The sequence below is a fragment of the Bacillus sp. 2B09 genome, from assembly GCF_003946835.1.
Lineage (GTDB): Bacteria > Bacillota > Bacilli > Bacillales > Bacillaceae > Bacillus > Bacillus altitudinis.
Genome location: NZ_RPSG01000007.1, coordinates 113,023 through 169,510, shown reverse-complemented (window position 1 = coordinate 169,510; position 56,488 = coordinate 113,023). Strand labels below are relative to the sequence as shown.

Below are 56,488 nucleotides of genomic sequence, written 5' to 3'. Positions count from 1 at the left end.
GAAGTGCTTGAAGTATCAGATATTATTACGGTACATACACCTTTAACAAAAGAAACTAGAGGACTTCTCAATAAAGAAACAATCGCAAAAACGAAAAAAGGTGTTCGTCTAGTGAACTGTGCACGCGGCGGCATCATTGACGAACGCGACCTTCTTGAAGCACTTGAAAATGGTCATGTCGCAGGGGCTGCTCTCGATGTATTTGAAGTAGAACCACCTACTGAGAATCCACTTGTGGATCATCCAAACGTCATTGCCACTCCGCATCTTGGTGCATCTACAAAAGAAGCACAATTAAATGTGGCGGCACAAGTCTCTGAAGAAGTTCTTCAATTTGCAAAAGGACTCCCGGTTATGTCATCTATTAATCTACCAGCGATGACAAAAGACGAGTTCAAAAAAATCCAGCCTTATCATCAATTTGCAGGAAAACTTGGACGTCTTGTTTCTCAATCGATGAGAGAACCTGTAAAAGAAGTCAGCATTTCATATGAAGGATCTATCGCAAAACTCGAAACATCATTTATTACAAAAAGTCTGCTTTCTGGCTTTTTGAAAGAGCGCGTCGATTCGACTGTAAATGAAGTCAATGCAGGTATGGTGGCAAAAGAACGCGGCATTAGCTTTAGCGAGAAAATTTCTTCAAGCGAATCTGGCTATGAGAACAGCATTTCCATTGAAGTCAAAGGTGACCTTTCCACCTTTACATTAAAAGCAACGTATATCCCGCATCTAGGTGAACGTGTCGTTTCTATTAATGGTTTCAATATTGACTTTTACCCAGATGGGCACCTTGTCTATATTCAGCATACTGACGCACCTGGTGTGATCGGTCAAGTTGGAAAGATTTTAGGCGACCACGATGTGAACATTGCGACAATGCAAGTAGGCCGTAAAGAAAAAGGCGGCGAAGCCATCATGATGCTTTCTTTTGATAAGCACCTTGAAGATGAAATTGTCCAAACGTTAACTAAAGTGAGCGATATTCTTTCTGTACGTCTGATTGACCTATAAAAAAATGGTAAACCTCATGCAAAAGCATGAGGTTTATTTTGTTGAAACGATTAAACGTTCACCTGTACGTATGAGATGCGTTGTCAGTGCATTGATTTTCTTCAATTGATCAACGGTCATTTGATGTGCTTTAGCAATGGACCAGAGCGTGTCCCCTTGTTGTATGACATATGTATGTTTCTCATATCCATCTACATGAAGGGCTGGCTCTTGGAAACGATCTCTTGCAATCATTGTGAGCGGATCTACTGCATCTTCTTTACTAACTGACCAATGACCCCTGTGCACCTCAAAATGCAAATGAGTACCCCTAGAAGCGCCTGTGTTGCCTATGATGCCGATCGGCTGTCCCGTTTGTACATGGTCACCATTCTTCACAAAACGCGCATTTAAATGCGCATAGACGGTTTCATATCCATTTGGATGCCGAATAAATACAACTTCACCATATGTAGCAGATACATAGGAACGAGTGACCACACCTTCGCTAGCAGCCAAAATGGATTCTCCTTCCGGTGCAGCAATGTCTAACCCCTTATGCGAACCACCTCTTGTCCCAAACAAATCAGTGACTTCACCTTTGATTGGTTCCACCCACTCGGTTGTTTTCTCTGCACGGGCAAACGGTGATAAGGCCAAGAACAAGAAACAGCTAGCACATATGTAGTAATACCTTTTCATCAGTGACTTCCCTTCTTTGAAGTTCTTTTCATGACAGCTTAGTATACCTCAAGGAAGCCCTTTTCTATACATGAAAAAAGAACGCAATAAGTTGCGTCCTCAGATTGTTGACAAAGGGCTAAAATGAACTTGATTTTAGCCCTTTGTCTTCTTTTCAGCGTGATAGAAAACCTTTGCAGTCTAGGAAGGACGAGCACCGGAGCGCAGGACTGACAAAGAATGCGAGGGTTTGTCTACACGCTGAGAACGCAATAAGTTGCGTCCTTTAGCGTTCTTTGATAACAACTGGGTTTGGCAGTGCCGGTACCTCTAGCGGTTCTTTTAATTCATATGGGCCTACTTGATCTGTTCCTGCATTTTGTATCGTGACATCTGTAAAACCGAAATCTTTCGCTGTGAGCAGCAGTCCTTCAATAAGTAAAATATGATCAATTGAGTCCGTTAATTGTGCTGATGCTCCAAACGTGATGGTTGCATGTTTTCCTTTTGATGTCACCTTTTGAATAGGCTCTTCTTTAATGAGTGGATCGAGTCCTGCATCATTCGCCCGCTTCATCGCCTCTACCGCATCTTTATACGAAGGATAATCATCTTTTGACGGCACCAAAAATGTCCCGCTCTTATTTTCTAAAACGTAGTAAGCGTGCTTTGTTTGTTTATTAATTGAAATGGTACCAAGACGGCCATTCGTCCCTAATTGAAGGTGCGAGCCATTAACAGACTTGACCTGTACTTGTTTATATTGGCTCCATTTTAACGTTTCTTTGACCATGTCTTTAAAACGATTGGCTTCTTTTAATGTATCAAGAGACAAATCATTTTTCAGCTGAAAAATCAGTGTATCCCCTTTTTCACTCACATCCACCATATCCATATAAGCTTGAAGAGGTTTTGTCATTTCAGGCAGCTCCAGTTTTTCGTATGTATCAAGAAGCGCCTGCACATCATCATGCTTATTTTCTTTTTGAATACTGATTGGGACAACTTGAGAAGTCGATTCATCTATGTATGAAATCGTCATATACTTTTCTTTGTCAGATGCATAAGCAACATGTGAAGGATCATTTGTGTTTTTTACCGCCTCTAATGTAGCATTCACCTGTCCTTTTTCAGCACTCGAGTCCATTTTCACTTTCTTTATATCTTGAGCAGCCGGCTGAAATAAATGAGGAGAAATCAAAAACGCCATAAATAAGACCACAACGGTTGCGACCGCTGGACCGATCCATCTGGCACTTTTCTTTTTCTTCCCGCTTGCCATCAGCATTTGCTGGTAAATCTGCTTAGATGAACGGTTGTCCTCCACCTTTGGAAGCTGACTGAGTAATACTTTAATTCGTTCTTCGCTCCAATTGGACCTGTTCGTTTTCATTCACTAGCTCCTCCTTCAAAAGCTCCATATGTTTTCGGAGCACTTTCAGGCCTCGGTGCTGCGTTGTTTTGACTTTGCTTTCCGAGAACTTTAGCGCCTTGGCCGTCTCCATGATTGAGTAGCCTTGGATAAACCTTAAAATGATGACGGCTCGTTGATCAATGGTGCAATGATCAAGTGCGGCATAAATTTCTTTGATATTTTCATCCTGTACAGCCAATTCATCTGGGAGCAGGTCTGGATCTTTTACATCCTGTTTATCCCAATCAAACGTGCCGAGCACCCGTTGTCTGATGGTTTGCTGTTTGCGAAACCAGTCAATTGCCACATGCCTTGCAATTGAAAACAGCCATGTTTTCTCGCTGCTTCTTCCTTCAAAAGTTTTATATGAGTGAAGTACCCGAATGTAAACCTCCTGCACGAGATCCTCTGCCTGATTTTTATCTTTTACCATATAAAATAAAAATTGGTACAAATCTTGATGGTACGAATCATATATTTTTTGAAAGGTTTCATGCATAGGAAACCCCTCCGTTCACTTATTTTTGTCGAGTGACTCTCACAAAACGTTACATTACAACTTTATGACAAATATATTACAAGATCGACAATTTGGAAAGGGCTTTTTGTTTAACTTCTCCTTAAAAATATGAAAATAGAAAAACACTTCATTTTCTTTCGAAAAGAAGTGTTTCTCATGTAACAAGATTCTTCGTCAAGATTAGACGAGTTCCTGCTTTTTTTTCGGAATATAGAAAGTGAAGTGAGTACCTGTTCCAGCTTTACTATGTGCATGAATGGAGCCTTGATGCGCTTCTACGATGTTTTTCACAATCGCAAGGCCCAGCCCCGTACCGGAACGTCCTCTTGTTCTTGCTTTATCTGCTTTATAGAACCGTTCAAAAATAAACGGGAGATCCTCTTCAGGAATGCCGCTTCCCGAATCTTTCACATCCATCTTGAGCCCATTTTCCACCGATTGAACTGAGAAGTGAACTTCTCCGCCTTCTGGTGTATGACGAATGGCATTATCGATGAGATTTGTAAAAACTTGTTCTATTTTATCTGGATCAAATACAAAATACGGTTCTTCTACTTGAATTTCATACGTCAGGTTGATTTGTTTTTCTTTCGCAATTCCAAGGAATTTACGGTAAATTTTTTCAGTCAGCTCTTCTGTATCAGTTGATTCAAGATTCAGTGTAATATGACCAGCTTCCATACGTGCGAGATCGAGAAGATCATTCACAAGACGCCCCATTCGAAGTGATTCATCATAGATAATTTGGGCAATCTCTTTCTTTTCCTCTTCTGATCCGGCAATGTCATCGACAATCGCTTCACTATAGCCCTGGAGCATAGCAATAGGTGTGCGGAGTTCATGACTAACATTTGCAATGAAGTCTTTTCTTAGCTTATCCAGTCTTCTCTCTTCTGTCATATCGCGAAGTACCGCTACCGCTCCTCTGACATCTTGCTGATTATAAAGCGGAGACATGAGAAGAACCCAAGTACGCCCTTGCAGCGTGACTTCGATCATTTGCTCTTTTTCCGTACTGACGGCAGTATGAAACAATTCACGCGCTTCTGGCGGCAGTTCATCCCCATCTTTGATCTTCATATTTTGCTCGTAATACCAAGCCTGCAAGAATCTTTCTGCAGGAGGATTTGTCATGAGGATCGTTCCATCAATATTGATCGTGATGACACCGTCTGCCATACTGCTCAGAATGTTGGACAAATGTTCTTTTTCTTGATTTAAAGCGGTTATATGAAATTTAAGCTGCTTACCCATTTGATTAAAGGCGATCGCCAGTTCCCCAATTTCATCTTGCGTTAAAATAGGAATCTTTGTATCAAATTTCCCTTTCGCCAAATCTTGTGCTCCCTCTCTCATCTTTCTGAGAGGGTAGGTGACACGAGTGGATAAGAAGAAAGCGAAAATTGTCGTCAGCACAATCGCAATTCCGGCTGCGAGGAAGATATAACGCGTCGTATGTTTTGTTGTCTGCTCTACAGCGAGGAGGGATTGAGAAAGAAAGACCATCCCTTTCTTTCCGTTCGCCTCGTAAGGAACACCTACTACAATGCGCTCATCCTTCTGATTGCCTGTATCAGATTCAGCTCGTTTACTGATTTTTTTTCGTTGTGTCAGTGCTTTGTTTAAATCTTTGTCTGCTTCAATTTGTTCTTTTGTGATCGCAGGAAGCTTCCCGCCTTTTTCAGACGAATACCATTCTAGTCCATCCTCTTGAACAATCGCAATACTTGTCAATTTATCAGCTAGTTCTGATGTAATCGATCTTGCAAGTGATTGATCCTCATGGCTTTCTAAAATGACTGCTACTTTGTTGGCCATTTGTGTTAAATCAGACTTTGCTTCTTCCACATGGTAATTCTCAATGAACTCTAAAAGAAGCACAGTTAAAATCGATAAAACAATGAGCACGAGGAAAAGAATGGTTAACCATAGCTTTCCTACGACACTTTTCCACAGCTTCATTCAGCGCCGACCTCAAATTTGTACCCGACACCCCATACTGTCACGATTTTTTTCGCTGCTTCTGGTGACACTTTATTTAGTTTTTCGCGAAGCCTTTTGACGTGGGTATCCACTGTTCTCAGATCCCCAAAGAATTCATACTGCCACACTTCTTTGAGAAGCTTTTCCCTGTCATAGACCTTATCCGGCGTTTTTGCCAAGAAGTACAAAAGTTCGTATTCCTTCGGCGTGAGGCTGACTTCTTTTCCATCTGCTGTGACCCGGTGTGCATCATGATCAATGGATAGATGAGAAAACACGAGAACATCTTTTGTGGTTGTTCCAGTATTAAGGTATGACGTTTGCGACGATCTTCTTAGCAGTGCTTTCACACGAAGAACCACTTCACGCGGGCTGAAAGGTTTAACGATATAATCATCCGTTCCTGCCTCAAAACCTTGCACACGGTTAGCTTCCTCACCTTTTGCTGTCAGCATAATAATTGGTGTGGCTTTTTTATCTCGGATTTGATTACACACTTCAATCCCATCTGTCCCAGGCATCATTAAATCAAGCAAAATGAGGTCATAATCGGTTTGAAGTCCTTTTTGAATGGCTTCATCCCCATTTTCCGCTTCATCAATTTCATAATTTTCCCGTTCTAAATACATTTTTAAAAGGCGGCGAATTCTTGCCTCGTCATCGACGACTAATATTTTCGTTTGAGTTGTGTGTTCCATTAGACAATCCTCCTGCTTTCTCCGTTGTTACATACATTTTAACAAAAAGCCGAATCGAATCATAAAAGTTGGCCTTTTTCATGCGATTACGCGTAAGAATGAAGCCCCGCAATCACTAGGTTGACAAAGATGAGGTTAAACATAATGATCGCAAATCCGATCACAGCAAGCCAAGCGGACTTTTCACCATGCCAGCCTCGTGATAACCGAAGGTGGAGATAGGCGGCGTAAAATAAAAATGTAATTAAAGCCCATACTTCCTTCGGGTCCCATCCCCAGAATCTCGTCCATGCAATTTGTGCCCAGATCATCGCAAAAATAAGACCGCCTAACGCAAATACAGGGAATCCTATGGAAACAGCCCTGTATCCAATTTCATCGACTAAATCAAGATTCACCTGTCTTACGAGCGGCTGAAGCAGCGCACTTAGTCGTTTGCGAATGATCAATCTTAGCAGTCCATAAATGATCAGCCCAACGCCAAATGACCACAGCACTGTATTCACCTTTCTACCTGAAAAAACAGGCGGCAGATCAACCACAGGCTCTAAACGATCTTTTGTGATAAGCTCTCCTTTATGAGGTCCTACTAAGGCAGGCAGCTCATAGACCATGACGCTCTCTTCTTTATTTTTATCTACCCAATTAAATTTCGCTTCATACCCTGTCATTCTAAAAATGGACGTGACAGCGATAAATGCAAGGGTGACCACAATCATAAACATGACCAGCTCTAAGCCAAAGGTTTTCTTCCCCGGTTTTGTTTGATCGACATGCTTCAAAAGAAAAATCACACCTGCCACAAAACTGATCGCCAAAATGGCTTGACCAAGCGCTGCTGTCGTGACGTGAATATATAGCCAATTACTTTGAAGCGAAGGAATCAGCGGTGAAATATCCGATGGAAACATGCTTGCATAAGCAATGATTAATAAAGCGATTGGAAGTGTGAATAAACCTAGCACAGACACTTGATAGACAAAATATAAAATAATAAATGCGAGCACCAGCATCATGCCAAAGGCTGTGGTGAATTCAAACAGATTACTGACTGGTGCGTGACCAGACGCGATCCACCTTGAAATAAAATAGCCAAATTGACTCAAAAAACCAATGATGGTGAGCGTTATGCCGATAAGTGCCGCCTTATTTTTGCGCGGACCCTCTTCTTTCTTTTTTCCTTTAATGGCCCCTCCAAAAAAAGGAACTGCCGCTAAATACAATAGAAAAGCTGCAAATAACAGGTTTTCACTGACTGCCGCCATCTAATCCTTCCCCCTTGCTTTTGCTGATACTTGTTGTATCAGGCAGTTCTTTTTGATCCACTGGCTGTTTGATGCCACTGCCGTGCAGTAACACCTTGAGATCAGACTTTAAGCCGAACCAGTTTTTGTTTGTATGTCCTGCCACAAACACTTTTCCATCCTTTACCGACAGCCAGATTCTTCTATGCTGCCAGTACATCCCTTGTACGACACCAATCATAAAGATGATTCCGCCAACAATAAGTACCCCGAGTGTTAAGTCTTTTCGAACCGTTAAACCTGTCACGTTTTTTGTTTCAACCCGGTCAAATTTCATTTTATAAAGATTGTTATCAGAACCCTCTACTGTCTCTTGAATTGCGACAAAGCTTTTTTCACCTTTTGGTTTTTCAGGAGAGATCATTTCAAATACGAACGCAGGATTATTTGGATTCCTCGTTTTCGTACTAGGTGTGCCATCTTCGTCAAAATAAAAATCAGGCAAATAACTCATCACCTTGACTTTGTAACCGCTACCAAGATCATATTCTGACTTAGGCTCCAGCAGATTAATCTTCACTGTTCCGAAAGATTTCTCAGTATCTTTTCGAATCAGCTGAAAGACCATTTGATCGAGTTCATTTTGTTTAAAATCCACTTGATATAATGAGAAATTGTCAAACTTAAGCGGTTCATTCACTTTAATATCGTGTTCTGTTACCTGCTTCAGCTTGGGCTTTTCACCAAAAACAACTTCCCCTTCACGTTTGTATAAAACGGCATCGGTTTTATAACTTTTGACGACTTGACCATCGCCAGCCTTTTCAATCGCATTTTCAAAGACTTCTTTTTCTTTTTCAGATTCATAGCGGTCAATTGAAAACGCATTATTCTTTAAGAAGTATTGGCCTCCCGTCCCTGGGATTGGTGCCGTTTCGCCTTCTCTTACCCATAATGTTTCATCCACGTACATTCCCGGGACAAACCGAAGCATGGAGCCAATGAGAAATATAATTAATCCAATATGATTGACGTAAGGTCCCCAGCGGGAAAAGCGGCCTTTTTCAGCTAAAATATGTCCATCTTCTTCTCTTACGCGGTAACGCTTTTGTTTCATCTTACTAAGGATGCCTTCATATGTATGTTGATCTAATGTTTGGTTTGTTTCGCTGAAAAGACGCTGCCTTCTCATAAAACCTTCTTTTTTGACAACCCCTTGATTTTTGAGTGCACGATAAAGTGGAATCACTCGATCAAGGCTGCAAATCACAAGGGAAATTCCGATAGATGCGACAAGGGCTAAAAACCACCAAGAATTATAAAGGTCATGGAATCCAAGGATGTAATATAACTTGCCAAACGACCCATATTGCTCCTCATAATAAGTGGAAGCTGATGCACCTGGCGGAATAAACCGCTCCTGCGGAAAAATAGTTCCTAGCGAAGAAGCTAACAGTGTGATGACAATGAGCCACACACCCACTTTTACGGAAGAAAAAAAGTTCCATACTTTATCAACAATCGTTTTGTTGTATGTTTGCGAGCGTCTTGCACTGCCGTCATATCTCATATCAAGCAGCTTTGATGAATTTTTCTCTTTTACTGAAATGGGATTCCCGCATGATTCACATAGAACAGTACCGATTGGATTAATATGTCCACACTCGCACTTTACCTCTTTCATTCTATGACCCCTTTGGTTTAATCAAATTCATATATTCATAGACATTACGTTCTGTCATCGTCCCCTTTATGACTTTGATTACTTTGCCTTCAGGATTAATTAAAAATGTGGTTGGCAGCGGCGTAATATCATATGCCTCTGTCACTTGACGATCTTTGTCCATGGCAACAGGAAAATTCACGCCATAAGCATCCATAAAATTCTTCACAGCAATATTGGATTCTCCCACATTTACGGCAACAATTTCGACACCGCGATCCTTGAACACTTCATACTGATTTGCCATATAAGGGAATTCCTGCTTACATGGACCGCACCATGTACCCCAAAAATTGAGAAAGACGCCTTTGCCTTTTAAGTCCTTTAATTCAATCCGTTCCCCATCTACCGATTGAAGGACAAAGTTAGGCGCAATAGATCCTTCTTTGACTTGATCCTGTTTGGCAAATACTGAGTTATACATCGTATAACATAGTGCAGCAAGCATCACGAGGAGAATGCCCGTCCGTATGAAAAATCGTCTTTTCTTCATCTGAAGTACCCCTTCCCCATAGACATTCAGGTAAATTATAGCATTCTCCTTCTTTTGATGCTTCTTCATTTTTTGAAGTTTATGTGAAAATTAAAAAGCGCTTTTCCCATGATCCGCAATCGCTCTTAGGCGTTTTACTTCATGCGGCGTCAATTCTCTGCGATCTCCTGGTCTCATGCCTTCAATATGAAGGAAAGCATATTGCTCTCTTTTGAGTTTTAAAACGTCGTGGCCGATTGCTTCAAACATGCGGCGAACCTGTCTATTTCTGCCTTCATGAATGGTTAATTGCACAATACATGTTTGCTTTCGTTTATCAATCGAGAGCATCTTGGCACGGGCAGGTGCTGTTTTTTTATGGTCTAACATGATTCCTTTTTCTAGCTTTCTAAGCAATTCTTTTGAAGGGATGCCTTTTAGTTTCGCTGCATACGTTTTATCAATTTCATATTTCGGATGCATGAGCTTATGGGCAAATTCGCCATCATTTGTAATCAAAATTAAACCGCTCGTATCATAATCCAACCGGCCGATTGGATACAGACGCTGCGGAACATCATCAAAGAAGTCTGTCACGACTTTGCGTCCTTTATCATCCTCGGCAGCTGAAATGACGCCGCGCGGTTTATAAAGCATAAAGTAAACCGGTTCTTCTCTTTCAAGCTTTAAGCCATTGACTTCAATTTTATCTGAAGAGCCCACCTTTACTCCGAGCTCTGTCACTGTTTCACCATTAACGGTAACTCGTCCTTCTTTAATTAATTCTTCAGCCTTTCGTCTAGAAGCGACGCCGGCATGGGCAATTACTTTCTGTAAACGTTCCATTTGTCTTTCACCTCATGTACTATCTTACTTGCTTGGCTTGAAACAAACAAGCATTCGTGGAAAAATAAGCGTTTCATCTGTCTAATTTCAACAAAAAAGCTGTTTTCCATCCACGAAATAAAAAAAGCGCCTGATTAGGCGCCGCTAAATAACAAACTGACGATAATAATTGATGCAATGATCCCAATCAGGTCTGCAAGCAGCCCCACTTTCAATGCATCTCCCATTTTTTTAATACCAACTGCTCCAAAATAGACGGTTAAAATATAAAGGGTCGTATCCGTTGACCCTTGCATAACGGCGGCAAGCTTGCCGATAAAAGAGTCTGGACCATAAGTCGCAATTAAGTCTGATGTCATACCAAGCGCCGCTGTTCCTGATATAGGACGAATAAACGCAAGCGGCACCACTTCTGTAGGAACACCAATCGCTGTAAACACAGGTTTCAATAATTCCATGACAAAATCAAGGGCACCTGATGCTCGGAAAATCGTAATGGCGACGAGCATACCGACTAAATACGGAATAATTGAAAAGGCAATTTGGATGCCTTCTTTCCCGCCTTCTACAAATGTTTCATACGTCGGTACTTTTTTAATCGTCCCTGCAATCAATATTCCTGCGATGATCAGTGGAATCAAAGCAAGTGACAGCCAGTTAATAAATGCCACAAGATCACCCCCGCCTGCTTCTGCGATAGTGGAAATAGCGATCAATCATAATCGCACCGATACCTGAAATAAGTGTCGCCAAAATGGTTGGGCCTACAATATCTGTTGGCTGATCTGCGCCATAGGTCATACGAATGGCAATGACAGTCGTTGGCACAAGTGTGATAGAAGATGTATTGACTGCTAAAAAAGTGATCATAGACCGGCTCGCCTCATTTTTTCCGCCATTTAATGCTTTCATCTGCTCCATCGCCTTAATCCCAAGTGGAGTGGCAGCATTGCCAAGGCCAAAGAAATTTGCCATGAGATTGGACAGAATATACCCCATCGCTGGATGATTCGCAGGAATCTCAGGAAATAGTTTTGAGATAAAGGGCCGGCATAATTTACTAAAGAAATGTAACAACCCCGCTTCTTCTGCGATCTTCATCAATCCTAGCCAGAATACAAGAACACTAATCAGCCCTATTGAAATGGTGACCGCTTCTTTTGATCCTTTAAAGACCGCTTCATTCACTTCATGCATCGTTCCGTTAAACATTGCATAGACAAGACCGATGACCGTAAGGAATACCCAGATCAGATTGACCATGAAGATCCGCCTATCGATGTCTGAAAGACAGACTTAAACATTTCTTGAAAGCTTTTTTGAGGCATTCGGTTGCGTTTGTTTTCATAAAAAATGGGGACTTGCTCAATCACCTGACCATCCAGTAAGAACGTCATTTTCCCTACTACATCTGGGATCGCTTCTTTGTTTTTTTCCCATTTCTTTTCAGGCGTCAGCATTTCCGTTTCGATTTCCACTAGTTTTTTCTCATCCTCATTTAGTAAATAGTCCACATCCCGCTTAATAAACGCTTTTTTTTCGTAAAAAGTCCCTTTTAACGAAGCGAGCCTGCCTTTTTCAGCAAGCACATACGTTTTATAGTGATCAAATGCATACTCAAACATTGAGATATGATCCTTCCAATCATCCGGTGCATTAATCGTCACAGCAATGAGCGCAGCATCTCCTTTTGCAGCTGTGGAGACAAGCGTGCGTTTTGCAAGCTTTGTATATCCTGTCTTCCCTCCAGTCGAATATTGATACAAACCAGTGAGCAGCTTGTTTTTGTTTTTCCAATAACCTTCGATTGTTTTTGCTTTATAAAAGGTGGTACCGGCAATTTTTTGATATTGCTGATGCTTCATGGCGTACTTCGTTAAGATCGCCATATCATAAGCTGATGAATAATGGTTTTTATGATCATCGAGTCCATGCGGATTTTGAAAATTTGTATTCTCCATGCCTAGTTCAGAGGCCTTTTGGTTCATCATAAAAATAAAGCTTTCTAAGCTGCCACCAACATGTTCTGCAATGGCAACAGCTGCATCATTTCCAGAGCGCAGCATGAGCCCGTATGTCAAGTCTTCTAAGCTCACCTTCTGTCCTTCCTTTAAATAAATCGAAGAACCTTCCGCTTGAATCGCACGTTTTGACACTTTGACCATGTCGTTCATTTTTCCTGATTCAATGGCTAATACAGCCGTCATAATTTTTGTGATACTGGCGATTCTTCTTTTTTCGTGCTCGTCCTTTCCAAATAGGACTCTGCCTGACTGTCCATCTATTAAAATGGCGCTTCTCGCACTCACCGATAATGAAATGTCTGCTTGAGCGTGTGAGGAAAAAGGCAGTAAGAGTGTCAATAGAAGAAGGACTGCTGTTCCAATTTTTAAATAGGGCATGTTCATTCACGTCCTTGTCCGTTTTGTACAAGTGTATGCGCGGCTGAAAAAGTTATGATGCCTCGTCCATAAAAAAAAGCAACTCTCATGTGAGAGTTGCCTTGTCTTCTTTATACCATTTTCATTTGCTGATGAGATGTTGTATATTCCAGCTCTTCTCTCATCGTTAAAAACTCTTTTTCTAATGAAGAAAACAAACGTTTGACTTCAGCCGATACTTCATGATGGAAAACAATGCAGCTTTTTCCTGTGTAGGCTGAACGGCTATTTTCATACCATGTATCCTTTTTTGGTGTAAAAAATTCTTCAATACATTGATGATAAATACGATGAAGCGTCTGCTGTGCGGCTTGCTGCGGGAATGTCTGCTGCTGCCTGATTTTCCTACAAACCGCCGCGGCATCCTCGCTATAAACTGCAAGCTTCCGCAATGTACTTAATATGTCACAATAATAGGCTTCCGCTTCCGGGTTTAATCGTTTCAAGCTTGATAAGGTAGCTTCGTTCAGAAAATCATTCACTTCAACTGCAACCTTTGATAAGAAAACGCCTGCTTGATCAACTTGAGCCTTTACATTCATATGTGCCATTTGTTTCGTGTTTACCTTCCCCTCATGGCTTTGTCACCATTTTATCTTTCAAACGAAGATTTTAGACCTAAAATCTTTTTTATATTTTATCATACATTTTTCCTTATTTTGAACTATTTTATCTCTTCAAATGTTTGATTGAAGTTTTCAAAAAAGAGATCAGCCTCTTCTTGCACCCCATCTGATTCCACATTCTCTGGAAGTGGCGGCAATTCATCTAAGGCTTTTAAACCAAATTGCTCTAAAAAGGTAGGTGTTGTCCCATAAAGGATCGCTCGTCCCGGTCCATCGGCACGTCCTACTTCACAGAGCAGTGCTTTGGCAACTAAACTATGCAGCACTCGTTCTGATTTAACGCCTCTGATCTCCTCGACTTCGCTGCGTGTAATCGGTTGTTTATACGAGACAATGGCGAGCACTTCTAGCGCTGCCTGTGACAAACCTTTCGATGGTGTCTCTACTAATTTTTTTAAATATACGCTGTATTCTTTTTTCGTCAGCAGCATATATGAATCTGCATATTCAATAAGCTCAATCCCTCGTTCTTGTTTTTGATATTCTTCCTTTACGGCAGACATAATATCAAGCAACGCTGCCTCATCAACTTCAAGAACAGACATGAGCTGTTTTCTTGTTAAGCCTTCGTCTCCTGCTGCATATAGCAGCGCTTCTAAGATGGCTTTCCAATTCACGATATCAAGCGTCATGAATCGTTTCACTCCCTATGATATAAATATCTTCAAAGTTTCCTTCCTGCTCCAGCATGATTTGATGGCTCTTCATCAATTCGAGAACAGCAAGAAACGTCACGACAAGGTGTTCCTTTTGATCATGTTGAAACAAAGTCATGAAATTGGTCCGCTTTTTTGTTTTTCTTAAATGGTTCATAATCTCATTCATTTTGTCTTCAATCGGGATTTCTTGTCTTGTAATCTTTGATGGTGCTGGTTTTGTTATTTTTTTGCGGTTCAATACCTTTTGGAACGCACCTAACATATCATACACCGTGACGTGTAAGTTTGTGTCCTTCGCTTCTGCTTCTTTTGCAAATTCACTTAAATCACTTGGTGGTTTTGTGAAGGCGTTTTGCCGCTCTTCTTCACGTTCCTTCAGTTCTTGCGCTGCATTTTTATACTTGCGGTATTCAATTAATTTGCCAATCAGCTCATCACGAGGGTCCTCTTCTTCTTCCATCAGGTCTTCATCAAACAGCTCTTCCTCTTGTTTTGGGAGAAGCATTCTGCTTTTAATGCTGAGGAGAGTTGCAGCCATCACCAAATACTCACTTGCAACATCCAGTTCAAGCTCCCTCATCGTGTGGACATATAATAAATACTGCTCCGTAATTTTAGCGACGGGAATATCATAAATATCAATTTCCAAACGGTTAATTAAATGTAAAAGCAAGTCCAAAGGACCCTCAAACGAATCTATTTTCACCTGATATTCCAGCATTCTTTTCTCACCATTTCTACTGTCTTCTAAGTACCGTTTTCATCGGCTAACCTTTAGTATAAGACACGATAAAGCTCTCGTCCAATATAATTTCGACCATGAGGCAGCAGGCAAAAAAAGAAAAACAGTGGATTCGCCCATACCAATGAGGGCATTTATACATAGAATACCATTGTAATCAGAACTGATGAAAAAGGAGGCCGTAACATTATGGGAGATGGTTATTACTTCGGCGGAGGATTTGCGCTTATTGTTGTGCTGTTCATCTTGCTGATCATCGTTGGCGCGGCTTGGGTTTATTAAAGAAACAGAGCGTCCTTTCATAAAGGGGCGCTCTTTCTTCTTTTCTTTTCGGTATGTTAGACTGATAGTGGAAAAGGAGTTGACCGCTGTGTATCCTAAAGCGTACGTGGCTTTTTTACATGAATTTCATACGACAAGAGATTATTTTGAGTGTCATGAAATTCTTGAAGAATTTTGGAAAGAAGATCCTCCTCATCAGCGCAAAAAGTACTGGGTGGGTCTCATTCAGCTTGCTGTTGCTTTGTATCATCAAAGACGAGGGAATGGAAAAGGAGCAAAACGGCTGATTTCAAACAGCCTTCATATATTAGATTCGGACCGGAACATACTAACAGAATTAGGTCTTGATGAAGAGGCATTTCTTTTGCTGCTGAGAACACTGAAAAAGAAAATCGATGAAGACATGCCCTACGAAAGTGTGATGCTGCCAATCCGAGATGAAACGCTTCTTTCTTTATGCCAAGAGATGGCCCAAAAAGAAGGCTTAACCTTCGGACAGGAGAGCAACTTATCCCATACATTCTTAATTGAAAAGCATAGACTGCGTGATCGGACGGACGTATTGCTTGAACGTGAAAAGCAGATGGAACGTAAAAAAAGCAGAGGCATATAACCTCTGCTTCAGCGTGTAGACAAACCCTCGCATTCGGTGTCAGTCCTGCGTGCCGGTGCTCACGAATATCGAATTCGCTCCGCTCCAGTACTCGTCCTTCCTAGGGCTGCAAAGGTTTTCTATCACGCTGAAAAGAAGACAAAGGGCTAAAATCAAGTTTATTTTAGCCCTTTGTCAACAATCTAAAGCAGAGGCATATAGCCTCTGCTTTTACATGTGTGATATTTAGTTTGTTTCACTGTGACACTTATGAAAGAAGCCTTGCGTTAATTCATTTGGAATGAGTGTTTTCGTTTTGAATACTTCTTCCACGGCTAATACCATTTCCTTGCCGATGCCTTGGTCACGATGGGACGGATTGACACTAATATGTTCGATTTGCACTTGGTCGTCTGTTTTCAGCACACCAATCGCACCGACGATATCCTCGCCATCTTTCCAAAGGAACAGCTGCCGATCTTCATCCAATTCATACGACTTTATCGTCTGCTGAAGCTGTTTGACGTCTTTCTCACCCGGCATAAAGGACAGGAGTCCCATGGCAATTTTTTCAAAAGACCTCTTGTAACGAATTAACATATATACCCCTCAATATTAAAATTATCCTATTTTCCAGCAAATGTCTTATGAATCACTTGCTCATCACACATTATAAACACTTTTAGGCGGTTTTTAAACTCTTTTTCATCAAATTAACGAAACGTTCGATTTAGGTTGGCCATTTCAATAGCAGCTGCAGCCGATTCACTGCCTTTATTTCCAGCCTTTGTACCGGCTCTTTCAATGGCTTGTTCAATAGATTCTGTTGTCAGTACACCAAAGATAATTGGCACCCCTGTTGAGATGGCACTTTGTGCGATTCCTTTAGCCGCTTCATTACAAACATAATCGTAATGTGATGTTGCCCCGCGAATCACGGTTCCAAGTGTAATGACTGCATCATATTTTTTTGTTTCTGCTAGTTTTTTTGCCATATACGGAATTTCAAAAGCCCCCGGCACCCACACGACATCAATATCGTCACCGTTTGCTCCGTGTCTAAGCAATGTATCTTCTGCTCCATCTAGCAGTTTACTTGTAATAAAATCATTAAATCTAGCGACGACGATTCCAAACTTTAATCCTTCTGCTACTACATTCCCTTGTATTGTATTCATATGTTCATCATCCTTTTTTGTGATTTTTATTTTGTTTTCATTGTCGTTGTTTGCTTGTTTATATATGCCTGCAATGCTTCAATCGTCAGCATCTTTAAATCGTGTTCTTTTTGAATTTTTTGCAGTTCGGGTACGCGGGCCATGGTTCCATCTGCATTCATAATTTCACATATGACACCCGCTGGCACTGAACCCGCAAGTTTAGCAAGATCAACGGCCGCTTCTGTATGACCTGGTCTTTCTACTACGCCTCCCTCTTTCGCAATAAGAGGGAAAACATGACCTGGGCGGGCAAAATCTTCTGGTTTTGACTCTTTATTTAACATGGCCAAAATGGTCGTTGAGCGCTCAAAAGCACTTATACCAGTTGTCGTTGACATATGGTCGATGCTCACTGTAAATGCTGTATGATGTGCATCCGTATTTCGCTCGACCATGGGATGCAGATCCAAGTGTTTCGCAATCGAGGCATGAACTGGTGTGCAAATAAGACCTCTTCCATGTAAAGCCATGAAGTTAATGACTTCCGGCGTTGCATGCTCAGCAAGTGCCACAAAGTCTCCTTCATTTTCTCTGTCTTCATCATCTACTACGATAATGATTTCTCCTCGTTTCAGGGCATTTACTGCCTCATCAACTGAATGATACATACAATCGCCTCCTAGAATCCGTGCTCTTTTAAAAATGATGGGGTTAATCGTGATGGCTGCTTTTCGTTTTGCTCTTTTGTTAAAAAGCGATAAATGTATTTACCGATCATGTCACATTCAATATTTACTACATCCCCCATAGATTTAGTCGGGAAAATAGTTCCTTCAAGCGTATGTGGAATGATAGAAACTGTCACGTGAGCATCTCGCAAATCGAAAATAGTCAAGCTGACGCCGTCTATTGCGATCGATCCCTTTTTTGTGAGCATATCTGTGAGGGTCTTGTCCATTTTCAAATCATAGTAAATGGCATTACTCTTCTTTTCTACACGGGTAATCACAGCCGTTCCATCAACATGGCCTGAAACAAAATGACCGCCGAATCGTCCATTTGATGACATCGCTCGCTCTAAATTCACTTGGCTACCTGGCGCAAGCTGATCAAGTGATGTCGCTTTGACCGTCTCAGGCATCACATCTGCCGCAAACTGTTCTTTTGTGAAGCTTGTGACAGTGAGACAAACGCCATTGATGGCGATACTATCGCCTAGGTGAACATCTTCTAGTACACGACTGCACTTGATGATGATTTCCATGGCATCTGCGGATCTTTTGCTCAATGACTGGACTGTACCCACTTCTTCAATAATCCCCGTAAACATGTGATCCTCCCTTTCTCTTTCTTTTGTATTTCTCACTTTATGAAAAAGCGATGTTTGGGACATGTGATCGATTGAACACCTTCGTCGCTTTTTATGGTCCATACAAGGTAAATGAGGGATCACCTAATAAACACTGCATGCGATGACTATATTGACATACAGAAAGCCCCGGAAAAATTCCGGGGCTGTGGTTTTTTTGCATTAGAAATAAAACTATGATCAACACATATTTTTTGTTCATACATAGCTTTCGTTATCCTTCTCCCATCCAGACTTTCACTGTCGGCTTCAGCTTCTCACTGAATCAACCGTTAATAAATTAACGGGTCACGGGCTGTAAAGCATTTGCTTTATTACCGTCGGTCGGGATTTTCACCCTGCCCCGAAGGATACAATCGATATTTAGCTGTCCTTAGGGGCTATTATAGCGATCCTTGTGGTCAAATGCAACAATCAAGATTTATTCACTTATTCATAAAAAAAGCCTCCCTATAGGAAAGGAGACTTGTTAATTGACGACTTTTACTACTTTTATAAGACCGTCTATTCTTTTTTCATTACTAAAGTATGCTTTAATACGATCGCCTTTTTTCAGATCGGCCACATCATCTTCAAATTTCTTCCCGTTAAAAATGATTTTCGTGCCATTTTTGGCTTGACCGTAATACTCATCACCATCAATTTTTGTAATGGTATATTCATAGATTGTGTAATCTTTATCATTATTCGTTAAACTTTCGCCAATGGCTGTTGGCACATCTTCAATTTTCATGCCATTCATGTATAAATAACCTGCGCCTAAACAAAGCAGTAAAACAAATAAGATTGCGATTTTCAATTTGATTTTCCCCATATTTAGAACCTCCATCATCTGCACTTCGCCTATTTGTATGTTCTATTCCTTCTTTTGATGAAATAAAACCAAAAAAGCTGATTTTCATTAATGGTTACTTATATAACGATTCAAATGGACTTTTGGTTCCACCTTTTCATCATTACATATGATACGAATATGCGTTCTTTATTAAGGGGGTCTTTTTTCCTCTTTATCTGTTAGCAGGATGAATAAGATAGACGAGCTTTTTGATTATATTCTTTTCTCTAGTGCGAATAGATCTTCCTCTAACAATTGAGATCTTTGAACAGCGATATTTCGGCTGTCACGAACCCCTTGATTATAATAGTAGCTTCCAAGATATTTTGTGATAAATTCTAATAGATTGATGGCTGCTAATTCACCAATCTCCTCTTCTCGTTCTTCGGCAAAGTAACGCTGAATGGCAATCATCATCTGGTTTTTTTCTTCTTTTGTTAATGGTTTCAAAGTATCTCCTGCTTTCTTTCAGCATGATCACACGCTTTTTAGATGTGCACTTCCACTTATTTTTAGAGCTACATATGGTGACACTCACGAATACGAATGTTTGTTCTCTTATCATATCACAAAAACGTGTCCATCACACCCTAAAAGAAAAAGCGTGTTTTAATCAATGGATCAAAATACGCTTTCTTTATATAGACTATTTATTTCAATATGGATATTATCGTCGCTACAGAATGATCTACAAATGAACGCTCTGGGCGAGATTTCATGAGAACTGTAAGTCCAATAAAAGAAACAACCAGCGCCTGTGCTAAGGCTTTGGCATTCAGACTGCTTTCGAGCTCACCCGAGCGAATACCTTGTACAATTTTTTCTTCAAAAATGACCGAAAGATACATCTGATGCTCTCTTGTGAGAATTTCAAATTTCTCTTCGTGGGGGGCAAGCTCGACTATTGTATTGATGCAGAAGCACCCTTTACTCGGCCCATGTCCATATTCCTCTTCTACTAATTCAGCAAATAATGTATGAAATGCTTCCTTTACAGATAGATTGTTTTGAAGTTTTGTTCGAATGTGGGCAGCATGCTGAGTTGTATATTTGCGTAATGCCGCTTCAAACAATTCCTCTTTATCACCGAACGCTGAGTATAAGCTTGGCCGCTGTATTCCCATTTTTGCAGTTAAGTCGCTTAATGTAGTCGCTCTGTACCCCTTCTCCCAAAAAAGCAACAAGGCCTCATCTAACGCTTTTTCCTCATCAAATTCCCGTTGTCGAACCATTATCAACCCTCATTTCTATCATAAAAATCTCTTCACTAAATCAATCATCTATTTCTTATAACGTTTTTTACTCATCGGTATATTATCATTTTATTTTATTGACATATCATTGTCAAATTGACTAGATCTTCACTACATCGTCTTGACTTTAAAACGTTTCTTTGGTTATCCTTAACAGGAATCATTTTATACCAATTAGTATATTATACTTTTCAGTACAAAAGGAGCTGATGACATGCATGAAAAAAGAAAAAATGAATGCCGTTGAACATTCTGATCTAGAAACGACTCATTTACAAATAAACACCCGATCAACGATGACTCGCAATATGGCTCTACTGTTTTCGACAGCCTCAGGGATGGCAGTAGCAAACATATATTTTGCACAGCCATTATTAGACTCCCTCGCATCCGAGTTTGGTATCAGCTATTCATCCATTGGTATGGTCATTACGATTACTCAGCTTTGTTATGGGCTAGGACTGCTACTGATCGTACCACTTGGTGATCTGTTCAACCAACGGCGACTCATCGTAGCTCAAATGCTAGTATCCGTGTTATCTCTCATTCTAGTCGGTATCGCCCCTACCTCCACCGTCCTGTTCATAGGACTAGCTGCGGTGGGACTGCTTGCTGTAGTCACTCAGGTACTCGTAGCATTCGCAGCGACATGGGCCGCTCCTGAAGAACGTGGCCGCATAGTGGGCTTGGTTCAAAGTGGAATTGTGATTGGTATTCTTCTCGCACGAACGTTTGCTGGTGTACTAACCGATCTCGCCGGCTGGAGATCAGTCTATCTCGTTTCCGGCGTGATGATGCTGATCATCACTGGCGTGTTGTACCGGTATCTTCCGCGTGCTGACAGCAAGAGAGTCTCCATATCCTATGTGAACTTGCTCGCTTCAATGTTTATATTGTTCAGACAAGAACGAATTCTACGTATTCGTGGCGTACTGGGTTTTCTGATCTTTGTTGTGTTTGGCACGCTGTGGACTTCACTTGTGCTGCCTCTCAGCACTACGCCATACAATCTGTCACATACGGCGATTGGTGCATTTGGCCTTGCTGGAGTTGCCGGAGCATTAGGTGCCGCTCGAGCTGGAAGCCTTGCTGATCGAGGCTTAGGACAGTTAACAACGTGCATCGCCCTTGTCCTATTACTCTTTTCATGGTGTTTTATTTTTTTCACTGAATATTCCCTCATTTTATTAATCGTTGGTATCATCATTCTTGACCTATCTGTGCAGGCCGTTCATGTGACCAATCAAAGTATGATTTTCATGGTCCGGCCTGAGGCGAGAAGCCGGCTGACTGCTGCTTATATGATTTTTTATTCCCTCGGCAGTGCGCTCGGTTCTATTGTATCAACTAACATATACGCAAACGCTGGCTGGAATGGGGTATGTCTATTTGGAGCCTCAATCAGCGCCTTAGCCCTTTTATATTGGATGATCACCTACCGCTTCACGGCACAGATCACAGGAACATCAGATGTAAAATAAAAAAACACCGCAATTAAGCGGTGTTTTGGATTAAGCATCGATCACTTCGACTTTTTCCATGCCTTGTCCTTGTTCCATATCAAGAACAGCTTCGATACCAGATGTTACTTTGCCAAAAACAGTGTGAACACCGTTTAAGTGCGGCTGTGGGTCATGTACGATAAAGAATTGGCTGCCGCCAGTATCTTTACCAGCGTGTGCCATTGATAATGAACCTCTCTCGTGCTGATGAGGGTTTCCTTCTGTTTCACATTTAATTGTGTAACCAGGTCCTCCAGTTCCATTACCGTTCGGATCGCCGCCTTGGCTTACGAACCCTGGGATCACGCGGTGGAATTTCAATCCGTCGTAGAAGCCTTCATTCGCTAATTTTTCAAAGTTTGCTACTGTACCTGGAGCAGCCTCTGGGTAAAGTTCAAACTCAATTTTCTTTCCATTCGTTAATTGTATGTATCCTTTTTTCGCCATTTTTCACATTCTCCTTTCAGGTTAAACAACGCTCATTATAGCACATTTTCGGTGATGTTAAACATCCCCTGCTTACCTAATGTGATTTACCTCTTTTGCCATCATTGATAAAATAAAAGAGCTTGATCCTTTTCTCCTAAGGAAATGATCACAGACTGAGCAAATCACTTCATCATATTGGAGGTTTCAAACATCTTTAAAAGAAAATTGAAACGTCAGACTGATTTGTTACGTCTATATGATGGAGTACGATTCAAATCATGTACTCAAAAGATGAGTTTCTCACCATCGAGAAACGCTTTCGACTTGAAGGAGGTCAACATGTTTAAAAAAACAATGCTTGGTATGATGGCAGCGCTCCTTTTACTGATTGGTGCGCCAAAAGTCAGCTTAGCGGATGCAGCTGTCGGCGATGTCATCGTCACACTCGGGCAAGACTTAACACCGGCTGATCGCCAGAAGGTGCTTGACGAGTTGAATCCACCTGAAAATGCGACAAAAATTGAAGTAACCAATAAAGAAGAGCACGAATATTTAGGAAAGTATATCCCTCGTTCTCAAATCGGGACTCGAGCATTATCATCTTCATCCATCACCATTGAAAAATCAGGTGCGGGTCTGACCGTGGATACACATAACATTAAGACCATTACAGATGAGATGTATTTAAATGCTTTAATGACCGCAGGCGTGAAAGATGCAAAGGTTGTCGTGACGGCGCCGTTTGAAGTATCTGGCACAGCAGCACTGACAGGTTTATTAAAAGCCTATGAAGTGTCAAGCGACAAAGCCATTCCCGAAGATGTGAAACAGGTGGCTAACGAAGAGCTTGTAACAACATCTAAATTGGGTGACTCTATTGGAAAAGACAATGCTTCTGCCCTGATTGCAAAAATCAAAGATGACATTGCCAAAAATGGAGTTCCTAAAACAACAAAAGAAGTGGAAGAAAAAGTAGATCAAGCCGCTTCTGATTTGAACTTAAATCTGACGCAGGACCAAAAAGATCAACTTGTCTCTCTCTTCGATAAAATGAAAAATATCAATATCGATTGGAAACAAGTCGGATCTCAAATTGATAAAGCAAAAGACAAGATTACAAAATTCATAGAATCAGATGAAGGGAAAAACCTTCTACAGAAGATTTGGGATTTCTTTGTCTCCATTTGGAATGCGATCGTCTCTGTATTTACTGGTGGAAAATAAATGTCATAGAAAAAGCTGCCTGATGATCAGGCAGCTTTTTTTAAGTCGATGATTTCACTTTTGATTGATAAGGTAAATCCAATTTGACAATGTCCTCATATGTCTCACGCTCAACGACAAGCTGCGCTTCCCCATCTTCTACAAATACTACAGCCGGGCGCGGGATGCGGTTATAGTTGTTTGACATGCTGTAGCCATAAGCTCCTGTACAAAAGACAGCTAACAAGTCTCCCTGTGATAACTCTGGCAGATCAATATCCCAAATGAGCATATCTCCACTCTCGCAGCATTTCCCTGCAATGGACACCGTTTGATCATGCGTTTGGCTCATTTTATTGGCGCTCGCTGCTTCATATTTCGCTTGATATAAAGCAGGTCGAATGTTATCACTCATTCCGCCGTCAATGGCTACATAATCGCGAATTCCAGGTACATGTTTGGATGAGCCGATCGTATAAAGAGTGGTTCCCGCATCTCCAACAAGTGAGCGGCCTGGCTCAATCCAAATTTCAGGCATCTCAAATTCATAGCGGGCTACATTTTCTTTCACCGCTTGAATAATTTTCTCCACGTATTCAGTTGCTGGAAGTGGTTCGTCCTCTTCTGTATAACGGATGCCAAAGCCTCCGCCTAAGTTCAGCACTGTGGAAATAAAGCCAAATGATTCTCTCCATTCATCTAGCTTCAAGAAAATTTTATCTGCCGCAAGGACAAAACCAGCCGTATCAAAAATTTGTGAGCCGATATGACAATGAACACCTAAGAGCTCGATCACTTCTGATTCAAGTACTTGTTTGACTGCTTCGTCTGCTTGTCCATTATGAAGATCAAAACCGAATTTTGAATCTTCTTGACCTGTTGTGATATAGTCATGCGTATGTGCTTCAACACCCGGCGTGATGCGGAGTAGTACTTTCACCTGTTTTGACAGCTCTTGACCAAGCTGTTCAATGAGTGTCATTTCATAGAAATTATCAACGACAATACAGCCAATTCCGTGCTCTAGTGCCATCTTTAATTCTTCTCTGCTTTTGTTGTTACCATGGAAATGAATTTTTTCTACTGGAAACCCGGCACAAATAGCTGTGTGCAGCTCGCCGCCTGAAACGACATCAAGTGATAAGCCTTCTTCTTTTGCCAGCTGGAACATGGCAATAGAAGAAAACGCCTTACTCGCATATGCCACCTGAGCTTTTAGTTCTTCTTCAATAAATGCTTTCTGAAAGCTTTTTGCACGCTCCCGTATTAAAGCCACATCATATACATAAAGTGGTGTCCCATACGTTTCAGCTAAAGAAACGGCATCAACACCACCAATTTCTAAATGTCCGAGTTCATTTTGTCTGCAAGTGCCGTGTAAATACAATGTCATTCCCTCTTTCTCCGCCTCGGCTGAAAAAAGACAGCTGCACAAGCTGCCTTTTGCCGTTTCTCAAAGTTAAAAATACAATATCACAATCTTCAGCCACTTTCAACGAGCGTTAAGAATTTGGCGGAATTTTTGATCTGTTCTGAGGGTGAACGATGCTTGGCCTTACTTTTGAGCCAGGAACAGACGTCCGAATGAGCACTTGCCACAAGGCCTTTCCATTAAAAGGAATAAACGGCCACATATAAGGCGTCTGTAAGGAACGAATGGATGTTAAATAAATAAGTAACAGCGTAAAACCGATGATCAATCCATTCAGCTTAAAGATCGCTACTAGTGCTAATATGATCAGCCGGATGATTTTATTAGCGACACTCAGTTCATAACTTGGAGTGGTGAATGTGCCGATGGCTGCTAGCGAGACGTATAATATGACCTCTGGTGTAAATAAACCGACATCAATTGCAATTTGTCCAATTAAAACGGCTGCAATCAAGCCCATGGCAGTCGACAAGGCGGTCGGCGTATGAATCGCCGCCATTCGTAAAAATTCCACCCCAAAATCAGCAAGGAATACTTGGAGAATGACAGGGATATGGGAGGGTTTGTTAAATCCAATATAGCTTAGATTGTCTGGCAGAAGATTCGGTTCTAGAATAAAAAGAAACCAGATCGGCAAAAGAAAAGTAGAACATAAGATGCCTAAAAAACGCACCCATCTTAAAAAAGTCCCAACTGCTGGCGCCTGGCGGTATTCTTCAGCATGTTGAACGTGATGAAAAATAGTGGTTGGCGTAATGATGACACTAGGGGATGTATCTGTAATGATGATGACATGCCCTTCTAATATATGGTTAGCTGCTACATCTGGGCGCTCGGTGTATCGTACAAGCGGGAAGGGATTATATCCTTGCTTAATGATAAATTCTTCAATTGTTTTATCAGACATCGTCAGTCCGTCAACTTTGATCCCAGACACTTCTTTTTCGATAATATCAACAAGATCAGGGTCAGCAATGTCTTCAATATAACAAACACAGACGTCTGCTTTAGAGCGCTCGCCTACTTTAAGCATTTTGTATCGCAGTTTTTCATCCCGCACTCTTCTGCGAATGAGTGCTGTGTTCACAATAATATTTTCAACAAAGCCGTCTCTTGCACCTCTGACAACCTTTTCTGTATCCGGTTCCTCCGGCATTCTACCAGGGTAGCTCCTGACGTCAATAATAAATGCGTAATTTTCACCTTCGACAACGACTGCCACAAGTCCAGACAACACTTGATCCACTGCTTCATCAAGCGTTTCAACTTTTGAGACTTGCTGATTGACAAGACGGTTTTCTACCACACGTGCAAGATCATCTGATTCAGGTTCGTTGTCATTGATTTCAATCAGTTCTTTTAATAAATAGATCACATATTGTGTATCACATAATCCATTTACATAGTAAAGCTGGATTTCCTGATCATGGACATAAATTTTCCGAACGCCAAGGTCAAAGCTGAGACCCATCCCGACATTGTCTTTGAAAAAATCTTCATTTTTCTTTGGATCTCGGTACACGTGCACCTTGTCTTTCTTCATGGAAACCGCTCCTTTCTAAAATTAATTCGACTGCCTTCATTGTGATGGGGGACCCTTTGCTTAGATCATCTTTCCGTCCCATCTTGCCAATATCTCCAATGCCGACAACAATCGGAAGCTGTAGTGAATCGAGACAATACACTGTATCTCCACTCATTTTGTGTGGTTCCATTTCTGGAAGTCCATGTTTGTCAACGCCGTATTCTGTCAGTTCACCTTCCCGGTCAATGGAGACATGTACCTTTGTCCATTCCGCTTGATGGGTTTTAGATGCCACTGCAATGGCGCCAATCACTTCAATTTCAGGGTGACGTGCTACGTGCTTCATCGCCGTCTCCCCTGTTCCTTCACCTGTTAAGCCAGAATCATCAAACATGACAAACACTGGGTCATACGGCGTTTTTAAAATCATCTGGACCAGTTCTGGTCCTGTTCGTTTGCTCGGATTCCCTTTTGAGCTGGAAATACATCTTCCGCCGACTTTCTTTGCGACGAGCTCAATCGTTTTGGCAGCATATATATCTCCGTCTGTCACTAAAATGACTTTGCGTCTTTGCCCCATATTAGGTTATCCTTTCGGTTTAAAGATAAGTGCAATGATAAATGAAAATAAAATTGCAGCTGATATTCCAGCAGAGGTTAACTCAAAAATCCCAATTCCGATTCCAATAAATCCGTGGACATCAGCCTGATGCATCGCCCCATGAAGCAAGCTATGACCAAAGCTTACGATAGGCACGGTAGCACCCGCTCCTGCAAATTCAATAAATTTATCATAAATACCAAACCCGTCTAAAATCGTCCCCGCCACAACAAAGGTCGTCATGACATGTGCTGGTGTGAGTTTCAGTACATCAAGTAAAAGCTGGCCGATCACGCAAATCAGTCCGCCTGCAACAAAAGCAATCAAATAATCCATTAGCTTTCTCCTCCTGCACGCTCAAATACAACTCCGTGCGCAATGGTTGGAATGGTCTCTTTTTGCTGAACCATCATTGGGCTGAGAAGCGCCCCGGTTGCTACAACTAATACTCTTTGTAAATTCCCTGCTTTCATTTCTTGAAAGATGTGACTGAATGTCACGACAGCTGAGCAGGCACAGCCGCTGCCTCCAGCGAATACATTTTGATCAGGTGTGTATATGATTAATCCGCAATCATCATGCTTCCGTCCAAGCTGAATGCCATCTTCTTTCAGAAGATCCTTTAAAATAGGCGATCCAATTCCAGATAGATCTCCTGTTAGGATGAGATCATAATCATCTACTGTTCTTCCTAAGTCTTCTAAATGTTGTTTGATTGTGTCTGCCGCTGCAGGCGCCATAGCCGAACCCATATCAAATGGATCTGTAATCCCAAGATCCATCACCCGTCCGACGGTGGCACTTGTAATTTGAATTTGGGAAGGTTCTTGGCTGATGACGACAGCACCGCTCCCTGTCACTGTACTTGTGGCTGTATCGGGTTTTTGCCCGCCATATTCTGTTGGATTACGAAATTGCCGCTCTGCCGTCGCATTGTGACTGCTTGTCGCAGCAAGTGCTCTATTGGCAAAGCCACCATCTACTAGCGCTGAGGCAATGGCGACTGATTCCATAGATGTGGAGCAGGCACCAAATAAACAAAGAAACGGGATTTTGAGTTCTCTTGCCACATAGTTGGCTGTCACGTTTTGATTCAGTAAATCTCCTGCCAGCAGAAGGTCAATATCACTTTTTTGCAAATTCGCTTTTGATAAGGCCATTGATATGGCATCATCCATGAGCTGCCTTTCAGCCATTTCCCAGTTCTTTTGATAACAGTGCATTTCATCATAAGTTTTATCAATGAGATGACCGATTGGGCCTTCTTTTTCTTTCGGTCCTGCAGCTGTTCCTTCCGCATTCACATAAAGCTTGTGTTCAAATACCCAAGATTGCTTACCTGTTAGTTTCACGTTTTATTCCTCCTACGAAAACATCTTTTCCAAGACGTATCGAATAATCCCTACGACATATGCCGAGACGACACCAAACACAATGACGTTCCCAGCCAGTTTAAACATGTTGGTCGCTACACCTAACACAAGCCCTTCACTTTTATGCTCAAGAGCCGCACTTGTCATGCTGTTTGCAAATCCTGTCACCGGGACAGCTGATCCCGCTCCAGCAAACTGGCCGATTTTATCGTAAATACCAATACCAGTTAAAATAGAAGAAATTAAAATAAGGGTCGCCACCGTTGGATTCCCTGCTGTCTTCTCATTAAAATCAAAAAAAGTAATATAGAAATTTTGCAATCCCTCGCCTATCGCACAAATCAAACCGCCGACAAGAAAAGCCTTGATGCAGTTCAGTACATAAGGAGGTTTCGGCTGATACGTTTTCACTTTAGATGGATAGTTCTCTTTTAAACTTGACACGCGTTGTTCCCTCCACATTTTTAAATATAAATAAGCCAATGAAATAGCGAGCCAAACACCTTTCCTAAGACGATGGCCATGAGCAGCAGCACAATTTTCCCGTCCATTCCAATTCTTTTCGTTAAGATAGGAAGTACATTTAACACTTCAGTGAGTGCGGCAGCAAGCATGCCGACAAAAATGCCAGATAAAAGACCGATCGGTAGCGCCAGCCATTTGGATAAATGCAAATGGACTTGACTTAAAGTAGCCCAGCCGCCAACGACCGCTCCACTTATCACGGCAGCCTCATATCCTTGAATAAAACGCTGCGTTTTCGTTAATTGCATTAATCGAGGGATAATACCAAGCACTGTGAGAAACGCCACGAATCCTGCCCCTACCGTTAAACCGCCGCCGAGCCCAACAAGCACCACAAAAAGCCATTTACCGATCATGGATATCTTTCAATGTTTCTTTGTTTTCATTGAGTGCGACATAATGATCAAGATCGAGCTGATATTTAAACATTTCCACTTCAAGCGGGCTTGGCTCTTCGTTTAAACGCTTTTTAAACACATGATTGAAAAATAAAATCATGCCAAAACCGAGTCCAAAGCTATATGGAATTTGTAATAAATACGGATGCTCAACCGTGTTTCCAGTAATCATCTCGTAAAGGCGGATATGAACAAGTCGCATACTAACATCCTCATGGAAATTCATGATGGCAAGGGCCGCTCCGACAAATAAGAGGAGCCATACAAACACGAATAATACGGGGGACAGTTGGCGTTTGCCTGTATCAATTTCAACAATGGCCTCTGACCCTCCAACCGTTTGAATGTCGATGTCAGGCCACGCTTTTTTGATCGTTTTGACCACATGCATGATATCTAACACAACGATGTGACGATCCTTTTTGCTGACATGGTATATCGGCATTTTGCTCAGCTTTTGCACAGCACTGTCATCTCCAGTGATTTGGGCAATATCCTCTAAATAGATAAGCTGATCATTACCAGTCTTAATCCGATGGCGCAGCCGAATAAAGATTTGTCCGTCCATCCAAGTCACTTCCTATACGATGGGTTAAAAATAGTATGTGGTGAAAAATGGTTCTCATACTGAAAGAACTTGATTTACCGGTAATTACCACACAAAAAAAGCCAGCCGAATTGGCTAGCTGTCTTTTTGATCCATTTGCATTTGGATTTGTTTTAAGATTTTCTTTTCAAGCCGTGAGACTTGCACTTGGGAAATTCCGAGTCTTTCTGCTACTTCTGATTGTGTTTGGTCTTTATAATACCTTAAATAGACAATCAGTTTCTCGCGCTCTTCCAATTCTTTAATCGCCTCTTTCAGCGCAATTTTATCAAACCATCTTTCTTCTGAATGATCGGCAATTTGATCGAGCAACGTAATCGGATCGCCGTCATTTTCATACACGGTTTCATGAATAGATGATGGTGAGCGGACCGCTTCTTGAGCAAGGACGACATCCTCAGGTGTGATGTCCAGATATTCAGCGATTTCCTGAACAGTCGGCATTCGTCCATGAGATTTAGACAATTCGTCCCTTGCCCGCCTAATTTTATTTCCAAGTTCCTTTAAGGACCTGCTGACTTTGACGGTTCCATCATCACGAATGAAACGCTGAATTTCACCAATGATCATTGGAACGGCATAGGTCGAAAACTTCACATCATAAGACAAATCAAATTTATCAACAGATTTCAGCAGGCCAATACAGCCTATTTGGAACAGATCATCTGGTTCATATCCTCTATTTAAAAAGCGCTGAACAACGGACCAAACAAGACGCATGTTTTTTTCTACGAGGAGGTCTCTTGCTTGTTGATCTCCGCCTTGGCTTTTTTTGATGAGCTGTTTCACTTCATCATTAGACAGCTGTGCTTTTTTTGCTTGCTTTTTTACCTCCACATCCATATGAGCAGCTCCTTAATTACAAAGCGCTTTGCTTTTTGATAGATGCTTTGTTAAGCGGATCGTTGTGCCCATTTCTGGAGATGAGTCCACCATGACATCATCCATAAAGTTCTCCATGATCGTAAAACCCATCCCGGAACGCTCTAAGTCTGGTTTCGTCGTAAAAAGCGGCTGCCTTGCTTCCTCAAGATCTGAAATGCCCATGCCTTCGTCTCGAATCGTCAGATACACAATATGGTCATCCAATGTGACGCTAATGTGCACCTTGCCGTCTGGATTCCCGTCATACCCGTGAATGATCGAGTTCGTGACCGCCTCTGATACAACGGTTTTGATTTCTGTTAGCTCATCTAATGTTGGATCGAGCTGAGCGATGAATGCTGCCACCGTTACTCTCGCAAAGGATTCGTTTTGACTTAAAGCAGAAAAAGTCAGATTCATTTCATTTGTCATGATGCCACCCCCAATGTTTGCAGCGCAGTTTGCTCTGAAGGCTCCATACGAATAATTTTAAACAAGCCGGACATATCAAATAAACGGTTCACTGCTGGCGAGATCGCACAGACGACCATTTCACCGCCAAGCTGTTTAATTTCTTTGTATCTTCCTAAAATCACTCCGAGGCCAGAGCTGTCCATAAACGATAAATCAGCTAAATTCAGCACGATGTGGCGAATGTCCTCTGTTTCCAAATAATTCGTCACCTTTTGTCTCAATGTCTCTGCGGAGTGATGATCAAGCTCCCCTGTCAACCGAATGCAAAGTACGCTCTCTTTTATTTGAAAATCAATACCAAGGCTCATCTTTTCTTCCTCCTTGCTCTATTTTCGGATAAAGAATGTTTCTCTTTCTTCACATGCAAATCCTTCACCATGACAAAACTAGTGATCATTCGTCACATTTAGATGTTCTTTTCGTTCATAGCAAAAAAGACTGCCAGTTGCAGCAGTCTTTCACCTTTTACTTCCATTTAACAAATTCGGCCATCGCCCGTTTGAAGAACGTCCAAACACCGGCTTTTTCCATATCTTCTTTCGCTTCAACAGGACTTTCATGAAGCACTTTTCCATCTTTTTTCAAGATGATGGTGCCAAGTTTCGTTCCTTTTGAAAATGGGGCTGTGACATCTTGAGTTAATTTAATTTCTTTTTTGATCTGATCGACATTTTCGCCTTTTTTCGTTAGAAGAGAAATCGGTTCAGACGTGACAAGCTGAATTTTTTTCTTTTTCCCTTTGCTCACTTTGATCTCTGCTACATCTTGACCACGCTTGTACAGAGGATGCGTTGTATATTGACTAAAGGCGTAATCCAGCATTTTGACGACTTGAGCATTTCTGTCTTTTGGTGTGCTTGCGCCGAATACAACAGCAATCACGCGCATGTTGCCTTTTTTAGCAGATGCAGTTAGACAGTATTTCGCCTCGCCTGTAAACCCTGTTTTCACCCCATCCACACCTGGATAAAATTTAATGAGACGGTTTGTATTCACAAGCCAGAATTTTTTATCCGTGTTCTGACGAAGATAATCTTCGTATACACCTGTGAACTTGGTGATCTCTTCATATTTCAACAGCTCTTTCGCCATTTTTGCCATATCATGAGCCGTGCTGTAATGATCTTTTTCAGGAAGTCCTGTTGGATTTTGAAAGACCGTTGAGGTGAGCCCAAGCTCTTTTGCCTTTTTGTTCATTTGCTCAACAAACTGTTCTTCAGATCCAGCAATATGTTCTGCCATGGCAACTGAAGCATCGTTTCCTGACGCAATCGCAATGCCTTTTAGCATGTCTTTAACCGTCATTTCTTCTCCCGGTTCAAGGAAAATTTGTGAGCCTCCCATAGATGCTGCATGATCGCTCGTTCTTACTTTATCAGTCATTTTTAATTTCCCTTGATCCATCGCTTCCATGATGAGAAGCATCGTCATGATTTTGGTCATACTTGCAGGGGCAAGCTTTTCATCACTGTTTTTATTGTAAAGCACTTTTCCCGTGTCACGTTCCATTAAAATCGCTGATTTGGCTTCATGCGCCAATTCTGATGTTTGTTTTTCTCCTGGCTTTTCAATCTTTTCTTTTGCCATCGCTGATGGTGTAACCATTGAGATAAGGATCATTAAAGTAAACAATGCACATATATGACGTTTCAAGTGGCAGACCTCCATTATCGTAATCCTTTCTATTTTTTCCTCATAAAGGCTGTTTTATTCAGAGATCGTTTGATTGCCATAAAAAAAAGCCCTCTGTTTCATGAACAGAAGGCTTTTTCACACGATCTATGAGAGTTGTTTGACAACATCTTTCACTAAATCAAGGAAACTTGCTTTCACTTTTTCCGTCACTTCGATCACTTCATCATGAGAAAGCGGCTGATCTAAAATACCTGAAGCCGCATTAGAGATGCATGAAATACCAAGTACTTTTATGCCTGCATGACGTGCCACAATCACTTCTGGCACAGTCGACATACCGACTGCATCAGCGCCAAGCGTTCTGAGGAAACGAACCTCTGCCGGTGTTTCATATGAAGGCCCTGTCATTCCTGCATAAACCCCTTGCTGCACAGATATGCCTAAATGTTTAGCCGTTTTCTCTGCAAGTGCCAGCAAATCTTTATCATACGGTGCAGACATATCAGGGAAACGAACCCCTTGACTGTCGTTTGGTCCAATTAACGGATTGGTTCCCATCATATTGATATGATCTGTAATCAGCATGAGATCGCCAGGATGGAAGGATGTATTCACACCGCCCGCTGCATTTGTCACAATACATGTCTCAATGCCGATTTCTTTCATCACACGGACAGGAAATGTCACCTGCTTCATATCATACCCTTCATAGTAATGGAAACGTCCTTGCATAGCACAAACGACCGTGCCTTTCAGCGTTCCAATGACGAGCTGGCCTGCATGCCCTTCTACTGTTGAAACAGGGAATCCAGGAATATCTTCATATTTCAATTTGATTGGATTTTCAATCTCATCGGCTAAAATGCCAAGACCTGAACCTAAAATCAATCCAACTGTTGGTACATATGTCGATGCTTGTTTAATGTATGCCGCCGCTTCTGAAAACTGTGCTCCCACGTGATTTCCCCCTATTTGAGTTGAGATAAAAAGCTTGTTCCGTATTTTGGCAGCGTTGATTTAAAATTATCTGCTACCGTTGCCCCAAGATCAGCAAATGTTTTCGCTGTTGGTAGCTCATTCGCTTCTTGATGCTTTTTGCTGTAAGCAATAAGCGGAACGTATTCTCTTGTATGATCTGTTCCGTGATGAACCGGGTCATTTCCGTGATCTGCTGTGATCACAAGCAGATCATCCTCTTTTAATAGATCAAACACTTCAGGTAGACGTGCGTCAAATTCCTCTAGTGCCTTACCGTAGCCTTCTGGATCTCTTCTATGTCCATAAAGCGCATCAAAGTCGACAAGATTTAAGAAGCTCAGCCCAGTAAAGTCTGTTTTCAGCGTCTCCACTAGCTTGTCCATTCCATCCATGTTGGATTTCGTTCTGAGTGAAGAGGTGATTCCTTCACCATCATAAATATCAGAGATTTTTCCGATCGCAATGACATCAAGTCCATCATCTTTCAATTCATTCATGACGGTACGGTCGAATGGTTTTAATGCATAGTCATGACGATTTGGTGTTCTAACAAATGCCCCCGGCTCCCCGACAAATGGACGAGCGATGATGCGCCCTACCATATATTTTTCATCTAAAGTCAGTTCACGTGCGATTTCGCAAATGCGGTAAAGTTCGTCTAATGGCACAACTTCTTCGTGTGCAGCAATTTGCAGCACAGAATCTGCTGAAGTATAAACGATTAAATCGCCTGTTTTCATATGCTCTTCGCCAAGCTCATCCAGAATTTCTGTACCAGACGCTGGTTTATTTCCAATGATGCCACGCCCTGTTTTTTCTTTTAATTCATTTAACAGTTCATCTGGAAAGCCGTCTGGAAAGACTTTAAATGGTGTGTCGATGTAAAGACCCATGATTTCCCAATGCCCTGTCATTGTGTCTTTCCCGTTGGATGCTTCTTGCATTTTTCCATAATACGCAAGCGGTTTTTCGTCCGCTGGAATTCCTTTAATTTCTTTAATATGACTTAGCCCAAGCTTCGCCATATTCGGCATATGAAGCCCGTTCATTTTTTCAGCAATATGTCCAAGTGTATCTGCACCTACATCATTAAAATCAGCAGCATCAGGTGCTTCCCCGATTCCTACTGAATCCATCACAATGAGGAAAATACGTTTATACTGATAATCAGGCATAAAAAAGCGCCTCCTTCAATATTCTTGTCCTTTCACCTTTCACAACTGGAGAGGTCAGACATCTCAAGTATAAACCGTTTTCAAGTCAATTGACAACCATAAACGGTCCAAACATAAAAAAGCATGATACACGTTCACCGTGCCATGCTTTACTTATGCCCTTGGATGGAATTTGTGATACACGTCTTTTAATCTTGTTTTTGTGACATGTGTGTAAATTTGTGTAGTAGAAATATCGGCATGTCCGAGCATTTCCTGTACGGCTCTAAGATCCGCACCGTTTTCAAGCAAATGTGTCGCAAATGAATGTCTGAGCGTATGAGGCGTCAATTCTTTTTGAATACCTGCTTCTATGGCTCGTTTCTTTAAGTTCTTCCAAAAGCCCTGCCGCGACATTTTTTTTCCGTGATGATTCAGAAATAAGGCATCGGCCGGCTGTTTTTTGAGCAGCTTGTTTCTGCCTTTTTCTATATACACTTCAATCGCACTTGTAGCAGCTTCACCAATAGGCACGATCCGCTCTTTTCTTCCTTTTCCAAAACAGCGTATAAACCCCATGGTCAGATGCACATCCGCAAGAGTCAGATCAAGCATTTCACTTACGCGAATACCTGTTGCATATAAAAGTTCGAGCATGGCTTTGTCACGGTAGTCAAATGGTGTTTGCTGCTTAGGTGTATCGAGCAGCTTTTCTACCTCATCTAATGATAGAACTTTCGGTAATTTCCGCTCTGTTTTTTGTGATTCAATGTTCCATGACGGGTCATCTGTTGTCACTTTTTCACGGAGCAAAAATTGATGAAAGGAGCGTATCGATGATAGATGACGGACGGACGTTTTACTCGATTTCCCCTCGTCTTTTAACTGTTTTAAATAATGAATAATATGAAGGCGTGTGACGTCTTTTACATCTGTCAATTGTTCATGCGTCATTAAAAAAGACAAATAGCTCTGTAAATCTCTTTTATAAGAGACAATGGTATTTTCAGAGAGTCCTCTCTCTACTGTCATAAAATGAATAAAGTCGGATAATTGATCCTTCAATGGTTTCTACTCCCCGTTTTGATAAAAATAAATCAATCGATCCTGCCAGCTGTCTTGTTTCGGCTGATCCATTTCCATCACTTTTATCGCTGCACCTTCTGGTTTATCATAACGATGATAGCTTTCATATTCTGAATTTATCCATATCATAGCATAATAGAACAGGACGGTAAAACCAGTGAACAAGATAAATACTTTCATTACTTCACCTGTTGTTTTGAGCCATTTTCGCATGTTCTTCATGTCCTTTCTCGTGTTCTCATTACTTCAGCATATGCCAGGTGGGACAAGGAATATACAGCGAACATGCAAAAAACCTTTTCATTTTGAATGAAAAGGTTCCAATTCGGATTATTTGCCGGATTCATCATCATGACACCGGTGGCAAATACCATGGAATGTCAATCTATGATCCTTAATTTTAAATTTCCAGTCGCGTTCAATAATCTCTTCAACATCTTCTAATAAATCATCTTCTATCTCATCGACTGTACCGCATTCCATGCAGACAAGATGGTGATGGAAGTGAGCGGCTCCTTCTTTGCGAAGATCATATCGCGAAACGCCGTCTCCAAAGTTAATTTTATCAACAACTTTCAGTTCAGTAAGCAATTCTAACGTCCGATAAACAGTAGCAAGACCAATTTCAGGAGACTTCTCTTTTACGAGGAGGTATACATCTTCTGCACTTAAATGGTCTTCTTCATTCTCAAGCAGTACTCTTACTGTTGCTTCACGCTGTGGCGTGAGCTTATAGCTGGAAGAATGAAGCTGTTTCTTAATTCGATCAATCCGATTTTCCATTGACTTTCCCTCCTACGCCACATTACTTGATCATTATATCAAATGATGTGCAGAGAGCCAACTATAATCATTTTAAATTGATAAATAAATTGATTATTATTTAATAACGATTATAAAATCATCAAAACAGAACACCTGCCAGCTTTTTCATCAGCATGAATGATAAGTATGATTCAAAAAAGGACGAAAGAGCAGCGAGGGTTAAAATCATCAGTAGAACAGAAGCATACCGGCCAAACCAATGGATTGGCGCTTGACTGATGGTTTTTTTCATAAAAAGCTGACCAATTAAACGAATGGAGAACGCAATCGCACAAGTTCCGATCACTAAATACGCTGGAATGAGCAAGATATTTTGAGGAAGCACCGAGACAAAAGATAGAAAAAAACCGCTAAGCCCCATTTGATTGACCAAAAAACCGACAGTAAACCCAACTACAATCCCTTTTAAAAAAATCATAAGAAAAATAAGCGGCAGGCCAATGATGGAAATTCCGAGTATCCACATGAGGCCCAAATATTTCATATGATGTAAAAAGCTTTGCAAAAACATTTCTTTTGATTCTGCTGCTTTCTCATTCGTCAGTTGACCAAAAAATTGATTTAAATAGTAGAATAAATCCTCTTTCTGACTCATTGTCATACTATTGACGATAATGGCTCCAAAAATGACGCCCATTAAAAATAGTACAGAAACAAACAAATAAATCGATACATGATCTTTCACGTGCTGAAGAAGATGTTCTTTCCAAGACTTTTTCCGCATGCGCCTTCCTCCCAAATAGTAAAGGTTACTAGATTCTATGAGAGAGCAGACGAAACATGACAGTTTTATAAAAAGAAAAACGAGAAAGCAGCTGTACACCGCTCTCTCGTTTCCTTTATCGTGCAGCTTTTTGTACGTTCACAAGCCCAGCGCCATAATAAAAAGGTTCGCCAAGTTTTGTTGCCGTTTTTGTCAGCCTTTCACGCAATTCATCATTTGTCAGATTCGGATGTTTTGATAGAATGACTGCCGCAGCACCAGCTACATGAGGTGATGCCATAGACGTTCCACTCTTATATCCATATTCGTTATGAGGAATGGTACTTAATGTTGAAACACCTGGTGCTGATACTTCCACTTCTTCCCCAACAGAGGAATCAAAGGCTCTTTGCTTTCGTTGATCCACAGATGCGACTGCCATGACAGAGCTGTATTTGGCCGGGTAATCTATCGTATTAAGTGACCCGTAGCTCCCAGCATTTCCTGCAGATGCGACAATGAGAATCCCGTTGTCATATGCTCGATCTACCGCTTCTTTCAGCGCCTCCGATTCACTTGCTCCCCCCATACTAATATTGATGACATCCATCTCATTCTCAATCGCCCATTCAATGCCTTTAATGATCCAGCTATAGTAGCCGTCACCATTTTCATCTGCCACTTTCACCGCATAGATCGAAGCTTTTGGTGCCACACCAACGACGCCTACTTTATTATCTAATGCTGCGATCGTGCCTGCAACGTGAGTTCCGTGTTCATGCGGGTCAACGAGCGGATCGGACTCTGTTGGAACAAAGCTGACACCACCAGTTACATGTAAATCTTCATGCTTGCCGTCGATTCCACTGTCAAGAACAGCTACTTTGACATTCTGTCCGGCATATCCTCGTTTATGTACCTTTTGTGCTTTGATGCTTTTGATGCCATAAGGAACGCTTTGACCGCTTGTTTTTGCTTTTTGGTCTTCCTCAATAAAAGTAACTTCTTTTGCTTGATGTAGTTTTTCTTTTGATGCTTCGTTCAACGAAACTTTCATCATATCTATTTTCTCTATTGATTCTTTCACATGACCGCCGGCTTTTTCAACAAGCTGTTTTTGTGTTTTGTCTTGAACGGAAGAAGAAAAACCGATCATATACTCTTTTTTTGCTTGATCCTTTGCAGATACATCTGATGCGCCGAATGTCATCGATGCCAGTAGCATACTTGCCATACAAAGCCCTGCTCCAAATGATTTGACCTTCACGATACCCACTCTCCCTTTCATTTCTTTTTGTCATTTAACTACATTTTTAGACAAAAAGAAACGACCGTTTGTCCTATTTTTTAAAATTTTTCCAATTATTTGATCTACTTGTCACAAAAAAGCAAAATAAAAATGCTTATGATCCTGTTCATAGCGATCATAAGCATTCCTACCTTTATGTTTTTTCATCATATGCTGCAAGGCTTCTTGTTTTGTTTTTGTCTTTCTTTCGTGTGTACTAAAATGCGGCATATTTCCTCTCGATTGTTCTGGATTTCGACTGTGCTGCCTTTGAAGGTGTTCTCTCTTTTTCTTTGCTTTACTTTTTCCCATTTCGCAAAACCCCTTTCGTTGTCGTTATGATACATGAAAGCACCTAAAAAAGATAGACGTATACACGTCTATCTCAAATTGTTGACAAAAGGCTAAAATGTACTTGATTTTAGCCTTTTGTCTTCTTTTCAGCGTGATAGAAAACCTTTGCAGTCTAGGAAGGACGAGCACCGGAGCAGAGCGAATTTGACATTCGTGAGCACCGGAGCGCAGGACTGACAAAGAATGCGAGGGTTTGTCTACACGCTGAGATAGACGTATACACGCCTATCTTTCTTTTCTCACCATATCAAGATGCGGAATTCCATCCTCATCATAACAATCTGAGACAGCTTCAAAGCCAAACGATTCGTAGAACGATTTCAAATAAGCCTGTGCTTGGATTTTAATCATTGTTTCGCCTAATTCACTGAGCTTTTTTATCGCCTGATCGAGCAGGATCTTCCCGTAACCTTTTTTCCGGCCGGTCTTCGTCACAAGGACACGGCCAATGGATGCCTCTTTGTACATGATCCCGCTTTGGAAAATGCGGCAATAAGCGACAATCGTGCCGTTCTCTTTGGCGATGACATGCAGCGCCTCTTGATCACGATGATCAATTTCAGGATAAGGACATGTTTGTTCTACAACAAACACATTTACCCTTTCCATTAAAATCAAGTAAAGGTCCTCTTTAGACAGTTGTTCAAATGTGTGACATGTCCATTTAAGTTGATTCATGATTGATATCCACCTTACCGTAGACCCCGCCTCCGCCAGCGATCAGTCCAACTTCACCTCTTCTTGCTTTGATGATGTAATCGGCTGTTTTCTCAGGCAGGACCGCTTTTAATTCTTGTTCTGTTGCTTGATGAAGAATATTCATCTCTGTATGAAAGACAGCTTTTAACTTTTCTAACGTTTTGGCTCCAACACCCGGAATAAAATGAAGGGGAAGCTGGTGAACATAAGGAGGCCTTATTCCTTTATCACTTTCTTGGTCAGCAAGCTCCTTTAACCGCTCACTCACCCCTTTTGTCATTCGGGTATGGCCGCATGCTTGGCACTTTTCTTGATCCTGACTGTCAGGTCTTACCCCGCATTTCTCACAGGTCGTATGATAATACTTTCCGAGCCGCGGAGCGAGCCCATAATTTCCAGTGATGTTTCTGCCATCTTTTCCTTGAAGCGCTAGCTCGAATTCAGCAAAGGAGGCATGATCCATTCGGATCTTCGTATATTCCCGCGCAATTTTCCCTAAAGAATGGGCATCTGAATTTGTTAAAAAAGGATAACGGTTTAGCTCACTTAGCTGGGAGGCCATAGACGTATCACAGCTAAGGCCAAGCTCAACAGCATCAATGAGTTCTGGATCGAATACTTCGGTTAAAGAAGTATTGACCCCTTTGCCGTATAAACTTTTATGCGGCGTAAAAATATGGGCAGGAATAAATAATCCCCCTAGTTCCTTCACCTTATGCTGAAGCGTTCTCCCATCCACATATAACCGCTGTGAACTCAAATGCACATTTTTCATATGAAGAGAAAGCCATGCAGAAAACTCAGACATTTTACGAAGCGTGGGCATAAAGGCAAGCACATGAATCGGACCTTTTGATTGGTCATCATTGATTTCTAGCTCACTGCCTAAAAGCAAAACGGTCTTTCCAAATGATAACCCGCCATCGCTTAGTTCAGTGTACGTTCCTTCCTCTACACCTTCTATCAATTCTTCTAGGACTTCAGGAGATTGTGCATCAATCACACCAATCATCCCCATCCCTTTACTTTGAGACGCTTCAATGAGAATTTGGTCAATGGTCAGTGACCTTGCACCTGTAATTTTGACAGCCCTACCTGTTCTTGTTCGACCAATATGAATATGGATATCTGCAAAGAATTCCCTCATTTTGTAGACTTAAGTACCTCTTGCAATTGTAAGTATTGAATGGCATAGGCTGTTTTCGCATCATAAATATGTTGTTTCTCAATGAGTTGCAGCGCTTCTTCTAGTGAAACTTCCATCACTTCGACAAATTCATCCTCATCCAGCTCTCGTTTTTCTTCAAGCGGGACCAGCTGATCAGCAAGGTAGATATGAACAATTTCATCCGCAAACCCTGGTGATGTATAAAAGGCGGTCAGCTTTTGGAGCGCCTGAGTTGAATAACCTGTTTCTTCTTCTAATTCTCTCAGTGCTGTATGTGCCGGCTCTTCTCCTTTTTCTAATTTTCCAGCCGGGATTTCAACGATGGCTCTCTCCAGTGCTTTACGGTATTGCTTGACCAAAATGATTTTATTCTCGTCTGTACGTGCAATGACTGCTACTGCACCTGGATGTTTAATGATTTCGCGTTTGCCTGGTTTTCCGTTCGGCAATTCTACATCTTCAAGAACCAAGTCAATGATTTTTCCGTTATATAATGTTTTTGACGATAATGTTTTTTCTTCAAAGTCCTTCAATTTTGTCAGCTCCTCGTTCTACTTTCACTTTTTACTTCATTCATTTTAACATAGATGTTTTAGGAGAAGCCAAAATGCGGATGCCTGCTTCAATGCGCCTTTTGAAATCACCTAGCTTGAATTCCAGAATTGTTTCACTTAATGTGAAAGGATAGGAGTGTGATTGAATTGAAAAAAAGACGAATTGGCACCTCTGATCTCTTGGTTAGTGAGGCGGCACTAGGATGTATGTCCCTTGGGACTGAAAAAGAAAAAGCGCTCTCTTTATTAGATGAAGCCATTGATCTTGGGATTAACTATTTGGATACAGCTGATTTATATGACTTTGGAACAAATGAGGAAATCGTCGGGGAAGCCATTAAGAACAGACGCCAAGATTTGATTTTGGCCACAAAAGGCGGCAACCGCTTTGAAAAAGGCAAACCTGGCTGGGACTGGGATCCTTCAAAAGCATATATAAAAGAGGCAGTGAAACAAAGCCTGAAACGACTTCAAACAGATTATATTGATTTATATCAATTGCATGGCGGCACAATTGACGATCCAATTGACGAAACCATCGAGGCATTTGAAGAATTGGTTGAAGAAGGTGTCATTCGCTATTACGGCATATCGTCGATCCGTCCAAATGTCATTAAAGAATACGCCAAAAAATCAAACATCGTGAGTGTGATGATGCAATATAGTTTACTCGACCGCCGCCCAGAAGAATGGTTTTCTCTTCTTGAAGAACAAAGCATTAGTGTCGTGGCAAGAGGTCCTTTAGCAAAAGGATTATTAACTGAAAAATCCCTTTCGCAAGCAAGTGCGGCGATTCAAAAGAACGGGTATCTTGACTATTCATTTGAAGAGCTTCAGCAAATCATTCCTTCGTTAAAGAAAGTCGCTTATGACCTATCACTGACAGAGCTGTCCATTCAATACTTGCTTAAGCATTCTGCAGTCAGCTCTGTTGTTTTTGGCGCAAGCTCGGTGAAACAGTTAAAAGAAAATGTGGCAGCGGCAAATGCACGTTCATTAAGCGACCAAGAAGTTAAAGCTTTGTCATATTTCACAAAACAGTCTGTGTATGAGACGCATCGTTTGAATCAATAGAAGACAAATGGAAGAACAGCTTGCCACTTATGTTTTGTTTTAATGTACAACCCTATTGGTGGTGCGATTCTGAAATGAAGTGATACGAGGGAGTCAGACGTGTTTTCAGGCTCATGTAGTATGTTTTCATCTCAATGATACAACATAAAAAAGGGAGCATCGTAGCTCCCTTTTTTAACTTTTATACTTTCTCCAGTCTAAATGACTTTCATCTAGCAGCTCTGAGAAGCTTTTATTTTTTTCTTTTTCTTTCTGTTGCCGAAGGAGGTCTTGTCGTTTTTGTTCTTCTCTTTTTTCTGTCTCAGCGGCCAGGTTCTGCTTCATTTGAAGGAGCTGCTGTTTCACATCATCCTTTATGCCGTCCTTTAGCTTTGCTTGATCTTGATTGGTCTTTTTCACTTTGCCTCTCTCCTTTTGCTTTAGTGTATCATCCGTTTTATTTGCTCAGCAAGAGTCACGCCAAACTCCCAACATGTGGTATGATCTTCATAGAAACCCTTCGGAAAGGAAGAATCAGCTTGAAGAAGAAATGGCTCGCTATACTCGCCTTAGTATTATTTCCACTCGCTGCCATCGGCATTTTTTTTACCAATAAAATGATGTATATACGAAAATTAACGGATGAAGAGCTCATCAAACGAGAATCAGATGAAGGGCACTATCATCACGAGGAGTTTCAACAGCTGCAAAAAGAGAAAGTTTGTATTCCTTCAGCATTTGGTTACGATCTTCATGGCTATTTTGTACCGCTCCCTCATACAACACGCACCATCGTTCTTTGTCACGGGGTTACCGTCAGTTTGATCAATTCCGTGAAGTATATGAAATTATTCCAAAAGCTTGGATGGAATGTGCTGCTCTATGATCATAGAAGACATGGGATGAGCGGCGGAAAAACAACGAGCTATGGATATTATGAAAAAGAGGATTTGGCTCAAGTCGTCAAGTGGCTGAGAAAAAAGCTTGGGGAAAAAGCAATCATTGGGATACACGGAGAATCGATGGGCGCAGTCACAACTTTATTATATGCTGCTAAACCGGATGCAAACGCCAATTTTTACATCGCTGATTGTCCTTTTGCTTCTTTTGAGGATCAGCTTCTGTATCGATTAAAAACGGATTTTCGTCTTTCAGGACAGTGGATTCTTCCACTAAGTGATCAAGTGTTGAAATGGCGGGACGGATACAGCATTCGACAAGTTTCTCCACTTGATGTAATCGATCAGGTGAAAGAACCTATCCTTTTTATTCATAGTCTCCATGATGACTATATCCCTTGTGAGCAAAGCGAGCAGTTATACGCACGCAAAAAGGGTGATAAACGGCTATTTATTGCGCCACATGGTGCGCATGCGATGTCTTATAGTGACAATAAGGAAGTCTATGAACAAGAGGTCGAAGCATTTCTGGAAGCATTTCAATTCAATCAAAATGAAAGAGGAGAATGAACAGCCGTTCGTCTCCTCTTTTTGCTAACTTATACGATAGTCACCACTGTTGTATGGTGTCTGCCCGCCAGCTCCATATGGCTCTCTTCCGATTGCTGCTGACTCATGACCGATAACCCTGCAGTTGCTGCCAATAAAAGAACTATCAAACTCATTTTCATATAAATGACCTCCATTTTGAATTTTTGATATGGCTTGAATTTTCCTTTCGTAATACCGGGTAGAAACTTCAAATAATCCAAGCTCATTATAATAATGAGCCGCATCAAGTGCCAGTTCCTCAATATCTGGGTATAAACGCTTGTCCTCCAACAAATCTAATGTATCGTCTATGATTTTTATTTCTGCATCAACGTATAATGCTTTTAAAAACTGAAACTTGCAGATGTAAATTTCATCTTCTAATTCACAGGCTTTCATAATACCTTGTTGATAGAGGGTTAACGACTCTTCTATTTGTTTTTGTTTAAACAGGATTTGGGTCAGCATAAATAGTGGGTCTAGAGAGCGATTCAGATGGGTTAAATTCTCCTTTTCAAACACTTCAAGAGAGTCTTTGAGATAGCGACTTGCTGTAGCAAGATCGTTCATTTGGTAATAGCAGTTACCTAAGTTGAAAAGGGCCGAACCTATGACTCGGGGGTTTCCAATTGAGCGTGCTCGCTTTAGAGCATTTTTAAAGTAGGGCAATGCATGTTCATAGCATTTCAAATCATCATAGTTTGCACCGATGACAAATTCACAGTGGATGATTCTCAGCGTGTACGTTCTGTAGGCAGAGTACGTATCTAACGCTTGCAAAGCATAGTGCATCGAAAAGTGGGTTTGTTTCATGTGGTAGTATATTTCTGCTAATTTAAAATAAAATTCTGCTCTTTCTATATCATCTGATATGAGATTGAGCTTTTTTTCTGCGGAACGGTAATAAGCAATGGCGCTCAAATAGTTTCTCTGTTCAAATTCAAACATTCCTGTAAAAAAATGAACATAGTATTCAAGCATATCTGTTAATTTGGTCTGCGAATGTTCAATCGTTTCTAGAAGCTTCTTAATCTCCTCATCATTCGAGGCTTTTTTTGCCGGTTCAAAATATTCAAGCATGACCTTATGTCGAAAATCCATCAGCTGGTAAAAAAGCAGCAAGTTCTGATCTTGCTCCATCTCAAGGATTTCCTGCTCGATCTCGGCCTTTAGCTTCTCTGCTTTCATGACATGAAATCCGCAAATCTGCCTATACCATTCGTTTATTTTGATTCCAACCTGAGGCGATGACAGCTTGAGCTTCAATTCACCTTAGCACCTCCCTCCTCATGTACGATACATGTTGTATTCTATCATATTTCCTCGAATGGAAGAAATATGAAATGTCGTTTTTCGTAAAGTTTTCGGTATCCCGCAATAACCGCTTCCATTGCCGATTTTTCGGCATTTACAGCCTCTCCTTTTCTCTTTCTATTTTTCTCATTTTGTCGAAATGTTTGTTAAAAATGACTTTTTATCGTTGAAAAATCTCATTTTTCAAATTAGACAGTTCTCCTGTTTGATGAGATGATGATAGCACAAAAAAAGCCCTCTTCAGCAAAGGGCTTATAACACGTCTGTTACGTGTTCCATATTCTCTTTTATCCAACTGACTGCTAATTCAAGCGTTGGAAATTCTTCCGTTTCAAATGTGACTTCATCTTGGAGAAGCCAGACGTCCTTTTTTACTGAATCCATTCCACCGATTGACCAGTGCAGAAGGCTATATGGATGATTATTATTTAAAAACGACACCCACGTTTTATTTTGTGCCGTGTTTTGTATCACTTTCAGCTTTTGATCCACTACGTTTCCACCTTACTTTACAAGTATACCCATTCTCGGGCTGAGTATTTGTTGAGGACTTTTCAACATAAGTGTATTGGCTTTTTCATTAAAATCAATCGTCATTTCCTCGTCAAAAAACACCTTTTGTGCTGTGTGTATATATAGTTTTAAATCTTGACTATTATTAAGCGGTTCCCATTCACCTGTTCTTTCACTTGTTAACCAAAGCATTGGTACGCCACTCACTGCACAGCCACAACCTTCTGAATCGTAGCGAAGCAGTAATTCTTTGGTTTCGTTTCCTGTTTGCTGTTTTTCTATATATGTTTTAGCCAGTTCTGTGATGTGAATATACATGGCGAACATCCTTTTTAAATTGATGCTTACATTGTAACACATAAAACACCATAAAACATGACACACGACTAAATCCGAAAGTCACACTCTTTGAAATACACCCTCTTCTCACTATGATTATATCTATCTATTGGCTCTTTCTGCATCCTGTTTTTTAGAATTATACTGATGACGCTATCCATTTTAAAAGAAGAAACAGGAGGTTTTAGATCGTGAATAAAAGATTATCTCTCTGCTTTATCGGGGCGCTGATATTGATGTTGAGTTTCACTATGCCCAACATGAAAGCGGCATCTATCCTTGATGAAGTACGAGAAAGCTATGCGACTTATACGGGATCTGGTTACTCAGGGGGCGCCGCTTTATTAGATCCTATTCCATCTGACATGAAAATTACGGCTTTAAATCCCCATGACTATAACTATAAAGGGGTAAATGCGGCACTTGCAGGGGCTTACCTTGAAGTAACGGGGCCAAAAGGAAAAACCGTTGTGTATGTAACCGATAAATATCCAGAAGGAGCAAAAGGAGCTCTTGATCTTTCTCCTAATGCCTTTACCAAAATTGGCAATATGGAAGATGGGAAAATCCCGATTAGTTGGAAAATTATAAAAGCACCGATTAGCGGAAATGTAGCTTACAGAATAAAAGAAGGTAGCAGTGAGTGGTGGGCTGCGATTCAAGTGCGCAATCATAAATATCCGGTTATGAAAATGGAATATTACAAAGATGGAAAATGGGTGAACATGGAAAAGACAGACTACAACCATTTCCTTGGCTTTCATATGGGGTCTACATCTCTTCCTGTTCGAATCACAGATATTCGCGGGGTCATAGTAAAGGATCAATTACCCGCTCTTCCATCTACTGCTGCTTCACAGGCCTATATTGTAAAAGGCAATGTTCAGTTTCCTAATTAACGAGATGAAGAGGCAGCTTATTTAAGAGCTCCCTCTCTTCCTTCTTTATCCCAGCGATATGCCTCATTTTCTATTTCTTTTATGATTTCATTCTTTCCCGCCATATAGCTTTGTATATCTTCCGGATACTGATTTGCTAATTGTTCCTTGACAGACGCATACTCTACAGCTCGTTCTGGGTGGACTCTTAAGTAATCTCGAAACAATAAATGTCTTTTCACATCAGGATGATTCCTTTCATACACATGGACATGATGCGTACGATTCAAGCCACCCTTTTGAAAAAAACGTCTCCCTTTTATACCATTTTCACCGAGCACTTCGTATCCAAGGTGTTCAAATCTCTCTTTTTTCCTATCAATCTCTTCTATATCGCTTACTTCTATTAATATATCTATAATTGGTTTGGCAACAAGTCCTGTAACTGACGTGCTGCCAATATGGTATCCTTCTATCCAGCTCTTTTGAATGATTTGCTTGAGTCGCTGCTTTTCTTGACGGAATTCTTCATGCCATTCTTTTTTGAATTCGACAACCTCAACCTTGCGTCGCGGTGTCCACTTCATTTTTGATAGGGTGAGCTCTTTTGCCACATGAATGACATTTGTTTCAAAAAAACCTAATTTTTCATATAGCCTTTTTGCAGGGGTGTTTTCTTGCCCTGTGGTCAGCTCTATCGGGACATTCTTCTCCATAATTGTCGACATAAGTCTTGTTCCAATACCCTGCTTTAGCGCTTTTGGATGCACAGCCAATCGACTAATGATCAAACAATCTTTCAGCTCTTCATAGGAGACTACACCTAATAAGAGATCATCTTGCTCAAAACCAATAAATTGCTCTTTTGCTTTCATGACATCTTGAATGGTCTCTTTTAATGGCGGAAGATCAGCATAGCCAATTTGTTCAGCTTCTTGTTGGTATGCAGCTAGTTGAATATGTAAGATCTGCTTTGCTACATCACTTATTGTGTGATCTAAATGAACAATCATTTCATTGCCTCCAGCTTCTTCACAAATAACACACGGTCTTCATGAATGCCATCGTAATCTGAAAAGACTGAGATGCCATCTACTGTTTTATCTCCCTTTTCTATCTGAAACCCGAGTTTTGTATGGTAAGCAATGGAGACTTTATTGATAGGAGCTGTGACAGCTTTAATGGTTGTTCTTCCTTCCTTTTCAGCCGCTTCATAAAAAGCTTGATAGAGGATTTTGCCTATCTTTAATTTACGGTGATCTGGGTGGACGCCAACAAAGTGAATATAGGCTTCATCCGAATGAGATTGCGATAAAAAGCCAACCAAAAAGCCGATCAGCTCTCCCTTTTCAACGACAACAAAACTTGTTTGCTGGAAATGTTCAAAAAAGAGCTTTGGCAATTTTGCACGCAAATCTCTGCCTCCCCACCAGCTTTGAATGACGGATGTGACTGCGTAAAAATCTGACGGTTTCACTTGACGTATCATGATGGCCTCGCCCCTTTTTCCATTTTGGCTTTCCTTTGATTCGTTTTTTCTCAAAAATGCGATTGTTTCAATAGTCTACTGTCTGATCAAATGGTTGTAAAGACAGTATGCCCGTCTTTTTCATGTTCACTTGTTGGTTCTTCGTCTTTCAGCCGTCATCTCCTTTTAAATCTTCACACTTATTTCAAAAAGTTCACTTTTTGTGCGAAAGTTTCATTCATTTGTTATGTTAAGATGGTTCATATAGGAAATGGTACAAATGTTTATTGGAGATGATGAGATTGGTTTGGGTTGTTATTTCGCTTGTTGTGTTTAGTCTTTTAAAGCTGCTTGTCACCTCTTTGCCTTCTGGTGTTGTTGAGCGCCTTTTTAGCCGCTACGCCGTACATGCTAAAGTAACAAGTGAGCAAACAAATATTACTTTTCAAGGTCGTTCGCTTGATGAGCAGCGAGCATCTGAAATCATTCAACATTTTAATGATGCGATCTTTATTGAACGCTATTATATTTACCCGGGTGATGAAGAGCGCTTTCTTCATCCGAATGAAGGGCCAGCGCCGCTTACTATGCAAACAAAGCATGGGAAACATGATGTCACCCTTTATCTATTCCATTATGATGACCATGTGGATGTGGTTCGGCAGTTTACACATAAGCCAAAGAAAAAGCTGATGGCTTATCGTCTGCGTTCTGAACCGCTCCAAACATTCCACAACATGGCACATGCCTAACAATCGTTGCAGCAGACGAGACGAAGTGTTCATCACTTCGTCTTTTTTGTATGGACAGCTTTTGAATGATTTACCAGTATGAATTTCACCTCATGTTGTTTACAATAGATACAGAACATACGTTCTAAGAGGTGAAGTACAATGAATGAACGAGCCATTCTGCTTGTGGATATGCAGTCATTTTATGCATCAGTTGAGAAGGTGGAGGCGCCTCATTTGGAGAATGTGCCGCTCATTGTCTCTGGAGATCCAGAACGAAGAAGCGGAGTCGTTCTTGCAGCCTGTCCTCTCGCTAAGAAACGTGGCGTACAAAATGCATCAAGGTTATGGGAAGCACAGGAGAAATGTCCTGAAGCAGTGGTTGTACGTCCACGTATGCAGCGCTATCTCGATGTCTCTGTCATGATTACAGAACTGCTTGAACAATACACAGACCTTGTCGAGCCATATTCCATTGATGAACAGTTTCTTGATATTACAGGCAGTCTTACACTATTCGGCTCTCCACATGAGATCGCTCAACATATACAAACAACGATTATGAACCAGACTGGCATTTACGCACGTGTGGGCATCGGCCCTAATAAAGTGCTCGCTAAGATGGCCTGTGACCATTTTGCCAAAAAAAACACATCCGGCATCTATGAACTGAGTGCCGACCGGGTTGCCACTGATTTATGGCCGCTTCCCATTGGGAAATTATTTGGCGTCGGCAAACGAATGGAGCATCATTTGAAACGAATGGGCATCAGTACCATTGGCACACTTGCTACTTATCCGTTAGACCGATTAAAAAAACGCTGGGGAATCAATGGGGAGCTTCTGCAGCGAACAGCTTTAGGACACGATCCCTCTCCAGTCACTATTCACACACATGATCAACAAAAAGCCGTTGGGCATCATATGACCCTTACCCGTGATTACGCATCTCTTGAGGAGATCAAAGTCGCTCTTCTTGAATTGAGTGAGGAAGTCGCTCGGCGGGCACGTTTTAAGCATTATCTCGGTCAAACGGTGTCTGTTGGTGTAAGAGGGGCTGATTTTTCACATCCAACAGGCTTTCATCGACAAATGAAGCTTCATTCACCGACACAGTATGGCTCAGATATTGCAGAGGCAGCGATTCATCTATGCCAGCAGCACTGGGATGGTCAGCCCATTCGCAGTGTAGGCATTACCCTCTCACAGCTGCAGCCTGACAGCCACTATCAGCTGACTTTATTTGATCATCATTTGAAGAAAGATCAACTCAGCAAAGTATTTGATGAAATCCATCTGAAATATGGACCTGCGGCATTATTGCATGCTTCGTCACTGACAAGCGCAGGGCAGGCATATCACCGCGCCGAGAAAATTGGCGGGCATTACAAATAACGGAGGCGAACAAGCATGAATCCCAATAAATTAACACCTGGATACAACATCATGTGGGAATCAAGCCGAATGATGCTACCAGAGCACCGAGAGCAACTACTTGCTCAAAAACGAAAGAAAAAAGAATATACACCTCTACCGCTCAGCTCCGATCAGCTAGAGGAAATGAATGTTTTGATCACACAGTCGATTACCGAGGATCAAGCGATTTGCGTGACATATGTCTCATCAGGCATGAAAGCACAGTTTTGGGGCTGGGTGAAAGCCATTCATTATGAAACACGCCGAATGAAAATCGTGAATGACGAAGATGTGCTAGACCTTTCCTTACATCAAATTATCGCCATCGACCTCAATTGATTTTCGCAAAACGAAAACATGATCATTGAAAAACCCGCTTCGTTTTTCTGAAAAAATCATGACCCATCAAGGCTTAAAACCTTGAAAACGAGGTATATGCTCTTCGAATGAACGGGACGGTTCAAGCTTCTCTGTCATTTGACGGATGACTCCTCCATCAAATTGTGTATTTAATTTGCACAATTTTTCATGTATGATTGGAACATCTTACAAACTCAGGGGAGACACAGCATGAAAAATAACTTACGCACTTTACATCCACTTAGTTGGACGATCATCATCGGCACGATATTTGGCCGAATGGCGACATCCATGAGCATTCCCTTTTTAGCCGTTTATTTGACACAAGTCAAAGGCGCCTCAGCCTCTTCAGCTGGATTGATCATTGCCGTCAGCTCTCTTATTGGGATTGTTGCGAGTTTTTACGGCGGCTATGTTTCCGACCGAATCGGCAGAAAAAAGGTCATGCTTTTATCCATCTTTGGCTGGACACTTGTTTTTGTTGGCTTCGCGTTTGCAGATGCCATTTGGGTCTTCTTTTTTATGAATGCTTTAAATGGACTGTGCCGGGCGCTGTTTGAACCAACGTCTAAAGCACTCTTATCCGATGTCACCCCATCGAGCATTCGGTTGTTTGTCTTTAACTTACGGTATACGGCCATTAACATTGGTGTCATTTTCGGCCCGCTGCTTGGCTTATATCTCGGGTCATCAAAAACGACTTTTCCATTTCTCGTCGCTGCCCTCATTTACTTGTTGTACGGGTTAACGCTGGCATGGCAATTTCAAAAGCATCCAGTGGCTGCTCCAGAAAGCACCAAACAAATCGGTGTCAAAAAAGCTCTTTCCATTATTCAGAAAGATACGGTCTTTAGCATCATCCTCATTGGCGTTACTTTATGTTCATTTGGCTATTCACACCTAAGCTCAACACTGCCTCAATATTTATCGGCATCCCCTATGATTGAGGATGGCCCTAAACTGTTTGGGTATCTTTTATCCTTAAACGCAGTGGTTGTCATTGTCGTTCAGTACCCGCTGATTATGATCGCTAAGCGCTATTCAACGATTTTGTCGTTAACGACTGGAAACGTGCTTCTAGCAGGCAGTTTGTTTGCCATTGCTTTTTCACAAAGTCTCGGTACGCTTGCTTTTATTATTGTCGTGTTTACGATTGGTGAAGTGCTGCTCTTTGCAATGATGGATCTGTTTGTAGACAATATTGCAAAACCTGAAGTGAAAGGATCATACTTCGGCGCAATGGGGTTTTCTCAGCTCGGCAGCGTCGTCGGACCGTTTGTCGGAGGATTGTGTATTGACTTATTTGGCGCAGCCCATCCCCTTTCTATTTTTTCAGTCTTGGCGATTGTCACCGCTGCAGGCGTTCCGTTTTTACTTATCGGATACTACCGCCTAAAAAAACGAACGGCGGCTGCCGTGGCTGTGAAAGTAAGTGGAGGTCATTAAAAAAACCGCTCTCAATTGAGCGGTTTTCTTTATACCCTGCGGATGGCGATCTCTTCCACCTTATGCTGATCGCCTTTTTTTAAAATCAAATCGGCTCTATATTTTGTCGGCAAAATATTTTCATATAAATTTGGCCGGTTCACTGTATTCCAAATCGTGCTTGCCATCTGATCTGCTTCTTCATCCGTCAAATCTTTGTATTGATGAAAGAAAGATTCAGGGTCTTGGAAGGCTGTTTCCCGCAGCAAACGGAACCGTTCTTTATACCAGCATTGAATTTGCGTCTCAGCGGCATCTACATAAATCGAAAAATCGAAGTAATCTGATACAAACACGCGCGGCTCATCCTTCAGATCATCCAGTGCCGGTGATTGCAACACATTGATCCCTTCAATGATCACAATATCTGCATCTTCTACTGTCTCATACACCCCTTCAAGACGGTCATAGGTCAGATGTGAATATACAGGTGCATGCACAGTTTGTTTCCCTGATTTCAATTCATTTAAAAACGAAAGTAGCGCTTTAACATCATAGCTTTCCGGGAAGCCTTTCTTTTCCATCAGCCCTCGATCTTTTAATTCTTTTTGTGGATACAAAAAGCCGTCCGTTGTCACGAGACTCACCTTCAGTCCATCTCCAAGCCTTGATAAAAGTGTTTCAATGATACGTGCTGTCGTGCTTTTTCCGACGGCCACACTTCCTGCAATCCCGATTAAAAAGGGGATTTTCGCATGATGCGGGTAGTTTAAAAAAGCATTTACATGCTGATTTTTTTGTTTTTCTGCAAAAACGTGTAATGTCAGAAAACGAATAAGCGGTATGTAAATATCTCGAACTTCTTCTAGCGATAAGTAGTCGTTTAATCCTTGAAGTGCTCTCACTTCTTCTTCTGAAACAGATACCGGCATATATTCTCCAAGAGCCGCCCATGCCTCTCTCGTATGGCGTGTATATAATGTATTAAAATCTAGTCGTTCGTCACCCAAAGTCTTTCCCACCAATCTAAACTAAACTCATAACCAAAAAGACGATAATCCGATTGTAGCTTAAAATGAAGGCGCTGTCTTTATTTTTCAACGAAAGTTTGCTTCTTTTGCGAAAAAAAAGCATTAAATAAAGGAAAATGAGGGTAAATAAGAGTATTCAGTTTGATAGATAGAAGGGAGCATACCAAATGAAATATGTGATGATTGGCGGAGATGCAGCAGGAATGAGCTGCACTATGCAAATATATAGAGAGGATCCAGACGCGCATATTGTAGCTTTTGAAAAAGGAGAGATTTTCTCATATGGACAGTGCGGACTCCCCTACTTGATCGGCGGTCTCATTGATCATCACAGAAAACTCATCGCACGCAGCGCTGACACTTTTCGTGACAAATACGGAATTGATGCCAGATGCTTACACGAAGTGACCTCAATCGACCCGGAGCAAAAAACAGTATCGGGTATTCATTCTAAAACAAAAGAACCCTTTACAGAAACGTATGACCGCCTGTTAATTGCGACAGGAGCAAGCCCCGTCACACTTGATCTAGACAGTCATTCCTTAGAAGGTGTCCACGTATTAAAAACAATCCCGCATGCGCTGTCTATTTTAGACAATCTAAAAAAAGACGTCACACATATCACGATCATCGGCGGAGGATATATCGGCTTAGAAATGGCAGAAAATTTAAAAGCGCTAGGAAAAGACGTTCATATCATTCAGCGGGGTACAGCACTTGGCCCAGGCTTTGATCCCGATATAGCAAAATATCTGAAAGAAGAAGCGGACAATCAAGGCATTCAAGTAGTACTTGGTGAAACAGTGCAAAAATTAAAGGGCAAGACACATGTAACAGCTGTTCAAACAGACAAGCAGACCATTGAAACAGATATGGTCATCATCGCCGTTGGTGTCACTCCGCAAACATCCTTTTTAGACAGCACAGAAATTCAGCGACTTCAAAATGGTGCAGTTGTTGTGAATAAATACATGCAGACCAATGTACAAGATATCTATGCGGCGGGTGACTGCGCAGCAACCTATCACCGTATCAAAAAGGAACTGGACTATATTCCGCTCGGCACGACAGCAAATAAACAAGGAAGAATCGCAGGCTTTCATATGACAGGAACAAACCGCGCGTTTCAAGGCGTAACCGGCACAGCGGTGATGAAATTTATGGACGTGACAGCGGGACGAACGGGTTTATCAGAGAAAGAAGCAAAAGACGCGGGCCTTCCTTTCTCCACCATCACCATCGACAGCACTGACCACGCTGGATATTACCCAGATGCAGAGAAAATGAAAGTGAAACTGATTTATAGAAGCGATGATCACACCTTGATTGGCGCACAAATCATCGGTAAAGAAGGTGTTGATAAACGAATTGATGTCATGGCAACGGCTCTTTATCAAGGGCTGACTGTGACAGACCTTGAAGATTTAGATATTAGCTATGCCCCTCCTTTTAACAGTGTATGGGACCCACTTCAGCAAGCGGCAAGACGAATATAGAAAAAGGAGTGAAGCCATTGACCATTCAACAAATTGCTACTATTGAAATTCCTGTGACTGATATCCCCCGGGCTGTCTCTTGGTATGAACAGATTTTAGAGATGATCGTTCTACATCAATCAGAAGAAGCCGCCATGCTCACTTTTACTCATGGCGAGGGACCTTCTTTTTATCTCGTCAAAACAAAACACGAGAAACGAATCTACTTTATGAACTCTTTTACAGGAGTTCGGCATAGTATGATTGATTTATTTGTGAAGGATTTAAAAAACTTTCACCAGTATTTAAGCGAGCATAACGTCACCGTATCGGATATTCAAATATTAGCTGACCCAGACTTAGGCGGTTTTAGCTTCGAAGATGTTAATGGCAATGTCTTTGGCGTCACCAATATTAAGCCCCATCAAACAAAAAAAGAAACCAGCCTGTGACCGGTTTCTTTTTTTGTTATTTTTTCATCATCGCTTTCCGTGCTGCTTTTTCAAATAAAAACGGGAATAATTGATACAATTTACTACCAGCATTCATCCATCCTGGTAAATTAATCTCTCTTTTTTTCGTCATCATGGCGGATACGATCTTCCCTGCTACCTTGTCAGCACTGAGCATCATAAAATCAACATTTTTCACATATTCACCACTGCGGTCTGCAATGGTAAAGAAGTCTGTGGCAATCGGTCCTGGATTGACGGTTGTGACATGAATTCCGCTGTCTGCCAGCTCCATTCTGAGGCTGTTTGAAAATCCGAGAACCGCATGCTTTGATGCGGAATAGATGGCGGATTTAGGGGTGGCAATTTTGCCTGCCTGTGACGCAATATTGATAATATGTCCCTTCCCTCTTTGTTTCATCTCAGGAAGGACCTTTTTTGTGCAGGCAATTAAACCAAAGACATTGACCTCAAACATCGACACCATTTCCTCAATGGATGCGTCCTCGACGAGATCGAACACACCAAAGCCGGCATTGTTCACCAAAATATCAACAGCTCCCACTTGTTGATAGGCTTGATCAATGTCCTCAAGCCGACTGACATCAAGCTGAACGATGTGACATACGCCGC

68 protein-coding genes and 1 riboswitch (2 of these 69 running past the window's edge) are annotated in these 56,488 nt (G+C 41.4%); of the genes, 14 read left to right on the top strand and 54 right to left on the bottom strand.

Translation table 11 applies throughout. The features are described from left to right. Positions 1–1,014 carry the 3' portion of a phosphoglycerate dehydrogenase gene (serA, locus tag EBQ12_RS14990; protein WP_008344488.1) on the top strand. 561 nt of this gene lie to the left of the window's left edge, so the window shows 1,014 of its 1,575 coding nt (coding positions 562–1,575); the start codon falls outside the window, past its left edge; it ends in the stop codon at positions 1,012–1,014. Between the two features lie 33 nt (positions 1,015–1,047). Here serA and EBQ12_RS14985 read toward each other — a convergent pair whose 3' ends face one another. The 15 genes from EBQ12_RS14985 to EBQ12_RS14915 form a co-directional block, all read right to left on the bottom strand. Further along, positions 1,048–1,695 carry a M23 family metallopeptidase gene (locus EBQ12_RS14985; protein WP_125590505.1) on the bottom strand — a complete coding sequence of 216 codons (648 nt, stop codon included), beginning with the start codon at positions 1,693–1,695 and terminating at the stop codon, positions 1,048–1,050. A 265-nt stretch (positions 1,696–1,960) separates the two neighbouring features. Next, positions 1,961–3,067: a hypothetical protein gene (locus tag EBQ12_RS14980; RefSeq protein ID WP_017367519.1), complete on the bottom strand. Its 1,107-nt coding sequence runs from the start codon at positions 3,065–3,067 to the stop codon at positions 1,961–1,963. After that, a complete protein-coding gene (gene sigX, locus EBQ12_RS14975; protein WP_007501006.1) occupies positions 3,027–3,587 on the bottom strand; it encodes an RNA polymerase sigma factor SigX in 561 nt (186 codons plus the stop codon). The genes EBQ12_RS14980 and sigX overlap by 41 nt, the downstream gene beginning before the upstream one ends. A 201-nt stretch (positions 3,588–3,788) precedes the next feature. After that, positions 3,789–5,570, bottom strand: a complete 1,782-nt coding sequence (locus tag EBQ12_RS14970; RefSeq protein WP_008344481.1) for an ATP-binding protein — start codon at positions 5,568–5,570, stop codon at positions 3,789–3,791. After that, positions 5,567–6,289, bottom strand: coding sequence for a response regulator transcription factor (locus EBQ12_RS14965; protein ID WP_003215596.1), 723 nt, complete (start codon positions 6,287–6,289; stop codon positions 5,567–5,569). Before EBQ12_RS14965 ends, EBQ12_RS14970 begins: the two co-directional genes overlap by 4 nt. Before the next feature lie 86 nt (positions 6,290–6,375). Continuing rightward, entirely contained in the window at positions 6,376–7,554 is a 1,179-nt protein-coding gene (gene ccsB / locus EBQ12_RS14960) for a c-type cytochrome biogenesis protein CcsB (protein ID WP_017359778.1), read from the bottom strand. Beyond that, on the bottom strand, positions 7,538–9,217 hold the full coding sequence (resB, locus tag EBQ12_RS14955; protein WP_125590503.1) for a cytochrome c biogenesis protein ResB: 1,680 nt from the start codon (positions 9,215–9,217) through the stop codon (positions 7,538–7,540). Before resB ends, ccsB begins: the two co-directional genes overlap by 17 nt. Before the next feature lies 1 nt (position 9,218). Then, a complete protein-coding gene (resA, locus tag EBQ12_RS14950) occupies positions 9,219–9,749 on the bottom strand; it encodes a thiol-disulfide oxidoreductase ResA (protein WP_008344474.1) in 531 nt (176 codons plus the stop codon). A 90-nt stretch (positions 9,750–9,839) separates the two neighbouring features. Continuing rightward, a complete protein-coding gene (gene rluB, locus EBQ12_RS14945) occupies positions 9,840–10,574 on the bottom strand; it encodes a 23S rRNA pseudouridine(2605) synthase RluB (RefSeq protein WP_007501012.1) in 735 nt (244 codons plus the stop codon). A 134-nt stretch (positions 10,575–10,708) separates the two neighbouring features. After that, a complete protein-coding gene (locus tag EBQ12_RS14940) occupies positions 10,709–11,245 on the bottom strand; it encodes a spore maturation protein (protein WP_035391619.1) in 537 nt (178 codons plus the stop codon). 4 nt (positions 11,246–11,249) lie between these two features. Then, a complete protein-coding gene (locus EBQ12_RS14935; RefSeq protein ID WP_007501015.1) occupies positions 11,250–11,837 on the bottom strand; it encodes a nucleoside recognition domain-containing protein in 588 nt (195 codons plus the stop codon). Beyond that, on the bottom strand, positions 11,825–12,976 hold the full coding sequence (locus EBQ12_RS14930; protein ID WP_125590501.1) for a D-alanyl-D-alanine carboxypeptidase family protein: 1,152 nt from the start codon (positions 12,974–12,976) through the stop codon (positions 11,825–11,827). Before EBQ12_RS14930 ends, EBQ12_RS14935 begins: the two co-directional genes overlap by 13 nt. Positions 12,977–13,086: 110 nt before the next feature. Continuing rightward, positions 13,087–13,566, bottom strand: coding sequence for a YpuI family protein (locus EBQ12_RS14925; RefSeq protein ID WP_125590499.1), 480 nt, complete (start codon positions 13,564–13,566; stop codon positions 13,087–13,089). Between the two features lie 113 nt (positions 13,567–13,679). Next, a complete protein-coding gene (gene scpB / locus EBQ12_RS14920) occupies positions 13,680–14,273 on the bottom strand; it encodes an SMC-Scp complex subunit ScpB (protein ID WP_061419517.1) in 594 nt (197 codons plus the stop codon). Further along, entirely contained in the window at positions 14,263–15,021 is a 759-nt protein-coding gene (locus EBQ12_RS14915) for a segregation/condensation protein A (protein WP_007501021.1), read from the bottom strand. The genes scpB and EBQ12_RS14915 overlap by 11 nt, the downstream gene beginning before the upstream one ends. 210 nt (positions 15,022–15,231) lie before the next feature. On the opposite strand from EBQ12_RS14915, the gene EBQ12_RS14910 reads away from it, so the two are divergent. Continuing rightward, the gene (locus EBQ12_RS14910) at positions 15,232–15,324 is read left to right on the top strand and encodes a YjcZ family sporulation protein (protein ID WP_008359694.1); all 93 of its coding nucleotides are present in this window, start codon (positions 15,232–15,234) and stop codon (positions 15,322–15,324) included. An 88-nt stretch (positions 15,325–15,412) separates the two neighbouring features. Then, positions 15,413–15,937 (top strand): DUF309 domain-containing protein, encoded by a 525-nt coding sequence (locus EBQ12_RS14905; RefSeq protein ID WP_017359784.1) that lies wholly within the window; start codon positions 15,413–15,415, stop codon positions 15,935–15,937. 225 nt (positions 15,938–16,162) lie between these two features. Here the strand turns inward: EBQ12_RS14905 and EBQ12_RS14900 are convergent, their stop codons facing one another. The 7 genes from EBQ12_RS14900 to EBQ12_RS14865 form a co-directional block, all read right to left on the bottom strand. After that, entirely contained in the window at positions 16,163–16,516 is a 354-nt protein-coding gene (locus EBQ12_RS14900; RefSeq protein WP_125590497.1) for a GNAT family N-acetyltransferase, read from the bottom strand. A 113-nt stretch (positions 16,517–16,629) separates the two neighbouring features. Further along, the gene (gene ribH / locus EBQ12_RS14895; protein ID WP_007501031.1) at positions 16,630–17,094 is read right to left on the bottom strand and encodes a 6,7-dimethyl-8-ribityllumazine synthase; all 465 of its coding nucleotides are present in this window, start codon (positions 17,092–17,094) and stop codon (positions 16,630–16,632) included. A gap of 26 nt (positions 17,095–17,120) precedes the next feature. Then, positions 17,121–17,744, bottom strand: coding sequence for a 3,4-dihydroxy-2-butanone-4-phosphate synthase (ribB, locus tag EBQ12_RS14890; RefSeq protein ID WP_080995755.1), 624 nt, complete (start codon positions 17,742–17,744; stop codon positions 17,121–17,123). Between the two features lie 11 nt (positions 17,745–17,755). Then, positions 17,756–18,406 (bottom strand): riboflavin synthase, encoded by a 651-nt coding sequence (gene ribE / locus EBQ12_RS14885; RefSeq protein WP_026050106.1) that lies wholly within the window; start codon positions 18,404–18,406, stop codon positions 17,756–17,758. Between the two features lie 252 nt (positions 18,407–18,658). Next, positions 18,659–18,800, bottom strand: a riboswitch (FMN riboswitch). Positions 18,801–18,914: 114 nt separating this feature from the next. Then, positions 18,915–19,259, bottom strand: a complete 345-nt coding sequence (locus EBQ12_RS14880; protein ID WP_008344451.1) for a hypothetical protein — start codon at positions 19,257–19,259, stop codon at positions 18,915–18,917. Between the two features lie 234 nt (positions 19,260–19,493). Next, positions 19,494–19,730: a DUF2164 domain-containing protein gene (locus tag EBQ12_RS14875; protein ID WP_048003380.1), complete on the bottom strand. Its 237-nt coding sequence runs from the start codon at positions 19,728–19,730 to the stop codon at positions 19,494–19,496. A 200-nt stretch (positions 19,731–19,930) separates the two neighbouring features. Next, the gene (locus EBQ12_RS14865) at positions 19,931–20,512 is read right to left on the bottom strand and encodes a TetR/AcrR family transcriptional regulator (RefSeq protein ID WP_125590494.1); all 582 of its coding nucleotides are present in this window, start codon (positions 20,510–20,512) and stop codon (positions 19,931–19,933) included. A 239-nt stretch (positions 20,513–20,751) separates the two neighbouring features. Here EBQ12_RS14865 and EBQ12_RS14860 point away from each other — a divergent pair, with 239 nt between their 5' ends. Continuing rightward, entirely contained in the window at positions 20,752–22,014 is a 1,263-nt protein-coding gene (locus tag EBQ12_RS14860; RefSeq protein ID WP_125590492.1) for an MFS transporter, read from the top strand. Positions 22,015–22,044: 30 nt separating this feature from the next. Here the strand turns inward: EBQ12_RS14860 and EBQ12_RS14855 are convergent, their stop codons facing one another. Then, entirely contained in the window at positions 22,045–22,482 is a 438-nt protein-coding gene (locus EBQ12_RS14855) for a peptidylprolyl isomerase (protein WP_007501040.1), read from the bottom strand. 321 nt (positions 22,483–22,803) lie between these two features. Here EBQ12_RS14855 and EBQ12_RS14850 point away from each other — a divergent pair, with 321 nt between their 5' ends. Continuing rightward, a complete protein-coding gene (locus EBQ12_RS14850) occupies positions 22,804–23,688 on the top strand; it encodes a DUF1002 domain-containing protein (protein WP_060781162.1) in 885 nt (294 codons plus the stop codon). A 40-nt stretch (positions 23,689–23,728) separates the two neighbouring features. On the opposite strand, the gene lysA is transcribed toward EBQ12_RS14850, so the two are convergent. From lysA to EBQ12_RS14735, 23 genes are all read right to left on the bottom strand, one after another. After that, positions 23,729–25,054: a diaminopimelate decarboxylase gene (gene lysA, locus EBQ12_RS14845; protein ID WP_060781163.1), complete on the bottom strand. Its 1,326-nt coding sequence runs from the start codon at positions 25,052–25,054 to the stop codon at positions 23,729–23,731. 115 nt (positions 25,055–25,169) lie between these two features. Continuing rightward, positions 25,170–26,642, bottom strand: coding sequence for a spore germination protein (locus tag EBQ12_RS14840; protein WP_007501043.1), 1,473 nt, complete (start codon positions 26,640–26,642; stop codon positions 25,170–25,172). Then, a complete protein-coding gene (spoVAEA, locus tag EBQ12_RS14835) occupies positions 26,596–27,204 on the bottom strand; it encodes a stage V sporulation protein SpoVABEA (RefSeq protein ID WP_041507002.1) in 609 nt (202 codons plus the stop codon). Before spoVAEA ends, EBQ12_RS14840 begins: the two co-directional genes overlap by 47 nt. 6 nt (positions 27,205–27,210) lie before the next feature. Further along, entirely contained in the window at positions 27,211–27,561 is a 351-nt protein-coding gene (spoVAE, locus tag EBQ12_RS14830) for a stage V sporulation protein AE (protein WP_007501045.1), read from the bottom strand. Further along, complete coding sequence (gene spoVAD, locus EBQ12_RS14825) at positions 27,561–28,577, bottom strand: stage V sporulation protein AD (RefSeq protein WP_008344437.1); 1,017 nt, start codon at positions 28,575–28,577, stop codon at positions 27,561–27,563. Before spoVAD ends, spoVAE begins: the two co-directional genes overlap by 1 nt. Before the next feature lie 12 nt (positions 28,578–28,589). Next, a complete protein-coding gene (gene spoVAC, locus EBQ12_RS14820; protein WP_024718929.1) occupies positions 28,590–29,042 on the bottom strand; it encodes a stage V sporulation protein AC in 453 nt (150 codons plus the stop codon). Between the two features lie 20 nt (positions 29,043–29,062). After that, entirely contained in the window at positions 29,063–29,479 is a 417-nt protein-coding gene (locus tag EBQ12_RS14815) for a stage V sporulation protein AB (protein WP_007501049.1), read from the bottom strand. Further along, complete coding sequence (locus EBQ12_RS14810; RefSeq protein ID WP_008344433.1) at positions 29,469–30,089, bottom strand: stage V sporulation protein AA; 621 nt, start codon at positions 30,087–30,089, stop codon at positions 29,469–29,471. Before EBQ12_RS14810 ends, EBQ12_RS14815 begins: the two co-directional genes overlap by 11 nt. Positions 30,090–30,203: 114 nt before the next feature. After that, positions 30,204–30,971 carry an RNA polymerase sporulation sigma factor SigF gene (gene sigF / locus EBQ12_RS14805; RefSeq protein WP_125590490.1) on the bottom strand — a complete coding sequence of 256 codons (768 nt, stop codon included), beginning with the start codon at positions 30,969–30,971 and terminating at the stop codon, positions 30,204–30,206. 12 nt (positions 30,972–30,983) lie between these two features. Next, positions 30,984–31,424 carry an anti-sigma F factor gene (spoIIAB, locus tag EBQ12_RS14800; RefSeq protein WP_007501052.1) on the bottom strand — a complete coding sequence of 147 codons (441 nt, stop codon included), beginning with the start codon at positions 31,422–31,424 and terminating at the stop codon, positions 30,984–30,986. Beyond that, complete coding sequence (spoIIAA, locus tag EBQ12_RS14795) at positions 31,421–31,774, bottom strand: anti-sigma F factor antagonist (RefSeq protein ID WP_008344431.1); 354 nt, start codon at positions 31,772–31,774, stop codon at positions 31,421–31,423. Before spoIIAA ends, spoIIAB begins: the two co-directional genes overlap by 4 nt. A gap of 157 nt (positions 31,775–31,931) precedes the next feature. Beyond that, positions 31,932–33,134 carry a D-alanyl-D-alanine carboxypeptidase family protein gene (locus EBQ12_RS14790; protein WP_125590488.1) on the bottom strand — a complete coding sequence of 401 codons (1,203 nt, stop codon included), beginning with the start codon at positions 33,132–33,134 and terminating at the stop codon, positions 31,932–31,934. Positions 33,135–33,245: 111 nt separating this feature from the next. After that, positions 33,246–34,058, bottom strand: coding sequence for a purine-nucleoside phosphorylase (locus EBQ12_RS14785; protein ID WP_008344425.1), 813 nt, complete (start codon positions 34,056–34,058; stop codon positions 33,246–33,248). A gap of 11 nt (positions 34,059–34,069) precedes the next feature. Further along, positions 34,070–35,254 carry a phosphopentomutase gene (deoB, locus tag EBQ12_RS14780; RefSeq protein ID WP_017357920.1) on the bottom strand — a complete coding sequence of 395 codons (1,185 nt, stop codon included), beginning with the start codon at positions 35,252–35,254 and terminating at the stop codon, positions 34,070–34,072. A 153-nt stretch (positions 35,255–35,407) separates the two neighbouring features. Further along, entirely contained in the window at positions 35,408–36,298 is an 891-nt protein-coding gene (gene xerD / locus EBQ12_RS14775) for a site-specific tyrosine recombinase XerD (protein WP_017357921.1), read from the bottom strand. Between the two features lie 6 nt (positions 36,299–36,304). Then, positions 36,305–36,532, bottom strand: coding sequence for a YqzK family protein (locus EBQ12_RS14770; protein WP_008344420.1), 228 nt, complete (start codon positions 36,530–36,532; stop codon positions 36,305–36,307). Between the two features lie 117 nt (positions 36,533–36,649). Then, the gene (gene fur / locus EBQ12_RS14765) at positions 36,650–37,102 is read right to left on the bottom strand and encodes a ferric iron uptake transcriptional regulator (RefSeq protein ID WP_003215577.1); all 453 of its coding nucleotides are present in this window, start codon (positions 37,100–37,102) and stop codon (positions 36,650–36,652) included. Between the two features lie 121 nt (positions 37,103–37,223). Next, positions 37,224–37,868, bottom strand: a complete 645-nt coding sequence (gene spoIIM / locus EBQ12_RS14760; protein ID WP_008344417.1) for a stage II sporulation protein M — start codon at positions 37,866–37,868, stop codon at positions 37,224–37,226. Between the two features lie 115 nt (positions 37,869–37,983). Beyond that, the gene (locus EBQ12_RS14755) at positions 37,984–39,114 is read right to left on the bottom strand and encodes a S8 family peptidase (protein ID WP_008344415.1); all 1,131 of its coding nucleotides are present in this window, start codon (positions 39,112–39,114) and stop codon (positions 37,984–37,986) included. Positions 39,115–39,225: 111 nt separating this feature from the next. Then, the gene (locus EBQ12_RS14750) at positions 39,226–39,447 is read right to left on the bottom strand and encodes a hypothetical protein (RefSeq protein ID WP_008344413.1); all 222 of its coding nucleotides are present in this window, start codon (positions 39,445–39,447) and stop codon (positions 39,226–39,228) included. Between the two features lie 267 nt (positions 39,448–39,714). Further along, complete coding sequence (locus tag EBQ12_RS14745) at positions 39,715–40,167, bottom strand: GNAT family N-acetyltransferase (protein ID WP_017367534.1); 453 nt, start codon at positions 40,165–40,167, stop codon at positions 39,715–39,717. Continuing rightward, a complete protein-coding gene (locus tag EBQ12_RS14740; RefSeq protein ID WP_019743102.1) occupies positions 40,154–41,335 on the bottom strand; it encodes a TIGR00375 family protein in 1,182 nt (393 codons plus the stop codon). The genes EBQ12_RS14745 and EBQ12_RS14740 overlap by 14 nt, the downstream gene beginning before the upstream one ends. Next, positions 41,332–41,889, bottom strand: coding sequence for an NUDIX hydrolase (locus tag EBQ12_RS14735; protein ID WP_125590486.1), 558 nt, complete (start codon positions 41,887–41,889; stop codon positions 41,332–41,334). Before EBQ12_RS14735 ends, EBQ12_RS14740 begins: the two co-directional genes overlap by 4 nt. Positions 41,890–42,057: 168 nt before the next feature. On the opposite strand from EBQ12_RS14735, the gene EBQ12_RS14730 reads away from it, so the two are divergent. Next, positions 42,058–42,984 carry an aldo/keto reductase gene (locus EBQ12_RS14730; RefSeq protein ID WP_065460652.1) on the top strand — a complete coding sequence of 309 codons (927 nt, stop codon included), beginning with the start codon at positions 42,058–42,060 and terminating at the stop codon, positions 42,982–42,984. 174 nt (positions 42,985–43,158) lie between these two features. Here the strand turns inward: EBQ12_RS14730 and EBQ12_RS14725 are convergent, their stop codons facing one another. Then, positions 43,159–43,383 carry a YqkE family protein gene (locus EBQ12_RS14725; RefSeq protein ID WP_008343840.1) on the bottom strand — a complete coding sequence of 75 codons (225 nt, stop codon included), beginning with the start codon at positions 43,381–43,383 and terminating at the stop codon, positions 43,159–43,161. A 119-nt stretch (positions 43,384–43,502) separates the two neighbouring features. On the opposite strand from EBQ12_RS14725, the gene EBQ12_RS14720 reads away from it, so the two are divergent. Further along, a complete protein-coding gene (locus EBQ12_RS14720; RefSeq protein ID WP_079919587.1) occupies positions 43,503–44,432 on the top strand; it encodes an alpha/beta hydrolase in 930 nt (309 codons plus the stop codon). A 24-nt stretch (positions 44,433–44,456) separates the two neighbouring features. Here the strand turns inward: EBQ12_RS14720 and EBQ12_RS14715 are convergent, their stop codons facing one another. From EBQ12_RS14715 to EBQ12_RS14705, 3 genes are all read right to left on the bottom strand, one after another. Continuing rightward, positions 44,457–45,719 carry a response regulator aspartate phosphatase gene (locus EBQ12_RS14715; protein WP_024718943.1) on the bottom strand — a complete coding sequence of 421 codons (1,263 nt, stop codon included), beginning with the start codon at positions 45,717–45,719 and terminating at the stop codon, positions 44,457–44,459. A gap of 300 nt (positions 45,720–46,019) precedes the next feature. Continuing rightward, on the bottom strand, positions 46,020–46,259 hold the full coding sequence (locus EBQ12_RS14710; protein ID WP_008343836.1) for a YqkC family protein: 240 nt from the start codon (positions 46,257–46,259) through the stop codon (positions 46,020–46,022). Between the two features lie 12 nt (positions 46,260–46,271). Next, on the bottom strand, positions 46,272–46,598 hold the full coding sequence (locus tag EBQ12_RS14705) for an iron-sulfur cluster biosynthesis family protein (protein ID WP_017367540.1): 327 nt from the start codon (positions 46,596–46,598) through the stop codon (positions 46,272–46,274). Between the two features lie 257 nt (positions 46,599–46,855). Here EBQ12_RS14705 and exlX point away from each other — a divergent pair, with 257 nt between their 5' ends. Beyond that, on the top strand, positions 46,856–47,518 hold the full coding sequence (exlX, locus tag EBQ12_RS14700) for an expansin ExlX (RefSeq protein ID WP_175580636.1): 663 nt from the start codon (positions 46,856–46,858) through the stop codon (positions 47,516–47,518). 17 nt (positions 47,519–47,535) lie between these two features. On the opposite strand, the gene EBQ12_RS14695 is transcribed toward exlX, so the two are convergent. Continuing rightward, entirely contained in the window at positions 47,536–48,510 is a 975-nt protein-coding gene (locus tag EBQ12_RS14695) for a GNAT family N-acetyltransferase (protein ID WP_125590482.1), read from the bottom strand. Then, entirely contained in the window at positions 48,507–48,986 is a 480-nt protein-coding gene (locus tag EBQ12_RS14690; protein ID WP_007501073.1) for a GNAT family N-acetyltransferase, read from the bottom strand. The genes EBQ12_RS14695 and EBQ12_RS14690 overlap by 4 nt, the downstream gene beginning before the upstream one ends. A 281-nt stretch (positions 48,987–49,267) precedes the next feature. On the opposite strand from EBQ12_RS14690, the gene EBQ12_RS14685 reads away from it, so the two are divergent. The 4 genes from EBQ12_RS14685 (at position 49,268) to EBQ12_RS14670 (ending at position 52,918) form a co-directional block, all read left to right on the top strand. Further along, on the top strand, positions 49,268–49,717 hold the full coding sequence (locus EBQ12_RS14685; RefSeq protein WP_024718948.1) for a YfmQ family protein: 450 nt from the start codon (positions 49,268–49,270) through the stop codon (positions 49,715–49,717). Positions 49,718–49,858: 141 nt separating this feature from the next. Further along, positions 49,859–51,091 (top strand): DNA polymerase IV, encoded by a 1,233-nt coding sequence (locus EBQ12_RS14680; RefSeq protein ID WP_125590480.1) that lies wholly within the window; start codon positions 49,859–49,861, stop codon positions 51,089–51,091. Between the two features lie 15 nt (positions 51,092–51,106). Then, positions 51,107–51,451 carry a YolD-like family protein gene (locus EBQ12_RS14675; protein ID WP_035390743.1) on the top strand — a complete coding sequence of 115 codons (345 nt, stop codon included), beginning with the start codon at positions 51,107–51,109 and terminating at the stop codon, positions 51,449–51,451. A 231-nt stretch (positions 51,452–51,682) separates the two neighbouring features. Further along, a complete protein-coding gene (locus EBQ12_RS14670) occupies positions 51,683–52,918 on the top strand; it encodes an MDR family MFS transporter (protein WP_008343828.1) in 1,236 nt (411 codons plus the stop codon). Positions 52,919–52,947: 29 nt separating this feature from the next. Here the strand turns inward: EBQ12_RS14670 and coaA are convergent, their stop codons facing one another. Continuing rightward, entirely contained in the window at positions 52,948–53,907 is a 960-nt protein-coding gene (coaA, locus tag EBQ12_RS14665; protein WP_008342294.1) for a type I pantothenate kinase, read from the bottom strand. A 188-nt stretch (positions 53,908–54,095) separates the two neighbouring features. Between coaA and EBQ12_RS14660 the strand changes: the two genes are divergently transcribed. Together EBQ12_RS14660 and EBQ12_RS14655 are read left to right on the top strand one after the other, a co-directional pair. Further along, positions 54,096–55,424 (top strand): CoA-disulfide reductase, encoded by a 1,329-nt coding sequence (locus EBQ12_RS14660; RefSeq protein WP_125590478.1) that lies wholly within the window; start codon positions 54,096–54,098, stop codon positions 55,422–55,424. Positions 55,425–55,432: 8 nt separating this feature from the next. Further along, positions 55,433–55,855 carry a VOC family protein gene (locus EBQ12_RS14655; RefSeq protein ID WP_227820666.1) on the top strand — a complete coding sequence of 141 codons (423 nt, stop codon included), beginning with the start codon at positions 55,433–55,435 and terminating at the stop codon, positions 55,853–55,855. Between the two features lie 16 nt (positions 55,856–55,871). Here EBQ12_RS14655 and EBQ12_RS14650 read toward each other — a convergent pair whose 3' ends face one another. Further along, positions 55,872–56,488, bottom strand: the 3' portion of a protein-coding gene (locus tag EBQ12_RS14650) for an SDR family NAD(P)-dependent oxidoreductase (RefSeq protein ID WP_058214170.1). 160 nt of this gene lie beyond the right edge of the window; the window shows 617 of its 777 coding nt (coding positions 161–777); its start codon lies off the right edge, out of view — the gene reads right to left on this strand; it ends in the stop codon at positions 55,872–55,874.

Bases quoted from the DNA above. Each gene is read 5' to 3' on its own strand.
- EBQ12_RS14985 (WP_125590505.1), bottom strand. From the start codon at position 1,695: ATGAAAAGGTATTACTACATATGTGCTAGCTGTTTCTTGTTCTTGGCC.
- EBQ12_RS14980 (WP_017367519.1), bottom strand. From the start codon at position 3,067: ATGAAAACGAACAGGTCCAATTGGAGCGAAGAACGAATTAAAGTATTA.
- sigX (WP_007501006.1), bottom strand. From the start codon at position 3,587: ATGCATGAAACCTTTCAAAAAATATATGATTCGTACCATCAAGATTTG.
- EBQ12_RS14970 (WP_008344481.1), bottom strand. From the start codon at position 5,570: ATGAAGCTGTGGAAAAGTGTCGTAGGAAAGCTATGGTTAACCATTCTT.
- EBQ12_RS14965 (WP_003215596.1), bottom strand. From the start codon at position 6,289: ATGGAACACACAACTCAAACGAAAATATTAGTCGTCGATGACGAGGCA.
- ccsB (WP_017359778.1), bottom strand. From the start codon at position 7,554: ATGGCGGCAGTCAGTGAAAACCTGTTATTTGCAGCTTTTCTATTGTAT.
- resB (WP_125590503.1), bottom strand. From the start codon at position 9,217: ATGAAAGAGGTAAAGTGCGAGTGTGGACATATTAATCCAATCGGTACT.
- resA (WP_008344474.1), bottom strand. From the start codon at position 9,749: ATGAAGAAAAGACGATTTTTCATACGGACGGGCATTCTCCTCGTGATG.
- rluB (WP_007501012.1), bottom strand. From the start codon at position 10,574: ATGGAACGTTTACAGAAAGTAATTGCCCATGCCGGCGTCGCTTCTAGA.
- EBQ12_RS14935 (WP_007501015.1), bottom strand. From the start codon at position 11,837: ATGGTCAATCTGATCTGGGTATTCCTTACGGTCATCGGTCTTGTCTAT.
- EBQ12_RS14930 (WP_125590501.1), bottom strand. From the start codon at position 12,976: ATGCCCTATTTAAAAATTGGAACAGCAGTCCTTCTTCTATTGACACTC.
- EBQ12_RS14925 (WP_125590499.1), bottom strand. From the start codon at position 13,566: ATGGCACATATGAATGTAAAGGCTCAAGTTGATCAAGCAGGCGTTTTC.
- scpB (WP_061419517.1), bottom strand. From the start codon at position 14,273: ATGACGCTTGATATCGTGAATTGGAAAGCCATCTTAGAAGCGCTGCTA.
- EBQ12_RS14915 (WP_007501021.1), bottom strand. From the start codon at position 15,021: ATGCTGGAATATCAGGTGAAAATAGATTCGTTTGAGGGTCCTTTGGAC.
- EBQ12_RS14910 (WP_008359694.1), top strand. From the start codon at position 15,232: ATGGGAGATGGTTATTACTTCGGCGGAGGATTTGCGCTTATTGTTGTG.
- EBQ12_RS14900 (WP_125590497.1), bottom strand. From the start codon at position 16,516: ATGTTAATTCGTTACAAGAGGTCTTTTGAAAAAATTGCCATGGGACTC.
- ribH (WP_007501031.1), bottom strand. From the start codon at position 17,094: ATGAATACAATACAAGGGAATGTAGTAGCAGAAGGATTAAAGTTTGGA.
- ribB (WP_080995755.1), bottom strand. From the start codon at position 17,744: ATGTATCATTCAGTTGATGAGGCAGTAAATGCCCTGAAACGAGGAGAA.
- ribE (WP_026050106.1), bottom strand. From the start codon at position 18,406: ATGTTTACGGGGATTATTGAAGAAGTGGGTACAGTCCAGTCATTGAGC.
- EBQ12_RS14880 (WP_008344451.1), bottom strand. From the start codon at position 19,259: ATGGGGAAAATCAAATTGAAAATCGCAATCTTATTTGTTTTACTGCTT.
- EBQ12_RS14865 (WP_125590494.1), bottom strand. From the start codon at position 20,512: ATGGTTCGACAACGGGAATTTGATGAGGAAAAAGCGTTAGATGAGGCC.
- EBQ12_RS14860 (WP_125590492.1), top strand. From the start codon at position 20,752: ATGAAAAAAGAAAAAATGAATGCCGTTGAACATTCTGATCTAGAAACG.
- EBQ12_RS14855 (WP_007501040.1), bottom strand. From the start codon at position 22,482: ATGGCGAAAAAAGGATACATACAATTAACGAATGGAAAGAAAATTGAG.
- EBQ12_RS14850 (WP_060781162.1), top strand. From the start codon at position 22,804: ATGTTTAAAAAAACAATGCTTGGTATGATGGCAGCGCTCCTTTTACTG.
- EBQ12_RS14840 (WP_007501043.1), bottom strand. From the start codon at position 26,642: ATGAAGAAAGACAAGGTGCACGTGTACCGAGATCCAAAGAAAAATGAA.
- spoVAEA (WP_041507002.1), bottom strand. From the start codon at position 27,204: ATGGGGCAAAGACGCAAAGTCATTTTAGTGACAGACGGAGATATATAT.
- spoVAE (WP_007501045.1), bottom strand. From the start codon at position 27,561: ATGGATTATTTGATTGCTTTTGTTGCAGGCGGACTGATTTGCGTGATC.
- EBQ12_RS14815 (WP_007501049.1), bottom strand. From the start codon at position 29,479: ATGATCGGTAAATGGCTTTTTGTGGTGCTTGTTGGGCTCGGCGGCGGT.
- EBQ12_RS14810 (WP_008344433.1), bottom strand. From the start codon at position 30,089: ATGGACGGACAAATCTTTATTCGGCTGCGCCATCGGATTAAGACTGGT.
- sigF (WP_125590490.1), bottom strand. From the start codon at position 30,971: ATGGATGTGGAGGTAAAAAAGCAAGCAAAAAAAGCACAGCTGTCTAAT.
- spoIIAB (WP_007501052.1), bottom strand. From the start codon at position 31,424: ATGACAAATGAAATGAATCTGACTTTTTCTGCTTTAAGTCAAAACGAA.
- spoIIAA (WP_008344431.1), bottom strand. From the start codon at position 31,774: ATGAGCCTTGGTATTGATTTTCAAATAAAAGAGAGCGTACTTTGCATT.
- EBQ12_RS14790 (WP_125590488.1), bottom strand. From the start codon at position 33,134: ATGGAGGTCTGCCACTTGAAACGTCATATATGTGCATTGTTTACTTTA.
- deoB (WP_017357920.1), bottom strand. From the start codon at position 35,254: ATGCCTGATTATCAGTATAAACGTATTTTCCTCATTGTGATGGATTCA.
- EBQ12_RS14770 (WP_008344420.1), bottom strand. From the start codon at position 36,532: ATGCGAAAATGGCTCAAAACAACAGGTGAAGTAATGAAAGTATTTATC.
- fur (WP_003215577.1), bottom strand. From the start codon at position 37,102: ATGGAAAATCGGATTGATCGAATTAAGAAACAGCTTCATTCTTCCAGC.
- spoIIM (WP_008344417.1), bottom strand. From the start codon at position 37,868: ATGCGGAAAAAGTCTTGGAAAGAACATCTTCTTCAGCACGTGAAAGAT.
- EBQ12_RS14750 (WP_008344413.1), bottom strand. From the start codon at position 39,447: ATGGGAAAAAGTAAAGCAAAGAAAAAGAGAGAACACCTTCAAAGGCAG.
- EBQ12_RS14745 (WP_017367534.1), bottom strand. From the start codon at position 40,167: ATGAATCAACTTAAATGGACATGTCACACATTTGAACAACTGTCTAAA.
- EBQ12_RS14740 (WP_019743102.1), bottom strand. From the start codon at position 41,335: ATGAGGGAATTCTTTGCAGATATCCATATTCATATTGGTCGAACAAGA.
- EBQ12_RS14705 (WP_017367540.1), bottom strand. From the start codon at position 46,598: ATGTATATTCACATCACAGAACTGGCTAAAACATATATAGAAAAACAG.
- exlX (WP_175580636.1), top strand. From the start codon at position 46,856: ATGTTGAGTTTCACTATGCCCAACATGAAAGCGGCATCTATCCTTGAT.
- EBQ12_RS14695 (WP_125590482.1), bottom strand. From the start codon at position 48,510: ATGATTGTTCATTTAGATCACACAATAAGTGATGTAGCAAAGCAGATC.
- EBQ12_RS14690 (WP_007501073.1), bottom strand. From the start codon at position 48,986: ATGATACGTCAAGTGAAACCGTCAGATTTTTACGCAGTCACATCCGTC.
- EBQ12_RS14680 (WP_125590480.1), top strand. From the start codon at position 49,859: ATGAATGAACGAGCCATTCTGCTTGTGGATATGCAGTCATTTTATGCA.
- EBQ12_RS14675 (WP_035390743.1), top strand. From the start codon at position 51,107: ATGAATCCCAATAAATTAACACCTGGATACAACATCATGTGGGAATCA.
- EBQ12_RS14670 (WP_008343828.1), top strand. From the start codon at position 51,683: ATGAAAAATAACTTACGCACTTTACATCCACTTAGTTGGACGATCATC.
- EBQ12_RS14660 (WP_125590478.1), top strand. From the start codon at position 54,096: ATGAAATATGTGATGATTGGCGGAGATGCAGCAGGAATGAGCTGCACT.